Here is a 55,565-nt window from a genome sequence, read left to right as displayed (position 1 = left end):
GCCCTGAAGCGCGGGCTTCAGCAGGTTCGAGGCATCCATTGCCCCGCCTGAGGTCGCACCGGCACCGATCACGGTGTGAATTTCGTCAATGAACAGGACCGCGTCTGGGTGATCCTCCAACTCTGTTACGACCGCCTTCAGACGCTCTTCGAAATCACCGCGATAGCGGGTTCCGGCCAGCAGCGCGCCCATGTCCAGTGAATAGATCGTGGTGTTGGCCAGCACATCGGGGGCCTCTCCGCCGATGATCTTATGCGCCAGGCCTTCGGCGATGGCGGTTTTACCAACGCCGGGATCCCCCACCAGCAGTGGGTTATTCTTGCGGCGGCGGCACAGCACCTGAATGCAGCGCTCCACCTCATCCGAGCGGCCAATCAGCGGGTCGACATCGCCAGCGCGGGATTTCGCGTTCAGATCGACGCAGTATTTCCCAAGCGCGCTTTCTTTCTGTTCGGTCTCGCCAGACGTGGTCTGGGCGTCTTCTTCTACGTGATCCGCGCCGGATACCGAGCGGCTTTCGCCATAAGCGGGGTCTTTGGCCACGCCATGCGCGATGAAATTGACCGCGTCGTAACGGGTCATATCCTGTTCCTGCAGGAAGTAGGCGGCATTGCTTTCGCGTTCAGCGAAAATGGCGACCAGTACATTGGCGCCGGTCACTTCGGTCCGGCCCGAGCTTTGTACGTGGATCGCGGCACGCTGAATGACGCGCTGGAACGCGGCCGTTGGAACGGCTTCGGATCCGTCGATATCCGTGACCAGATTCGAAAGATCTTCGTCGATGAATTCGACCAGAGTGTTGCGAAGTTCGTCCAGATCGACGCTGCAGGCTTTCATGACCCGGATCGCGTCAGGCTCTTCCAGAAGCGCCAGTAGCAGATGCTCCAGCGTTGCAAATTCATGTCGCCGTTCATTGGCAGCCGCAAGGGCCGCGTGGATGGCTTGTTCCAATGTGCTCGAGAATGAAGGCACGCGGGTGCTCCTCTGTATTGGGTCAGAAGGGGGCGAGCTTTCGGCCGGAACCCCATCCCAACCATGTCCTCATACTATTAGAGTTTGGTTGATCGTGCCCCGGCTTCAAGGGTTTTCTTGCTCTTGACAGTCACATTTGTTGTGACCGTGGCCGTGAAGAGGGGCAAATAGGCATCAAAACCGGTCTTTTCTACCCCGAATCTCTGCAAAAACGACCTCGGGGTCGGCTCCAACCATACCAAGATGCGCCTGAATCGCCGGATCAGCAGCCCTCAGAAACGGGTTTGTGGCCTTTTCAAGGGCCAGAGTCGAAGGAACGGTTGCCTTACCAGCGGCGCGTGCACGGTCGATATCAGCCACACGATCTTTCAGGGCCTGGTTGTCAGGATCGACTGTAATCGCAAATTTGGCGTTGGATTGTGTGTATTCATGGCCCGAACAGACCAGTGTGTTGTCCGGCAGAGCGGCAAGTTTGTTCAAAGACACCCACATTTGCGCCGGTGTGCCCTCAAACAGGCGCCCACAGCCAAGCGCCATCAGGCTGTCAGCTGTAAACACGGCCGCGCTTTGCGGCATATAGAAGGCGATATGGCCGTCCGTGTGCCCGGAAACGTCCAGCACCTGAACTGGTTCGCCGCCGATGTCGAAACTTTCGCCTTCGGTAACCTGCTGGTCCAGCGGTGGCAGGCGATGCGCGTCAGCGGCGGCACCGATGACCTTTGCCGGGTGTTCGGCCAGGATTTTCGCCAATCCGTCTACGTGATCCCAATGATGATGGGTCAACAGCACGTGTGACAGCGTCCATCCCCGATCATCAAGCACATTTAGAACCGGTGTGGCTTCGGGCGCATCGATCAGGGCGGTCTGGCCATTGACGGCATCATGAGCCAGAAAGGCGTAATTGTCGCTGAGGCATGGGATTGTAACGATTTCAAGAGGCATGGCCTTTTGCCCTTTCATTGCTAGACTGCGCCCAGCTAAGCCGATTGACCGGATGTCCGCAATGCATCTTGATGTGCAGGATCTGAGGAATTTCTACTACCGCAGCACCCTGGGGCGTGCGGCGCAGGCGGCTATTCGTGGTCGCCTGACCGAGCTTTGGCCCGAAGCCAAAGGTCAGACAGTCGCCGGGTTCGGTTTTGCCGTGCCATTGCTGCGCCCCTATCTGGCCGATGCACGCAGGGTGCTCGGGCTGATGCCCGGCCCGCAGGGCGTGATGCCATGGCCCGCTGGTATGCCCAATGTCTCGGTCCTGACCGAAGAGACGCTCTGGCCGATTGAGACCGGCCATGTGGACAAGCTGGTGGTGATGCACGGGCTGGAAACGTCTGAGCGGCCAAACCAGTTGCTGGATGAATGCTGGCGTGTTCTTGGACCCGGCGGCAGGGCCGTTTTCATAGTTCCCAACCGCGCGGGCCTTTGGTCGCGTTCGGATAAAACTCCGTTTGGATTTGGGCGCCCTTATTCCGCCACTCAGCTGGAAAACCAGCTCAAGGCGCATCACTTCCTGCCCGAGGCACATTGCTCGGCTTTGTACATGCCGCCGTCTTTTCGCCGGTTTTGGCTGAAATCCGGCAGCCTGATTGAAAAGACCGGCCAGCGAATGCCGACCGTGATGGCAGGCGGTGTGCTGATGGTCGAAGTCAGCAAACGTATCCGTCCGCCCAGCGGCAACATCACCAAGGATGCTGTCAAAAAACCGATCAAGGCGCTGGATGGTTTGTTGAAGCCCGCATGACAATCACGGGCATTACCATGCGATAAAATCGCGGGAAAAAAGTCACAGGAATCGCAAAAACCTGCATATTCGTAACATTTTTCAACTGGGTCGATGTGTTCAAACCGTCGCACTTGGTGTAAGTAGTTGAAAAGTAATGATTTGTGGATAAATCTGTTACCGCTATAGCGTATTGCTTGGTTGGTTCACCTCTGTTACATCCCCGGTGATTTTGATCCCCGCCCTTTATGGACGGGGTTTCTTCACGCCCCCGGGGTAGCTGCCGCACGCGAATTCGGGGCCCAAAGTATCGGAAGGGTGGACGTGTCCGAACCAGCTTCGATTTCCACAGGCATTGCCGAGCGCTATGCCACAGCGATTTTTGAGATCGCAAAAGAGAATAATGACCTTGCAGGTCTGGAATCCGGCATCAATGATTTGACAGCAGCACTGGGCGACAGCATCGAGTTGCGCGACCTGATCGCCTCGCCGTTGGTTTCCCGCGTTGAACAGGAAGGCGCGATCACTGCAATTGCTGACAAGATGGGCCTGCATGCCATCCTGCGCAACACGTTGGCTTTGATGGCACAGAAACGCCGCCTGTTCGTTGTGCCGCAGCTGGTGCAAGTTCTGCGCGACATGCTGGCGGATCAGCGCGGCGAAGTGACAGCGGATGTCGCATCGGCCAAGGCGCTGACAAAAACTCAGATGGATAAACTGTCCAAGACGCTGTCCGAGCGTGTGGGCAAAACCGTGACAATCAATGCGACCGTGGATGAAAGCCTCATCGGCGGTCTTGTCGTTAAAGTGGGCTCGAAGATGATCGACAGCTCGATCCGTTCGAAGCTCAACTCCCTACAGAATGCAATGAAAGAGGTCGGATAAATGGGAATCCAAGCTGCAGAGATTTCTGCAATCCTGAAGGACCAGATCAAGAATTTTGGTCAGGAAGCCGAAGTGGCCGAGATCGGCCGCGTGCTGAGCGTCGGTGACGGGATTGCCCGTGTATACGGCCTGGACAACGTGCAAGCGGGTGAAATGGTCGAATTCCCCGGCGGCATCATGGGCATGGCGCTGAACCTGGAAAGCGACAACGTTGGTGTCGTTATCTTCGGGTCCGACCGTGACATCAAAGAAGGTGACACCGTCAAGCGCACGAACTCAATCGTGGACGTTCCGATTGGTAACGGTCTGCTGGGTCGTGTTGTTGACGGTCTGGGCAACCCGCTGGACGGCAAAGGTCCCATCGAATCGACCGAGCGCGGCGTTGCAGACGTTAAGGCGCCGGGCATCATCCCGCGTAAATCGGTGCACGAGCCGATGGCAACCGGCCTGAAATCGGTTGACGCGATGATCCCGATTGGCCGTGGCCAGCGGGAACTGATCATTGGTGACCGTCAGACCGGTAAAACTGCTGTTGCTCTGGACGCGATCCTGAACCAGAAAACCTACAACGAAGCAGCAGGCGACGACGAGTCGAAGAAGCTGTACTGCGTTTACGTCGCGATCGGTCAGAAGCGTTCGACCGTTGCCCAGTTGGTGAAGAAACTGGAAGAATCCGGCGCGATTGACTATTCGATCGTTGTGGCTGCAACCGCGTCCGACCCGGCACCGATGCAGTTTCTGGCACCCTATGCCGCAACCGCGATGGCCGAATTCTTCCGTGACAACGGCCGCCACGCGCTGATCATCTATGATGACCTGTCGAAACAGGCTGTGTCTTATCGTCAGATGTCGCTGTTGCTGCGTCGTCCGCCCGGCCGTGAAGCCTATCCTGGTGACGTTTTCTACCTCCACTCCCGCCTGCTGGAGCGTTCGGCGAAGCTGAACGAAGATTTCGGCGCCGGTTCGCTGACCGCTCTGCCGGTGATCGAAACTCAGGGTGGTGACGTTTCCGCGTTTATTCCGACCAACGTGATCTCGATCACCGACGGTCAGATCTTTCTGGAAACCGAGCTGTTCTATCAGGGTATCCGTCCTGCCGTGAACACCGGTCTGTCGGTTTCGCGTGTGGGCTCGTCTGCTCAGACCAACTCGATGAAGTCGGTTGCCGGTCCGGTTAAACTGGAACTGGCGCAGTATCGCGAGATGGCTGCGTTTGCGCAGTTTGGTTCCGATCTTGACGCCGCGACCCAGCAGCTGCTGAACCGTGGTGCCCGTCTGACCGAACTGATGAAGCAGCCGCAGTATTCGCCGCTGACCAACGCTGAAATCGTCTGCGTCATCTTCGCCGGTACCAACGGTTACCTCGACAAGATCAACGTATCCGATGTTGGCCGCTACGAGGCTGGCCTGCTGGCGCATCTGCGCGGCAAGCACGCCGACCTGCTTCAGTGGATCACCGACGAAGATCCCAAGATCAAGGGCGACGCTTCCGACAAGATCAAGGCTGCGATTGACGAATACGCCGCAACCTTCGCTTAAGGGAGAGGCGGGCATATGCCAAATCTTAAGGATCTTAAAAACAGGATCGAGTCGGTCAAATCGACCCGCAAGATCACCAAGGCCATGCAGATGGTCGCGGCTGCAAAACTGCGCCGCGCCCAGGAATCAGCCGAAGCCTCGCGACCCTATGCCGAGCGGTTCAATGCCGTGATGGCGGGGCTGTCGGCATCGGTCGGGGGCAGCGACAGCGCCCCCAAGCTGCTCCGGGGTACGGGCAGCGATGATGTCCATCTGCTGGTTGTCATGACAGCTGAACGCGGCCTGTGTGGCGGCTTCAACTCGAATATTGCCAAGCTGGCCCGTGTCAAAGCGGAAGAGCTGCGCCTCAAAGGCAAGACGGTCAAAGTTCTGACCGTCGGCAAGAAAGGCCGCGACGCGCTCAAGCGTGATCTCGGCGATCTGTTCGTGGGCCATGTCGATCTGAGCGAGGTCAAGCGTCTGGGGTACACCAACGCGCAAGACATCGCCAAGGACGTCCTTTCCCGTTTCGACGGGGGTGAGTTCGACGTTGCCACGATCTTCTATTCGAAGTTCGTCAACGTTGTGACCCAGATCCCAACGGCACAGCAGATCATCCCCGCCTCGTTCGAGGACGAAGCGAAGGGTGACGACAGCGGTGCCATCTTCGATTACGAGCCCAGCGAAGAGGCCATTCTGGCCGACCTGCTCCCCAAGGGGGTTGCGACCGCGATCTTCTCGGCTCTGCTCGAAAACGGGGCCTCGGAACAGGGTGCACGGATGTCCGCAATGGACAACGCGACACGCAACGCGGGCGAGATGATCGACAAGCTGACGATCCAGTTCAACCGCTCGCGTCAGGCCGTGATCACCAACGAGCTGATTGAAATTATTTCCGGCGCCGAAGCGCTGTAGAGACTAACCGGAGACGAAACATGGCGAATGCAAAAGGCAAAGTCACACAGATCATCGGGGCCGTCGTCGACGTGCACTTCGAAGATCAGCTGCCTGAAATTCTGAACGCGCTGGAAACCGAAAACAACGGCAAGCGTCTGGTGCTCGAAGTGTCGCAGCACCTTGGTGAAAACACTGTGCGCTGTATTGCGATGGACGCGACCGAAGGTCTGGTCCGCGGTGCTGCAGTGACCGACATGGGCGCGCCGATCTCGGTGCCCGTTGGTAACGCCACGCTGGGTCGCATCCTGAACGTTGTTGGCGACCCCATCGACGAAAAGGGTCCGGTTGAAGCCACCGAAACCCGCGCCATCCACCAGCCCGCGCCGAGCTTTGCGGAACAGTCGACCGAGTCGGAAGTTCTGGTGACCGGCATCAAGGTTGTTGACCTGCTGGCCCCCTACGCCAAAGGCGGTAAGATCGGCCTGTTCGGCGGCGCCGGCGTTGGTAAAACCGTTCTGATCATGGAACTGATCAACAACATCGCCAAAGTGCACTCGGGCTTCTCAGTGTTCGCCGGTGTTGGTGAACGGACCCGTGAAGGCAACGACCTGTACCACGAGATGATTGAATCGAACGTGATCAAGCCGGACAATCTGTCGGAATCGCAAGTTGCCCTGGTTTACGGTCAGATGAACGAACCTCCGGGTGCGCGTGCGCGTGTTGCTCTGACCGGTCTGACCTTGGCCGAGCAGTTCCGCGACCAGTCCGGTACCGACGTTCTGTTCTTCGTCGACAACATCTTCCGCTTCACGCAGGCGGGCTCCGAGGTTTCGGCTCTGCTGGGACGTATTCCTTCGGCTGTGGGTTACCAGCCGACGCTGGCCACCGACATGGGCGCCCTGCAGGAACGCATCACCTCGACCAAGTCGGGCTCGATCACATCCGTGCAGGCGATCTACGTGCCTGCGGATGACCTTACCGACCCTGCGCCTGCAACTTCGTTTGCGCACCTGGATGCGACCACCGTTCTGAACCGTGCGATCTCGGAAAAGGGTATTTACCCTGCGGTTGACCCGCTCGACTCGACCTCGCGTCTGCTCGACCCGGCCATCGTTGGCGAAGAGCACTACAAGGTTGCGACCGACGTTCAGCAGATCCTTCAGCGCTACAAGTCGCTGCAGGACATCATCGCCATCCTCGGCATGGACGAACTGTCGGAAGAGGACAAACTGACCGTGGCCCGAGCCCGTAAGATCGAACGCTTCATGTCGCAGCCGTTCGACGTGGCGCAGGTCTTCACCGGCAGCCCCGGTGTTCAGGTTCCTCTGGATGTCACCATCGCGTCGTTCAAGGCCGTTGTGGCCGGCGAATACGATCACCTGCCCGAAGCGGCCTTCCTGATGGTTGGCGGCATCGACGACGTGATCGCCAAAGCGGAGAAGATGGCCGCAGAAGCCGCCTAAGGAGCACACCTGATGGCAAACACGATGCAATTCGACCTCGTCAGCCCCGAGCGGAGCCTAGCTTCGCTCAGCGCGACCGCGGTCCAGATTCCCGGCGCGGACGGGGACATGACGGCGATGCCCGATCATGCCCCCACCATCACTACGCTGCGCCCCGGTCTGCTGAAGGTTGAGGCACCCGAAGGGTCCAGCGAATACCTGGTCACCGGCGGTTTTGCCCAAATCAACGGCGACAGCTTGTCGGTTCTGGCCGAAAAGGCCATTCCGGTAGCGGAAGTGACCCGCGCACAGCTGGACGAGCTGATCGAAGACGCCCGCGCCTCGCACGAGGCCGCCAAGGGTGGCGATGATCAGACCATTGTCGACGATGCTGCCAAGCTGCTGGCCGACATGGAAGCGCTTGGGACGCATATGAGCCTGTAATCAGGCTTTTCAGTGAAAGACTTGAGCGGCCTCGCATTTGCGGGGCCGTTTTTTTGTCGTGCTTTTGCCAAAAAGCCGGGATAAGTTGCGGGAATTCAAGAATAATGATGACAAAATGAAAAAATTCCTAACCCATCCCATTGGAGTTGATCAGGGCGAAGAAGTGCTGTTTTCGGAATTTGCCGAAGGCGGTGAGATGTGGACCGGGCAGGGCCCTCGCGAACGTCGCACATCCATTCAATTCAAAGAACCATTTCGCACCCCGCCTGCCGTTCAGATCGGAATATCGCTTTGGGATGTCGACACGTCCTCGGCGCTGCGGGCCGAAGTGCAGGCCGAGAACATCACCACCGAAGGCTTTGATGCGGTGTTTCGGACATGGTCCGACACTCGGATCGCCCGCATCCGGGCAAGCTGGACCGCATTAGGAGAGGTGGCCCACCCGGACGACTGGAATATTTCCTGACCCGGGTCTGCCGTTTTTCAAGCGTTTGAACTGTTGCGCTTAACTCAGTCGTCCTGCGCTTCGATCATGTCCACACGTGTGGCGTGGCGGCCGCCTTCGAATTCGGCATCCAGAAACGCATCCACGATATCCAATGCCTGACCTTCACCGACAACACGGGCGCCAATCGACAGCATGTTGGCGTCGTTGTGCTGGCGGATCATGCGGGCCGAGAACGCGTCTGAACACACACCGCAGCGAATGCCCGGCACTTTATTGGCGGCCATCATGATGCCCTGACCGGTACCGCACAGGATGATGCCCAAACCGCAATCACCTGACGCGACAGCCTGCGCTGCGGCCTTGCCATGTTTGGGGTAATGGGTGCTCTCGGGTGTCGTCGGACCGATATCGACCACGTCCCAGCCTTGCTGGGAAATGTGATTGGCCACGGCCTGGCGCAGCTCGATCGCTGCGTGGTCGCTGGAAAGGACAATGCGCTTGCTTGCGGTCATGGAGATCATTCCACTTGTTTTGCCGATCGGCTCGCAGCCATCGCTTTAAACCTGCAAAGGGGTGCCGATCAGTATTTCAATAAAGCAAAAGGGCGGCACTTGTGCCCGCCCTTCCAAGTTCAATCCATCTGGTACATGGATTCGTAGATCGGCGTCAGCGTTTTGTCTTCGAACAGCGAAGACACGCTGGTGCCGTTCCAGATGTTCAGGATCGCCTGGGTAAAGATCGGCGCGGTAGGCACGATGCGAATGTTCTTGGCCTTGGCAATCTCTTTGGTCGGCTGGATCGTATCGGTCAGAACCAGCGATTTCATCACCGAGTTCGTCACACGCTCGACCGCGGGGCCGCTCATGACGCCATGCGTGATGTAGGAATGGACCTCTTTCGCGCCGTTATCCAGCAGCACCTGTGCGGCCTTGCAAAGCGTCCCGGCGGTGTCACACATATCATCGACGATCAGGCAGATCTTGTCCTTAACGTCGCCGATCACAGTCATCTCAGCCACTTCGCCGGCTTTCTCGCGGCGTTTGTCCACGATCGACAGTGGCGCGTTGATCCGCTTGGCCAGCTCGCGCGCACGTGCAACGCCGCCAACGTCGGGTGAAACCACCATGATCTCATCCAGGCTGTCCTTGAACTGGTTCTTTACGTCCAAAGCAAAGATCGGCGAGGCGTAGAGGTTGTCGACCGGCATATCGAAAAAGCCCTGAATCTGCGCTGCGTGCAGGTCCATTGTCAGAATCCGTTCGATCCCTGCGCCGGTCAGCATGTTGGCCACCAGCTTCGCACTGATTGGCGTCCGGGCCTTGGTGCGGCGGTCCTGACGAGCGTAGCCGAAATAGGGGATCACGGCCGTAATCCGCTGGGCAGAAGAGCGACGCAGCGCATCGGCGATGATCAGCAGCTCCATCAGGTTGTCATTGGCCGGGTTCGACGTCGGCTGGATAATGAACATATCCTCGCCGCGTACGTTCTCGAACACCTCGACGAAGATCTCTCCGTCATTGAATCGTTCGACGCGCGCATCGACCAAACCCTGGTCCACACCTCGATAAAGGCTCATACGGCGTGCGATGGTTTTGGCAAGAGGAAGGTTGGCGTTCCCAGCGATAAGCTTGGGTTCGTGAAGTGTCGGCATCGGCTGAGGTCCCCGGGCAGCAATGGCAATGTGACAGATTCGTGATGTTGACACCGCTTAGCATGGCCTTACCGTCCCGCAAAGGTAACGCAGCGGAGAAAGTGAACATGACCCAGATTGACTACTATTTTGCGACAATTTCGCCCTACAGCTATCTGGCCGGGAACCGGTTGGAAGAGATCGCGGCGAAGCAAGGCGCGACGATCAACTACAAGCCGCTGGACATCATGGCCCTGTTCGCGCGCACCGGTGGGACGCCGCCAAAAGACCGCCATATCTCTCGCATCGAACACCGTGCTCAGGAATTGCTGCGTCAGTCGAAAAATCTGGGGATGGAGTTCAATCTGCAGCCCGCCCACTGGCCGACCAACATGGCGCCGTCCTCTTATGCGGTTATCGCTGCGATCAAGGATGGGTCGGGTGACGTGGGCAAGCTGTGCCAGTCGATCCTGCGTTCCTGCTGGGCCGAGGAAAAGGACGTCGCACAAGATGATGTGATCCGGGACTGCCTGGCAAATGCCGGGTTTGATCCTGAACTGGCCAACAGTGGACTGCTGGTCGGGGCCGAAACTTATGCCGCCAATTTGGAAGAAGCCGTGGATCGCGGCGTGTTCGGCGCGCCGTTCTACATCACGCCGGACGATCAACGCTTCTGGGGGCAGGATCGCCTGGACGATCTGGATCGGCATCTGTCGGAGATGCAAGGGTGACAGCCCCGACGGAGATGCAATCCGTCTTCGTCAGACGATTGGGCGACGGAGGGCGCAACTTGCTTGCCCTTCATTGCACCATTGCGCATTCCGGCGCGTGGTCTGACCTGTCCAAGGCATTGGATGGCAGCGCGTCCCTTGTTGCACCGGATATGCTGTCTCATGGGCGCAGTCCGGATTGGGACGGTCAGAGCGACTTCTTTGATGCGGTGACAGGGCTGGCAGCGGTCGAGTTGACCAAGCCCATGGATATAGTTGGTCATTCCTTTGGGGCGATCGTAGCGCTCAGACTGGCCATGGAGCATCCGGACCTTGTTCGAAGCTTGACCCTGATCGAGCCTGTGTTCTTTGCCGTGGCAAAACAAGACGCGCCCGATTTGTACGATCAGCACCTGCGAGAGTCACAACCGATTGAAGCAGCGTTCCAAGCAGGCGACGAAGCGCTGGCCGCGCGGTTGTTCAACCGGATGTGGAGCACCGGTATCGGCCCAAAATGGCCTGACCTGCCAGAGCGGACGCGCGCGGGCATGGTGCGCGGGATTCATGTTGTTCCTGCGTCTTATCCCGTTCTGTACGATGACCAGGTCGGGTTGCTTGACCCCGAAAAATGCAAGCGTGTATCGATGCCAACCCTGTTGCTGAGCGGATCAAAGACCCACCCGACGATCCCCGCAATCTGTGATGGATTGCAGCGCCGTCTGCCGAACGCACGCCATGAGGTCATTCAAAGTGCGGGGCACATGCTGCCCATTTCGCACCCCCATGAAACCAGCACGCTGCTTCAGGGGCTTTGGAAAGCTGGCCACGGGACGGGTGTTACAACAGGCTGAGAAACTGATCGATCTCGGCTGTCCCGATCGACCAGTCGCAGACCAGTCTGCATGCAAGGCTTTGGCCGTCATCGCCACCTTCCAGCTCGTCCCCCCAGAGGTGATAGATTGCCCCGGCCTCATGCAGCTGTTTGTGCTTCGCGCGTGAAAAAGCGGCAAAGATCATATTGGCCTGCGGTTCGTGCAAGAACTCGGCCCCATTTGCACGCAGGCCGTCGGCCAGCCGGGCACAATTTGCATTCGCCTGACGCGCCGATTGCAGCCACAGATCATTCTCAAGATAAGCCGCCATCTGAGCGGACAGGTAGCGATGTTTGGAAAACAGATGCGCCCCGCGTTTGCGCCGCAGCTCAAACTCCCAGGCTTTGCTTTCGTCAAAGAACACCACCGCCTCGACGCCCATCAATCCGTTCTTGGTGCCCCCAAAGCTGATCGCATCAACGCCCGCTTTCCAGGTCATGTCAGCCGGGGAACAATTCAGGGCGACAAGCGCATTGGTGAATCGCGCACCATCCAGATGGACGGGCAGGCCATAGTCCTTGGCAACGCCGCACAGTGCCTGCAATTCCTCCAGCGAATAGACCGATCCACGCTCGGTCACTTGTGTGATCGATACTGGCCCGCGCTGTGGCCCGTGCACCCCGCGCGTTTCTTCGCCAAAGATCGACCCGCGCAGCGCCTCTGGCGTCATCTTGTCGCCGCCGGGGACAAGGGTCAGCTTGGCGCCAGTGTAAAACTCAGGCGCGTTGCACTCGTCTTCATGGATATGAGCGACCGGAGAGCAGAAGATCGTTTCCCAGGGGTTGGACAGGGTCGCCAGAGCCAGCGAATTTGCCGCCGTCCCTGTCGCCACCAGATAAACGGCAGCGCCGGGGGCCTCAAAAATGCTGCGGATGCAGTCGCGCACCTCATTCATCATCGTGTCGGCGCCATAGGCCATCTGATAGCCTCGATTGGCCTCGGCCAGTTTGGCCATGACCTGTGGGTGAACCGGTCCGGAATTGTCAGACGCGAAATACATCAGCTTGGCTCCTCGATGATATAGTCTTCCCACTCTTCCATGGGGGTTTCGAACTCGGACACCGTGCGCCCCTGAACCGATACACCTGCCGCGTGCACGCTGTCCGGTGTACCTGAAATCAAAGGGTGCCAGTCATAAAGCGGCTTGCCTTCCCAAAGCAGCCGATACGCGCAGGTTTGTGGCAACCAATAGGCGTGCTCATCGATATTGTCGGGTGTCATGACGATGCATTCAGGCACGAATTGGTGCCGGATGTCGTATTGTGTGCAGCGGCAGCTTTCATCGTCCAGCAGACGGCAAGCAACGCAGGTCAGGGCGACTTCGCCCGTGTCTTCATCTTCCAGCTTGTTCAGGCAGCATTTACCGCATCCGTCGCACAAAGCCTCCCACTCGCGCTGGTTCATCTTGCGCAGCGGTTTGCGTTCCCAAAACCGGGCAGGCAGGCCTGCGCGTTCAATCGGATCAGCGCTCATAGGGCGGCCAGAATGCCTTGAGCTTTTTTGCAATCGGCATTCATCTGCGCGATCAGACCATCCAGCCCGTCAAAGGTCATTTCAGGGCGCAGAAAATCGATCAGGCCCACCGACAGCGTTGCTCCGTACAGATCGCCCGAAAAGTTGAAAAGGAAGGTTTCGATATTGGGCACTTCGCCGTGAAACATCGGGCGCACCCCGACCGAGGCCGCGCCGTGATAGCTGCCCTGATGCGGGCCATCCAGCACATCGACCAATACGGCGTAGACTCCGAATTTGGGCGGGTGCAGCCCTTCGATGGACATGTTTGCGGTCGGAAAGCCCAGTTCCCGCCCGCGCTGCTCACCACCGATCACTTCGCCCTCGATCCTGTGCCAATGGCCCAGCATCGCGGCTGCGTCTCTTGGGCGGCCCTCGCTCAGCGCGGTACGGATGGCGGTTGACGACACCACGTTCTCAGACCGTTCCATCAAAGGGGCTATCGTCACGCCAAATCCCATCTCTTGTCCGAACCTTACCAGATCGTCGGCGGTACCGCTGCGGCCCTTACCAAAGCAGAAATCGGCCCCCACAACCACATGAGACAGGCCCAGCCCGTCACAGATGACAATACGCGCGAACTCCTCTGGCGACAGACCCGCCAGCGCCGCGTTGAACGGCAGCTCATACAGCTTCTTTACACCCAGCTTCTCAAGCCGGTGCGCCCGCGCATTGCCCCGCATCAGACGAAACGGAGGAGAGTCAGGTGCAAAATACTCACGCGGATGGGGTTCAAAGGTCATGACACCCAGCGGCGCTTCGGGGGCGGCGTTTAGCGCCAGTTCAATCACCGACTGGTGACCCACATGGACGCCGTCAAAATTCCCGATCGCCACGCTGGCGCCGCGATCTTCTGGCTCGACAAACTGGAAATCCCGGATGATGTGCATAGGCGATTGCGTAGCGTTGCGTTGCGATTTGTTCAAGCAGCAGTTTGAATTCAATGACCGCACCCTGACGAAACAGCCCAAAACCAATCATCAAACCTAAAAACACACGCGACCATCCCCTGATTGTCGCGCGGCATTCGGCCAACTGCTTGATTCAAAAAAAAACCTGAGTGTAGACTGAACATCCGGTCCCCGGAACATGCCGCGAACCGGATTATGGCCCGGCCAGGTTCACATGAACCCAGCACAGGAGGCAGACCCATGTATCGATTGCGACTGTTCGCGATTCGCCATGCCCGCACATTCGAGTGGATCTACAAATACGTCGAACGCGGCATGGTCGCGATGGACCCGCTCTTTGCCAAAATCGGATACAACCGCGTCGAACGCCCCATCGCGCTGGTCGAAAAGGGCGTAAAAACCCTGTTGTTTGACTGCAAGATGTGCGGGCAATGCGTGTTGTCATCAACCGGCATGTCCTGCCCGATGAACTGCCCAAAGCAATTGCGCAACGGCCCATGCGGCGGCGTACGCCCCGGTGAGTTCTGCGAGGTGAAGCCCGATATGAAATGTGTCTGGGCTCTGGCCTGGGACGGAGCCAGCCGTATGCGGCACGGGGGCGACAAAATAAAAGAAGTTCTTCCGCCGGTGGAACACACGTTGAAGGGATCGTCATCATGGTTGCGGGTCAGCCGCGAGATTGCAGCGCAGGAACGCGACGCCATGGACGCAGCACGCGAAACTCTGGCGCAGGCCTTCCCGGAGGCGCGCGAGAATGAACCCTCGGCGGCCCCGCTGGCCGCTGAACCGCCCAACGCGGTGAATCAGGAGCTGAAGAAATGAGTGACGCCCATCGCAGCGAAGTAGAGCCGATAGGCTATGTTCCAGTTCCTGAAGGATATGTGTCGCACAGTCGATTAGAGAGGGTGTTGCGCTCGGGTCGTTTCGCTGTGACCGCCGAACTGAACCCACCCGACAGCGCTGATCCCGAGGATGTTTTCCAAGCTGCGCAGCCGCTGGGCGAAGTGGCGGATGCGATCAATGCAACCGATGCTTCGGGCGCCAATTGCCATATGTCCTCTATCGGAATCTGTGCCTTGTTGACGCGCGCTGGGTATTCCCCGGTCTACCAGATTTCTTGCCGAGACCGGAACCGGATCGCAATTCAGGGCGATGTTCTGGGGGCTGCGGCGCTGGGCGTGAGCAACGTGCTCTGCTTGACCGGCGATGGTGTGGGCGTCGGGGATCAGCCGGGCGCGAAACCGGTGTTTGACTTCGATTCCCTGACCTTGCTGCGTACGATCCGAACGATGCGCGATCAGGGAAAGTTCCTCTCGGGTCGTAAGATCACGCGCCCACCGCAACTGTTCTTGGGGGCGGCGGAAAACCCCTGCATACCACCTTACGACTGGCGTCCGGATCGGCTGGCAAAAAAGGTCGAGGCCGGGGCCGAATATATTCAGACCAATTACATCTACGATATCCCGCTCTTTGAGAAATTCATGGCGCGAGTGCGGGATGCCGGTCTGGACAAGAAAGTGTTCATCATCGCGGGTGTGGGTCCGATCGCTTCGGCGCGCGCGGCGCGTTGGATGCGCTCCAATGTGCCCGGCATTCATATCCCGGATCCGGTTATCGAGCGGATGGAGAAGGTCGAAAAGCCTGCTGAAGAGGGCAAGAAGATCTGTATCGAACTGATCCAGCAGATCCGGGACATCGCCGGAGTTTCCGGGGTCCATGTGATGGCTTACAGGCGCGAACATGTGGTTTCAGATATCATTCTGGAATCCGGCGCGTTGAAAGGACGTAAACGCGCCCGCCCTTCCTGACGGCTTCACGCAAAAACCAGTGTCTAAAAGAAGAAAGGCGCCGGTTGGGCGCCTTTTACATGGGTTGGTTTGCCAATCAGTCGAACTTGCGCGACGGGGCTAGCACCATAGCTTCACCAATCAGAACCTTCTTGCCTTCGACCGAGCAGTGGCAGTCCAGCTTAACGCGGCGCCTGGAAAAGTCGATGTCGACCACTTTCACCTCGGCATAAACCATGTCTCCCGGGCGCACGGGGGCCAGGAATTTCAGGGACTGGCCCATGTAAACCGTGCCATGGCCGGGCAGTTGTTCACCGATCACAGCCGAAATCAGACCGGCTGTCAGCATCCCGTGGGCAATACGGCCTTCGAAGATCGTATCGCGGGCATAGTCGTCATCCAGATGCACCGGATTCCGGTCGGTCGAGATCTGCGCGAACATCTCGATGTCCTCATCCGTAACCACTTTGCGCAGGTGGCGGGACATGCCCATTTCGATGTCTTCGATACAGATCGTTCCGCGTGGAAGATTGTCCAACATGTTGCCCTCACTCGAAATCGGCCGTGAAAGAAAAAACCATCATTTGGCCAAGGTTGGCAACTTTATTACTTCGCAGATGCAGAAAATCAAGTCTTTTCTGACTATCGCAAGCGACCAATTGTATAGGTCGGATTAATCTTTTCCCTTTCGATATAGGCGGTTAGGGATTCATGGTGCGGATGATGCGACGTTTTTGTCTCGGCCGCGGCCAGTCCGCCTGAGATGAACAGAGAATCAATACCCTCTCCCATGCCGCCCAGAATGTCCGTATGAGGACCGTCACCGATCACCAGAATGTCGCCATCGGGAATATCATTACCCAATTCCTGCAACCTCAGGCGGGCCAAATCATAGATCGGCGGATGTGGTTTACCGAAATACAGGCTCTCTCCGCCCATTTCGGTATAAAGCCTGGCCAAGGCGCCAGCGCACCATTCCCGCACTTCGCCCCGGTCGACCACGATATCAGGATTGGCACAGAGCAGTTTCATGCCCATCTGCTTGGCATACAGGAAATCGGGCCGGTTCACATCCGGGTCGGCCATCGTGTCGAACGGACCACAGCAGACAATGCCTTCGGCCTTCTTCAAAGGCACACGCTCGATGTGGATCGGGTGATGCAGCAGTTTCAACGGCTCGAAAAAGCCCGCGTCGCGCTGCCATTCTCCCATGAAGTAAACCTTGTGCCCGACGGCGCCCCGGAACATCGCCGACCGCGCGGAATCCCCGCTTGTGGCGATGGTGTCATATGCATCGGCGGGGACGTTGAACTGCCCCAACTGCTCTGCCACACCTGCGCGGGGTTTCGGAGAGTTCGTGACCAGCACGACCAGTCCACCGTTCGCGCGATAGGACTGCAAGGCAGCGACGGCTTCGGGGTAGGCCGTAATGCCGTTGTGAACACAGCCCCAAAGGTCGACAAACAACGCCTTGTAGCGGTCGGAAATCTCGGCAAGCGAGGAAACGATCTGGGTCATGGGGGCCTCTGGGTCTGATATCGCGCTTGCGACAGCTATGGCAAAGCTTGGGCGCGAACACCATCCCGCATTCCCGTTTGCGCTAAGGATTTGGTGAATCCGTTACTCGTCTTCGGTAATATCCGAAACATCCGGGGCCTGCTGAACGTTTTCTGTTCCTAGAATGATCTGCGCCCCAATTCGGGTCTGATACCGGATGATCGCCATATAACCGGGTCCGAGTTCCCCCTGTAACACCTCGACCAGAGGCGCTTCACGCAACTTCTCTGGCAACAGACCTGCCACAGACGAGACTTTGAACTGTGCTTCCGCTGGCAGGTCTACGATTAGCCAGACCTCGGCCCGCTTGCGTTGGGCGTTGACGTCGATGCGGATGATTTCCACGGAAACCGGATCGGCCCATTCCCGAATGGCATCCGCCAACTGGGCTTCGGTCCGCGTCTCCAAATACCGGTTATAGGTGGAGTTCCCGAGTTGCAGAACGACGATGACCAAAAATGCGATTGCAACAAACACGCTTGCCGTAAAGTTCAGCTTGCGCTTGCCTTTGCTGAAGATCACTGACCGTGCAGCATAAACCAGATAGACCGCGCAGGCTGACAGAATGATCGCACCCAGGTTGGTTGCGAAAAGCAGCCCTGCCTCATAGGCCTCGGCAGGTTCATCAAAATACAGCAGAATGCCCGAAGCCGAGAGAGGCGGAACCAGCGACACGCCAATTGCCGCGCCGGGCAGAAGGCTCAGCTCGGACTTGTTGATCTGAACATAGGCCCCGGCAACCCCGGCGGCGAGCGCGACGATCAGGTCTTCTGTGCCGGGATCGGTGCGCGCAAGGACCTGATCCGGGATCAGTATGCCACGCGGGACGTCAGCGACATAGACCAGAAGCCAGGCCATCAGAACGCAGGCAATAGCTGCCAGGCAAACCGTGAGCGCCAGAGTCACTGCGCGTTTCAGCCATCCCATAACCATCGCGGCAGCGACCCCAAGAATCGGGGTCATAAGCGGTGCCACAAGCATGGCCGCGATGACAACTGCGCCGGAATTGCGCAGCAATCCCATGGTGGCAATCACGACCGACAGCGTCAGCAACATTGCAAAGCGTCGCCAATACGCAGCCTTGTCGGTGCCTTCAAAAAGAAGGATGCCCCGGGTAGTGCTAAGTTTTCGAACGACCATTGTCTGTGCCTGATCTGGAATAGGCTTCGCACCTAAAGCCAGATTAGCAACCGATGCCGTTTCCGCAAATGGCCGGTAGAAAAGAAAAAAGGCGCCCGAAACGGACGCCCTTTGCATAAGTGGTTAAGCGATCAAACCTTCAGGTTCGGAATGATCTGCTTTTTCCGGCTCATGATGCCCGGCAGAACAACGGTGTCACCGTCGACGGCCGCGCCAAAGCTCTTTTCTGCAACACCTTTGACCAGATCGTTGGGCACCAGCAGCGTGGCCTCCTCGTTCAGGATGTCGACCACGAACAGCAGAACCTGATCAACGCCGTCTTCCTTGGCGACATCCCCCATCGACTCCGCCAGGCTGGCCTTGCGGTCCAGCACAACGTCGGGGGCCGTGGTCTCCAGAACCGAGACACGGAACTTGGTGCCGTCAACCTCGTATTCCTTGCTGTCCATGCGGATCAGCTCGGCGTCCGAGAAGGACGAGACATCCGATTTCGCCGCAAACATGTCTGCGGCATAGGCCGAGATATCCAGCTCCAGCTCAGCCGCCAGCCGTTCTGCCACTGCACGGTCATGAGCGGTTGTTGTGGGCGAGCGGAATTCCAGAGTGTCCGACAGGATGCAGGTCAGGGCAGCGCCCTTGATCGCATCGGGCATTTTGGCGGAATCTTCACCCATCAGGTCGACCATGATGGTTGCGGTGCAGGCCAGCGGCCGCACGGTGATGTCGATCGGACCTTTGGTTTCCAGACCACCGACCAGCTTATGGTGGTCGATGATCGCAAGAATATTCGCATCGTTGATATTGGCGGGCAATTCAGCCGGGTTGTTGGTGTCGACGATAACCACCGGAGTGTCTGCGGCCAGATCGTCGATGATACGCGGCTTGGGAAGATCCCAGTTTTCCAGCATGAACGTCGCTTCGGTGTTGGGCTCTCCCAGCAAAACGGGCTCGGTCTGCTCACCTTTGACTTCGTTCAGGTACCAGGACCACAGGATCGGCGAACCTGTAGAGTCGGTGTCGGGGGATTTGTGGCCAAATACGAGCGTAGTCATGTCAGAGTCCTGCGGATTGGAATTTTGCGCGCGTTATAGGGCGGGTAAACGCTGTTGTCACGCTGCAGCAGCCGGTCTGCGACGCTTGGTCTGAAAACCGCCGAACCGGATCAGAACGCAGCGCGTGTCAGAGTGTATCCGGCCTGCTCCAGCTGGTTCAGCAGGCCGTGGTCATCACTCAGATGTCCCGCGCCGACTGCTATGACAACCGTCTGGTCCCTGATGTCCAGAATCTGTTCCATCCAACTGGCGTTTCGCTGCACCAGCAATTGCTGTTCGAACCCTTGCCATTCCTCATCAAAAACCTTGGGGCTCAGTCCTGACTGCTCCAGCCCCTGAAGGCGGGCAAACTGCATGATCTCGGCGTGTTTTTCTTCCATATAGGCGTTGGTCATGGTGGCCAGCTGGTCAGCATTGCCCTGCATGGCCCCGGACAGACGCACCAGCGATTCGACCTGTTCCTCCAGCGGATGGCTGTCAAACATGGCAATCAGGTCTTCGATGCGTTCCAGTGAGTATTGAGGGATAGCTTTGTCCACGGCCAGATCGGTCAGGCGGGCGTCCATTCCATAGGTAGCGTTGGGATCTTCAATCATGCAGGGCGGGATGCTTAGCATCATGGTCAGGAACCACGGGCGCATTTTGGCCGCCATCCAGCCGGGGATGCCGCGTTGCGCCAGTGCCGTAGATAGCGCTGCCCAATCCTCCTCCGTCATCAGGTCGATCAATGTGGGCCCCGAGGTCATCATCACAGCGCTCAGGTCGTTGGCCATATTCTTTTCGAAGGCGTCCATTTCCGCTTGGGTGACTTCGAAATAGAACGCGTCGACCTTGCTCAGTTCGGGTGACAGGCGATCAACGACATCCTCCATGCGCGGGTCGAACGTATGTAACGTGCCTATGATATGCAGAACGGTGTCGCCTTTGCGTGCAATCCAGTGATTGCCCTCGGGATAGGCGATGTCGGCCACGGCGTTTTGCAACTCAGCCCGGGTTTCAGCAGACAGTTGCGGCCGCAGATCCGCCCCTTCACACACGGCCTGGGCCGAGATCGGAAACAGAAGGAAAGCAAGAGTTGTCAGCAAACGCATGGAACCCGCCTGAGTAAGGTCGAACAGTTGAAACCAGACATAGCCATGCCTCCAGCCGATGTTCAAGCAGTCCGTCTGGTATTCCCCAACAATCTGCGTAGCATAGGCGCATGAACCGCGAGCAGGATCTCTATCCCCCGATCAAAACGCTGCTGGAACGTCAGGGGTACACCGTCAAGGGCGAGGTCGGCGCGGCCGACATCGTTGCAATGCGCGATGGGGATGAGCCTGTGATTGTCGAACTCAAGCTCAGGTTCACTCTGGCGCTGTTCCATCAGGCGATCACGCGGCTGAAAATCACGGATCAGGTTTACATTGCGGTCAGCAAACCCACGGGGCGAGCCGCCCGGCGCGCGTTGAAGGATAACCTTGCACTGTGCAGAAGGCTTGGGCTGGGGCTGATCACTGTACGGACTGATGGCACGGTTGAGGTGCAATGCGACCCCGGCCCTTATGCACCCCGCAAGAACAAGGCCAGGGCCGCGCGTTTGCTGCGCGAGTTCGACCGGCTGGATGGAGACCCGAACGCCGGGGGTGCAACACGCCATGGCATCGTGACGGCCTATCGGCAGGATGCGCTGAAATGCGCAGCCTTTTTGGCTGAGAATGGCCCGGCCAAAGGGGCCGAGGTTGCCAAGTCGGTTGGTGTTCCGATTGCCACCCGGCTTATGCGGGAAAATCACTATGGTTGGTTTGAGAAGGTTGAAAAGGGCATCTACGGGCTTACGTCTCAAGGGGCGGACGGATTGAAACACTGGGCCTACAGTTGGGAACAGGCTGACTGACCCAAGCCGCGAAAAAAAATCCCCTACAACTTGTTGACTCGGTGTTTGAGACTCCCTAGCTATGCGTCGTTATCACTCACATAATCTGAGTGCTAACGCCTCGTCGGAAGGCGAGGGGAGGATAAACAAACTTTGAGCCCAAGGAGCTACAAAGATGGCATTGAAACCGCTTCATGACCGTGTGCTGGTTCGCCGTACCGAAAGCGAAGAGAAAACCGCAGGCGGCCTGATCATTCCTGACAGCGCAAAAGAAAAGCCCAGCGAAGGCGAAGTCGTCTCAACCGGCGAAGGCGCGCGCAAGGACAGCGGCGAGCTGATCGCGATGGCTGTAAAAGCTGGTGACAAGATCCTGTTCGGCAAATGGTCGGGCACCGAGGTTCAGGTCGACGGCGAAGAGCTGCTGATGATGAAAGAAAGCGACATCATGGGGATCATCGAGTAAGCCCACGCGCTTTCTCTGATCTTCATCACAATACATTTTCTCAAGGAGAAACGACATGGCTGCAAAGGACGTCAAGTTCGACACCGATGCCCGTAACCGCATGCTGGCAGGTGTGAACATCCTGGCCGATGCTGTTAAAGTGACCCTGGGCCCCAAAGGCCGCAACGTGGTTCTGGACAAATCCTTCGGCGCGCCGCGCATCACCAAAGACGGTGTATCGGTTGCCAAGGAAATCGAACTGGAAGACAAGTTCGAAAACATGGGCGCGCAGATGGTGAAAGAAGTCGCCAGCCGCACCAATGACGAAGCCGGCGACGGCACCACCACTGCAACCGTTCTGGCTCAGTCCATCGTCAAAGAAGGTCTGAAGCAGGTCGCAGCAGGCCTGAACCCGATGGATCTGAAGCGCGGCATCGATCTGGCGACCGCCAAAGTTGTTGAAGGCATCAAAGCCGCTTCGCGCGAAGTTAAAGACTCGGCAGAAGTTGCTCAGGTCGGCACTATCTCGGCCAACGGCGAAGCCGAAATCGGCCAGCAGATCGCAGACGCGATGCAGAAGGTTGGCAACGAAGGCGTTATCACCGTCGAAGAAAACAAAGGTCTGGAAACCGAGACCGATGTTGTCGAAGGTATGCAGTTCGATCGTGGCTACCTGTCGCCTTACTTCGTCACCAATGCCGACAAGATGATTGCAGATCTGGACGACTGCATGATCCTACTGCACGAAAAGAAACTGTCCTCGCTGCAGCCGATGGTTCCGCTGCTCGAGCAGGTGATCCAGTCGCAAAAGCCGCTGCTGATCATCGCGGAAGACGTTGAAGGCGAAGCGCTGGCGACTCTGGTTGTCAACAAACTGCGCGGCGGCCTGAAAATTGCTGCTGTCAAAGCACCGGGCTTCGGCGATCGCCGCAAGGCCATGCTGCAGGACATCGCAATCCTGACCGGCGGTCAGGTCATCAGCGAAGATCTGGGCATGAAGCTCGAGTCCGTCACCATGGACATGCTGGGCACCGCCAAGAAAATCGAAATCACCAAGGACGAAACCACCATCGTCGACGGTGCTGGCGAGAAGGCCGAGATCGAAGCACGTGTTGCCCAGATCCGCACACAGGTCGAAGAAACTTCGTCGGATTACGACCGTGAGAAGCTGCAAGAGCGCGTTGCCAAACTGGCAGGCGGTGTTGCTGTGATCCGCGTCGGTGGCATGACCGAAGTGGAAGTGAAAGAGCGTAAGGACCGTGTAGACGATGCTCTGAACGCAACACGCGCTGCTGTTCAGGAAGGCGTTGTTGTGGGTGGTGGTGTTTCGCTGGTTCAGGCTGGCAAAGCACTGGACACTCTGAAAGGCGCAAACGCTGATCAAGACGCAGGCATCAACATCGTTCGCAAGGCCATCGAAGCGCCACTGCGTCAGATCGCCGAGAACGCAGGTGTCGATGGTGCGGTTGTTGCGGGTAAAGTTCGCGAATCTTCGGAAGCGGCCTTTGGCTTCAACGCACAGACCGAAGAATATGGCGACATGTTCTCGTTCGGCGTCATCGATCCGGCCAAAGTTGTCCGTACAGCTCTGGAAGACGCGGCATCGGTTGCTGGCTTGCTGGTCACCACCGAAGCAATGGTTGCCGACAAGCCCGCCAAAGAGGGCGCGGCACCTGGCGGTGGCATGCCCGACATGGGCGGCATGGGCGGCATGATGTAAGCTGCTTAGGCCATAGTGCTAACGAACGGGGTCGCCATTGGGCGGCCCCGATTCGTTTGTATGCCAGTGCCCGACCACGCGTTCGACTGGAGTATTCTGAAAAATGTGAAGGGTAGGCGGCGCTTACGTGCAATATGAGTGTCCATATTGCCCACAACCGGATATGCGGTTTTTATGCGACTGTTCTTTCTAACCGCCCTGACCATGTGCGCCTTTGCGGCGAATTCCATCCTGAACCGCCTGGCAATTGACAGCGGGGCCAGTGATCCTGCTGGGTTTGCGATCGTGCGGGTGCTGACCGGTGCGGTGGTATTGGCCGCTCTTGTGCTGGCGCGTGGGGGGCATCTTCCGCTGCGCAATCGAAGGCGGGCCTTTGGTGCTGGGTCACTGACGCTCTACATGATCGGGTTTTCGCTTGCTTACCTGACACTGGATGCAGGGCTGGGCGCTTTGATCCTGTTTGGCGTCGTGCAAATCACCATGTTTTCGATCGGCGCCCTGACCGGCGCAAATCCGACCGCGCGGCAAGCGGCGGGGGCCGGGGTTGCGCTTGCAGGTCTGGCCTTTGTACTCTGGCCCTCCGGTACCTTTCAGGTTGACCTGTTCGGCGCGACCCTGATGGTCGCTGCTGGTATCGGTTGGGCCCTCTATTCGATAGCCGGGCGATCAGAAACGAACCCTCTGGAGGGAACAGCCGCCAACTTTATCGTCGCGTTGCCGTTGACTGCTTTGGCGTTGCTGGCCAGCGGCGGCGTCTGGCAGATGAACGGAACAGGGTATCTGTTGGCCGCGCTGTCCGGCGGGGTAACCTCTGGTCTAGGCTATGCATTGTGGTATCGCGTGTTGCCTCAATTGGCACCGTCAGCGGCGGCTGTCGTTCAGCTCAGCGTGCCGGTCATCGCTATTTTTGGCGGTATTGTGCTGCTGGGCGAAACCGCGAACGCGCGGCTTTGGGTTGGCGCAGGGCTGGTTTTGGGTGGAATTGCGCTGGCCATGCTGCGACGTCAACGGGGCTAGGGCTTTTATCAGGGGCTCATAGGCTTTATCTGGCGGTTATGAGATTTCTGATCGCCTTACTCTTTTGCCTTGTTCCCGCCGCAGCCAGCGCGAAATGCGTTGTTCTGCTGCATGGTCTTGCGCGAACCGAGGCCTCGTTCACCGTGATGGAGCAGCTGTTCAAGGCGCATGACTACACTGTTGTACGCCACGGTTACCCATCGACCGAAATCGGCATCCCCGAACTGGCGGAACAAACCATCCCGGACGCGCTCGCGGCTTGCGGTGAAGACAAGGCCAATGTTGTTGCGCATTCCATGGGTGGCATCCTGTTGCGCTATTGGCTGCAGGACCATCGCCCCGAAAACCTGGGCCGTGTCGTCATGCTCGGCCCGCCCAATCAGGGCAGCCAACTGGTCGATGAGCTTAGCGCGTGGGAGGTGTTTGGATATCTGAATGGCCCCGCAGGCCTGCAATTGGGTACAGGCCCCGAAGGCATCCCGCGCCGCCTGCCGCCGGTGGATTTTGAGCTTGGCGTGATCGCGGGCAAAAACTCTCTCAACCCGCTGTTTTCCTCGCTGATTGATGGGCAGGATGACGGCAAGGTCTCGGTTGAAACGACGAAGGTCGAAGGGATGGCCGATCATCTTGTTCTGCCTGTGACCCATACCTTCATGATGAACAACCCGCGCGTTATGGCTCAGGCGCTGCATTTCATCGAATTTGGCCGCTTCGATCCGCAGATCACGTGGCTGGACGGTGTGACAGAAATAATAGACGAGATCTGTATCGGGCAAGACTGCTCGGAACCGGATTCGGAGCCCACACAATGACTGCACTGGACCTGACTTTGACTGGCGCAGAGGTTCTGGTGCCGGGTGATGGCCTGTCACGCGTCGATCTGACCATCGCAGAGGGCGTGGTGCAAGAAGACCTAACCAGGCGCAGGATTGATCTGACGGGCTATTTGGTTCTGCCTGGTATCATCGACCTGCATGGTGACGGGTTTGAACGCCATATCGCCCCGCGCCGGGGAGCGATGAAGCAGATGAATGAAGGTATCTTGTCGGTCGAGGCCGAACTGGCCGCCAATGGCATCACTACCGCCGTGCTGGCTCAGTTCTACAGTTGGGAAGGTGGCGTGCGTGGCCCGGAGTTTGCCGCGCAGGTGTTCAATGCAATCGCGGCTGTCAAACACAGCGCCGTCACGGATCTGATCCCGCAATTGCGGTTCGAGACCAACATGCTCGAGGACTACGATGGTCTGGCCCGTCGCATAGCGGATTGGAAGGTGCCTTATGTGGTGTTCAATGATCACCTGCCGCATGATCGTTTGGCACAGCGCAAGAAACCACCGCGCCTGACTGGGCAGGCGCTGAAAGCCGGACGCAATCCGGATGCGCATTTTGAGATGCTGCTCAATATGCATGCCCGCAGATACGAGGTGCCCGCTGCAATCGAAGCACTCAGCGCTGAACTCATCGAAATGGACGTGCGTCTGGGCAGCCACGATGACGCAACCGCCGAGACACGGGCATGGTGGCGTGATCGAGGCGTGCGCATCGCCGAATTCCCCGAAACGCTTGAGGCCGCCGAGGCCGCACGTTCTGCCGGGGACCACATAATCCTCGGCTCGCCCAATGTGGTGCGGGGTGGGTCGCACAAAGGAAACGCCAGCGCGGTCGAACTGATCGCCATGGGTCTCTGTGATGCGTTGGCTTCGGATTACCACTATCCCAGCCCGCGCCGCGCAGCGCTGATGTTGGCCAAAACCGGCCTGCTGGATATGGCTGGGGCCTGGACGCTGATCTCATCCGGGCCCGCACAGGTGCTGGACTTGCAGGACCGGGGCACGCTCGCCCCTGGCAAACGCGCAGATTTGGTCATACTGGATTCGGAAACCCAACGCGTCGCGGCCACCTTGGCCGGTGGGCGCGTCAGCTATATGTCAGGTGACATCGCAGCACGGTTCGTCGGTTAGGCGCGAACAGGCCTCACCTTTTCTCATTCGTTTTGCCGAAGACGCCGTGCGCGCGACAACGTTAACGTTTGATGCGGTTGAAATGCCCCATCTTGCGCCCGGCTTTAACCTCGGCCTTGCCGTATAGATGCAATGCCACGTCCCGTTCGCGTGCAAGTTCGGGCACCCGGTCCATGTCGTCGCCGATCAGGTTTTCCATCACCACGTCCGAATGACGCTGCCCATCACCCAAAGGCCATCCCGCCACGGCTCGGATATGCTGTTCGAACTGATCCACGGCGCAGCCGTTCTGCGTCCAGTGGCCCGAGTTATGGACCCGTGGCGCAATCTCGTTCACGATCAATCCGCTGGGCGTTACAAAAAGCTCAACCCCCATGACGCCCACATATTCCAGCGCATTCAGGATATTGGCCGCCAGCAGGATCGCGTCAGTGCGCTGACCAGGGGACAAGCGGGCGGGGATGGTGGTCGTGTGCAGAATACCGTCACGGTGCACATTCTCACCGGGGTCGAAACAGGCGACCTGACCGTCCAGCCCGCGTGCCGCGATGATCGAGACCTCATGCGAAAAATCCACGAAGCCTTCCAGAACGGCAGGCGCACCAGCCATATCGGCCAAAGCGGCCGTTGCATCCTCAGGGCTACGCAGCCGGGCTTGTCCCTTGCCGTCATAGCCAAAGCGGCGGGTCTTGAGGATAGCAGGGGTGCCGATTTGGTCGATCGCTTCCTTCATGCTGCCCAGATCAGTTACATCCGCATACGGGGCCGTCTTCAGGGCCAGCTCTTGCAGAAAGGTCTTTTCGGTCAGGCGATCCTGACTGACGCGCAGCGCCTCGCGTCCGGGGCGGATCGGACAATGGGCTTCCAGAATGTCCAGCGCTTCAGTCGGGATGTTCTCGAACTCATAGGTGATGACGTCGACGGCATCAGCAAAAACTCTCAGCGCCTCAACATCGTCATAAGCTGCTGTTGTGACCCGGTCCGCAACCTGCTCGGCAGGCGGGTTTGCGCCCGGCTCGTAGATATGGCTGACAAAGCCCAATCTGGAGGCCGCCACAGACAGCATCCGTCCCAGTTGACCGCCCCCCAGAATTCCGATCACCGCGCCTTGGGCAAGCATTTCCGCCATCTTCAACTCTCCAAACGTTTGCCAATTGCGCCAAGCGCTGAACGCAGCGCCTTATGTGCGTCCTGATTCTTCAGGGTATCTGTCATCTGCAGGCTCAACGTGCCGTCGGTCGCCAGCGCGTCACGCTCCTGCGCCAATCGTCCGGCAGTGCCTTTGTCCATCGAAGCCAGAAAACCCGCCATCAATTGCGTGGTATAGAACTCAGCCCCGTCCGTATCGCCGGTCACGTCACCCAGCCATTTGGCCCCGGTTGCCATCAAATCCAGAATGCCCGGAACCATGGCGCAAATGGCGAAATGCGCGTTCAGCGCGGCTTCATTCGTAACTTTGACCACAGGATTTTCTGGCTCAAACAGCTCGGCCAGCAGGCGATCATTGCCAAAAGCCGCCATTGGACAACCACCGGTTTCCAGAAAACCAAGCGGGATGGTCTGCACGAAATCCGACGCCGGTACGCAAAGCGCGGCAAGTTGCTCGGCTGACACGGCCGCCATCACTGAAACGATCTGTTGATCTGCACGGAACGTCAGGGGGGCCAGTACCTCGGCCGCGATATGAGGGCGCAGGCACAGAAACACGATGTCCGAGGCGTCAATCACGGCCTGAGGTGCAGCAACGGTCGCGCCCAGTTCCGCCTTCAAGTTGGCGGAGACTTCGGCATTGCGCTCGGTCACGCTGATCTCGTGCCCTTTGGCCGCCATCAGTCGTGCAATTGGCGCGGCGATATGGCCGGTGCCGATAAAGCCGATCCGGCTCATTCCTGCGGTTCCTCGGGGATTGAAGCCGACAAAGCCTCGCGCCAGTTATCCAACCGTGCGGCCAATGCGTCATCCTGCAGCGCCAGAATACCTGCGGCCATCAGCCCCGCATTGGCCCCGCCAGCGGACCCAATCGCCATGGTCGCCACCGGAAAACCCTTGGGCATTTGTACGATGGAGTAAAGCGAATCTACACCCGACAAGGCGCGGGTCTGCACTGGAACACCAATCACCGGCACTCGTGTTTTCGACGCCATCATGCCCGGCAAATGCGCAGCGCCTCCAGCACCCGCGATAATCACCTGAAGCCCGCGCGAAACAGCGGTCTTGCCATAATCCCACAGCCGGTCCGGCGTGCGGTGGGCCGACACGATGCGCGCCTCGTAGGCGACACCCAGTTCATCCAGAATATCCGCGGCTTCTTTCATCGTGGGCCAGTCCGACTGGCTGCCCATGATGATCCCCACTTTCACATCGCTCATCCGCTTCTGTCCCTGCGCTCAGAAAGAGCGCGCACTATAGCCAAATCCGGTTGCCTGGCAATGCGGTACAAGGCGTTCAGGCGATGATATCGGGGGTCAGGCGGTCTTCGATAAGCCGGATGAAGTCTTTCAGGCGCAGTTTCTCTTTTTTCAGGCGCCGCAGGGTCAGCTGATCGGCTGTTCCCTTCTCGTGCAGCGCTTCGATCGCCTCGTCCAGATCGCGGTGTTGACGGCGGAAAACCTCCAATTCAACCCGCAGAACTTCATCTGTTTTCATCGAAAGATCGGTGGGCGCGTTCATTGGCGACTCGGGCTGGTTGTGGTGCGTCTCCAACAAGATAGTGTGTAAGACGTTATCGCGCCAGACCTTGTGGACATCCTGGTTTCTTCCCATATTCTACTATACGCGGTTGCCGCAACGGGGCCGCACACCACGTCGCTTTGACAAAAAAGGACGAGAATACGTGTCGAAACTTACTCTTGGCTCATACCCGCATCTATTGGGGTTCGAGCAGTTGGAACGCCTTCTGGAGCGGTCTGCAAAGGCCGGGAATGAAGGGTACCCGCCCTATAATATCGAACAGACCTCGGACTTTTCCTACCGCATCACTCTGGCGGTGGCCGGGTTCGCCGAAGAGGATCTGTCGATCACTATCGAGGACCGCCAACTGGTGATCCGGGGCCGTCAGCGCGACGACAGCGAGGGGCGCATATTCCTGCACCGTGGCATCGCGGCGCGTCAATTCCAGCGTATGTATGTGCTGGCCGACGGGGTCGAGGTGGGCGAAGCGATCATGGAAAACGGTCTGCTGCATGTGGATCTGACCCGCGCCGTGCCGGAAACTGTGGTTCAGACAATCAACATACGGAAGGGGTAAGAGCAATGAATACACCGATTGAAATCAACGCTGAAGGCGACCGTATTGTTTATGTCAAAACGGTCGACGTATCTGAACTACCTCGGGAAGTCCGAGAACAGGCGGGCGATCTGGATCAGCTTTATGCCGTCCACGATTCCGACGGACAGCAACTGGCGCTGGTCGCTGACCGCAAGCTGGCCTTTGTGCTGGCACGCGAACATGACCTGTCCCCGGTGGCCGTTCACTAGGCCACCCAAAACTCTGCCGAAATGACGTGACATTTGCTGTCTCTGCGGTGATCGTGCCGCAGAGGGTCAAGCAGGAGTGCGCATCATGAGTTGGTTCGAATTCGATTGGGTGGACGCGTTCAGCGATCGTGCATTTGGTGGCAACGGCTGTGCCGTGGTTCATGGCGGCGGACACCTTTCGTCAGAGGTCTGTATGGCTTATGTGCGCGAAACCTCTTTGGTTGAATGCACCTTTACCGGCCCGTCCGACGTGGCCGACATCCGTGTCCGTTATTTTCTGGCTAGCCGCGAAATCCCGTTCGCCGGGCACCCGACCATTGCCACCGTCGCGGCGATGCGGTCCCGCGGTATGATCCCGGGCGATAGTCTGACGTTGGAAACCGGCGCGGGCCTTGTGTCGATCCGGTTGCAGGGCGAGCAGATCGAAATGACCCAGGTCGCACCACAATTCGGCGCGCAAGTGCCCGCTGAGCTGGTGGCAGGAGCCATAGGCTTGCCACAAGAAGCCATCATTTCCCCGCCTCAGATGGTCTCGACCGGCTTACCTTTCTGCATCACCGTTTTGCGCGATCATGAGACTTTGCGTGCGGCGCAATTGGTTGAAGGTCCCTTGCGCAAAGTGGCCGAGACCGCGGGGTACTCCGGGTCGGATATGGCCGAGCCGTTTCTGGTCACGCTAAAAGGGGCCACCAAAGCGGGCGATACCTTCTCGCGCCTGCTGCTGGCTCCGCCCAGCCCGCCCGAAGATCCGTTTACCGGGTCTGCCACCGGCGCAATGGCGGCCTATTTGTGGAAATATGAGTTGATGACCAAAGATAGTTTCATTGCTGAGCAGGGCCACGATATGGGCCGTCCCGGACAGGCAGCTGTCACACGTGTTGGTCCGCCTGACGCAATGACAGGGATAAAGGTCGCCGGTCAGGGGCATATCCTGATGCGGGGTCAAGTTGATCTGCCGGAGTTCGCTCAATAGATGAACAGGCCGTTGACCGAGGGCTGCCTGCAATACCCTGTCGGACGCGACAGGCTACATCCAGCCTAGCGGAACGATCGGAGCTACCTTTGGATCAATCCCGTGTCGATTGCATAGCCTGTGCAGATATGACCCGGAAACCGGCAGCCCGGCCGTCTTGTTGACCATCAGTTTCTTTTGGTGGCCGTAGATGTGAACCGAATGCACCGCTTCGGTTTGGATCTCTTCTGTCGCAATGCGCGGATCGTGCAGTTTCCACAGCTCCTCCGGGGTCAGCGGATAAAAGGTTTCGGCAGTCATCGCGTGGCTGTCCTCTCCGGTCTGGCGCAGAAAATGTGCAAAAGCCTTGGGGCCCGAACACCCCCAGGGCAGGGTTTCGATGCCCCAGCTTTCGCCAAGCGCAACACGGTCCTGATTGTGCCGGTGCACCTTGCGCCCGCGCCAGGGCTGGGTCGGGTTTGCTGACATAACAAAACCCAGCATCGCTTCTAAAACCGCCGATTTCTCCGGCAGGCGCAACACGCCAGTCAGGAAATCGCCCCGCTTGCAGCGGCCAAACACGAATTCCGTCGAAAAGCTGAATTCTTGAACGCAATAGGCGTCCAGATCGACCCAGATGGCATCGCTCTGCCGCATCAGATGCAGCCGGAAGATGTCCGAGAAGACGGCGACGCCCTGCCGGTCTTCACCTTTCATCGCATAAGGCGGCGGCCAGAAAATATCGCTGGCAGGACATATCTCCACACCGGCGGGGATGCCGTCGACCTCATGCGTAAGATACAGGACAAATCGGTGTCCTTGATCCAGAAAGGACTGGATACACAGTTGCTCCAACCAGCTCAGATCGGACCCAAACCAGAAACTGGCAATGGTTGGCAATTTGCTCGTCATATCGGCTGTGAACCCGCTTTGGACCTGGCGATAAGCATCAAGACCAGCGGCAATTGTCAATCCAGAGTAAAAAACGGCCCCCGGTAAATCCGGAGGCCCTCCAATAAGGTCAGTGTAGACCGTGATCAGGTCGCGGCGATCAGGCCCATGCTTTCCAGTTTCAGCAGAACCTGATGGGCGCAGTTGTCGACCTCGACATTCTCCGTCTCAACGCTCAGTTCCGGGCTCTGAGGCACGTCGTAAGGGTCCGAGATACCGGTGAATTCCTTGATCTTGCCTTCGCGCGCCAGCTTGTACAGGCCCTTGCGGTCGCGGCGTTCACATTCCTCGATGGTGGTTGCGACATGCACCTCGCAGAAGGCACCGAACTGCTCAACATCTTCACGAACCGCACGGCGTGTGGTGGCATAAGGCGCGATTGGGGCACAGATGGCGATGCCGCCATTCTTGGTGATCTCAGAGGCGACATAGCCGATGCGGCGGATGTTCAGGTCGCGGTGTTCTTTCGAAAAACCCAGCTCGGAAGACAGGTTCTTACGAACGATATCCCCATCCAGCAGCGTCACAGGACGGCCACCCATCTCCATCAATTTGACCATAAGCGCATTGGCGATCGTGGATTTTCCCGAGCCCGAGAAGCCAGTGAAGAAAACGGTAAAGCCTTGCTGGCTGCGTGGCGGCTTGGTCTTGCGCAGTTCGGTCACAACTTCGGGGAAGCTGAACCATTCCGGAATTTCCAGACCTTCGGACAGACGGCGGCGCAGCTCTGTGCCCGAGATGTTCAGAATCGTGACGTCATCTTTGTCGAGAATTTCGTCATTTGGCTCGTACTGGGCGCGTTCCTGCACGTAGACCATGTGCTTGAAGTCGACCATTTCCACGCCGATCTCGTCCTGGAACTGGCGGAACAGGTCTTGCGCATCATAGGGGCCGTAAAAATCCTCACCAGCCGAGTTCTTGCCGGGGCCGGCATGGTCGCGGCCAACGATAAAATGCGTGCAACCGTGGTTGGCACGGATCAGGCCGTGCCAGACCGCCTCACGCGGGCCAGCCATGCGCATGGCCAGGTTCAGCAGGCTCATCGAGGTGGTCGAGGCCGGGTACTTGTCCAGCACCGCCTCATAACAACGGACACGGGTGAAATGATCCACGTCGCCCGGCTTGGTCATGCCGACAACCGGGTGGATCAACAGGTTGGCCTGCGCTTCCTTCGCGGCGCGGAAGGTCAGTTCCTGATGCGCGCGATGCAGCGGGTTGCGGGTCTGGAAAGCGACAATGCGGCGCCAGCCCAGTTTGCGGAAATACGCGCGCATCTCGTTCGGGGTGTCGCGGCGCCCACGGAAGTCATAGTGCACAGGCTGTTGGATACCGACCACGGGCCCGCCCAGATAAACCTTGCCTGCCACGTTGTGCAGGTAGTTGACTGCCGGGTGGGCGTCGTCATTGGCGCCAAAAACCTTTTCTGCCTCGCGCGCTTTGTCCGGGGTCCAGCGGTCCGTGACGGTCATGGTGCCCAGGATCACGCCTTCCTGATCGCGCAGGGCGATGTCCTGACCCAGCTCGATGGTCTCGGCGAAGTCTTTGCTCACATCCAAAGTGATGGGCATTGGCCACAATGTGCCATCAGCCAGACGCATGTTCTCGACCACGTTGTCGTAATCGGCTTCGCTCAGGAACCCCTTGAGCGGGTTAAAACCGCCGTTCATCAGCAGTTCCAGATCGCAGATCTGACGCGGGCTCAGATCCCAGCTGGTCAGGTCGGCAGCTTCGACTTTCAGCTTTTGAGCCGAGTCATAAGACACAAACAGTTCGGAAATCGGGGCCAGATTGCTTAACATCGTCATCGGAATACTCTTGTCGCAGTGTTGATTTGCCAGTGGATATCGGGCGGTCTCAAGGCATTTGCACCGACTGATGGGCGAAGTCCACCGGCGTCGTTGAAACAAAGGAGGATATGCGCTGAAATTCTTTGAATTGGAAGGAATTTCTAATTCAGAAATCAATTCGATGATCTGTTCCCTACAAGCTGCGGTTATTCGCCTAGGCGGAGTATGTCTGTTCCTGTTCCGAGGTGCTCCGCCCAAGCTCTGCAGCTCGGGTGGCAGGCAGGGCGGGAATCGGCTCGGACACACCGCGCAGCTGGAACAGCCTGATATCGTCTTTGGGCATGGTGACACCAGCAGCCTTCAACAACTTCTCGGAAACCAACAGCTCGACCCCCAGTGCCTTGGTTTCGCTTTCCAGACGGCTGGCAACATTGACGGCATCGCCGATGATCGTCTTCGAGGCGTGTCCCTGCGCTCCGATCTCGCCCAGGACCAGATCACCAAGATGTAGCCCAATCCCGATGCGAATAACGGGGCTGCCTTCGGCATCAAGCTGTTGGTTGAACATGTCGAGGGCGTGGCTGATTTCCACGGCAGCGCTCAACCCGGCGCGGGCGGACTCCGCGGCGTCGGGTTTTTCGAAAACCGCCAGCAGCCCATCCCCCATGTATTTGTCGACAACGCCGCCCTCATTGGTGATCGCAGGCACAACCGCGTCAAAGAACCGGTTCAGCAGGAACACGATGTCATAGGGCAGTTGACCGGTCGTGCGCGCGGTAAAGCTGCGCATGTCCAGAAACAGAACGGCCAACTGACGTTCCTGACCCTGGCTGGCATGTCCACGAAAACGCCCGCCATCAGGTCGAAAGACACGAAAAACGGTGGTGGGTTCGGTTGGGCGTATCTGGCAGGCAAGCCGTGTTTGCGGCGAAGCGCCCACAGCGGCTAGGCTTCGGGCTTCGACATCGCCGGGCGGGGGCAGGGCTTCGCCTCCATCTTCCACGATCACCCGGCATGTGGTGCAGCGCCCTTTGCCGCCACACAACGCCGCATGCGGCACGCCGTTAGCCTGCGAAATCTCAAGCAGGGTCATGCCTTTTTCTGCGACCACTTCCGGCCCCTTGGCGTAACTTACGCGTACAGAATGCCTGCGCCGCCACAGTTTGCGCCCGACGTAAACAAGACCCGTTGCCGCCAAAGCCAGCCAGAAGGTCATGAGGGAATAGTCTTTTACGCTGAACAGGGTCTGAAAGGTCTCGGGCGACGGCCAGTTGTAATGCTCGATATATTGCTCGCGCAGGAATTCATCCGCAAAGTCGGCCCATATGCGGCGGCCTTCAGTCAGCAGACCGGCCAGCGCGAACAGGGGGATGAAAACAGCGACACCGATCAGATAAGGCACGGCTTTCGACCACCACCGGGTCAGCCGCAGCCACATATGCAAGCCGATGCATCCATGCACCCAAACGATCAGCAGCAGGGCGCTTTGCATCCATACTGCGATACTGGGCCACATCAGAATGATGATATATCCCATCTCGTCATTTACGTCATAGACCTCGTGCGCGACCCGCGTCTGCACGATGTGCGAGATCAGTTGCAGCGGAATCAGCAAGCCCAGACCGACTTGCAAGGCCGTGCTGAAGGGCATCCGCAGGGTTCTGCGTTGCGCGATCGACGTCAGGGCCAGACCAGCATGCGTGAACAGGGCAGCATAGAAAAGCACGCTGATGGCATTGTGGCGGGTGATGGCCTTCCGGCCGTCCTGCATCCCGTGCAGATAATCGGTATGAAACAGGCCTAAGCCAATGTTTATGAAATGGAAGAACGCGAAGACAAACAACACAAGACCACTGCCGATCCTGAGTCGGGTTGACCACCCGCCGCGCCAAAGAGCGTTGTTCAAATGCTCACCTGTTCTTCGCTTTTCCCAGAATAATCCTGATACGCCGCCGCCTGAGGGTCAAGGGATTGGCAATCGCTGCTATTGCCGCCAACGGCCACATTGCAGCTTTGGTCGTACAGTGCCCCTCGAAACCTTGGGGCACTTTCATTGAAATTCCGATTGCCAATGGATCTGGGTTTTCCCGATCACGCCGGAAAAATCAGAGCTCGCGCTATTCGTTTTCCGCCAGAAACCGTTCGGCATCCAGCGCGGCCATGCAGCCCATACCGGCGCTGGTAACAGCCTGACGATAGATATGGTCTGTCAGATCACCTGCTGCAAACACGCCCGGAACCGAGGTTAAGGTGCTGCCTGGCTTGGTGACCACATAGCCGCCCATATGGGTTTCAAGCGTATCCTTGACCAACTCGTTCGCAGGGGCATGGCCAATGGCGACAAAGACGCCCTTGCATGGGATTTCAGAGATCTCGCCGGTTTCGACATGTTTGACCCGAACGCCTTCGACGCCCAAAGGCGCGTCGGTGCCGACCACTTCTTCCAATTGGTGGAACCACAGCGGTTCGATCTTTTCATTCTTCATCAGCCGGTCCTGCAGGATCTTTTCCGCCCGCAGCTCATCGCGGCGGTGGATCAGCGTCACCTTGCTGGCGAAATTGGTCAGGAACAGGGCTTCTTCCACAGCCGTGTTGCCGCCGCCGATCACCACGATTTCCTGTCCGCGATAGAAGAACCCGTCACAGGTGGCGCAGGCCGAGACGCCAAAGCCTTTGAATTTCTCTTCCGACGGCAGGCCCAACCATTTCGCGCGCGCGCCGGTGGCCAGAATGACTGCGTCAGCGGTGTAGGTGGTGCCGCTGTCGCCTTTGGCCGTAAAAGGCCGCTGACTGAGGTCCAGATCGCTGATGATGTCGCCAATCACTTCACAGCCCATGGCCTTGGCATGATCCTGCATCCGCACCATCAGATCCGGGCCCTGTACCTCGGTGTCGCCGGGCCAGTTCTCGACCTCGGTCGTTGTTGTCAGCTGGCCACCGGGCTCAATCCCCTGCACCAGAATAGGCTCCAGCATGGCGCGGCTTGCGTAAACGCCCGCAGTGTATCCCGCGGGCCCTGACCCGATGATCAGAACCTTGGTGTGTCGTGTGTCGGCCATGGTAACTCCGCTCGAATTGCCTGAATTGGGCCTTTGGCCCGTCGCCCCGATATAGCGACCGACCGACCCGGCTTAAAGCCCTTTACTGATTATGGCCGCTCAACCGACCCTGTGCACTGTGCAGATAATATGAGAGAATTGAAAACAAAGAAAATTGCGCAAGTGCGAAACATTATTGCGCGCCTGCGGGGTACTGATATAAGAACCGCAAAAATCAGGAGCATTTTATGGTCACGACTCGGCTGGATGATATTGATCGCAAGATTCTGGCGGAACTGCAGGCAGACGGTCGCATGACCAATGTCGAGCTGGCCAAACGGGTCGGAATCTCGGCACCGCCCTGTCTGCGCCGGGTACGCACGCTTGAGGAATCCGGTTTTATCACCGGCTACCACGCCGAGGTCAACGCGCGTGAATTGGGCTTCGAGGTACAGGTGTTCGCCATGGTCGGGCTAGACAGCCAGGCCGAAACCGAACTGCGTGCGTTCGAAGAACGCTGCCGCGAATGGCCGCTGGTCCGCGAATGCCACATGCTGAACGGCGAGGTGGACTTCATCCTGAAATGCGTCGCACCCGACCTGAGCAGTTTTCAGCAGTTCCTGACGGGCGAGTTGCTGACCACGCCAAACGTGGCCAGCGTCAAGACGTCGCTTGTTATCCGCGGCGCAAAAGACGAGCCAGGCGTGCCGTTCGACGTTCTGGAAGAACGAATGAACCGGACGGCGTGACACCTACGCGTTTTGGCTGTGCGGTGTTTGGTGGCAGCATCGCAGCCACCGCCAAGGATAGAATCCAACTTAGTAACAGCTGCATGATGCCCCCCATAATGCAGTAATCGCTATCGTACTCAGGCAGTCATCGCGTCGATCTCTCCATCTCCGGCGCGCGGCATCAGCAGCGGGCCAAAATCGTTAAGCGACTCGATATGCGCAAACAGGTTCAGATAAATCGACCGTAGCGAGTGGCTGATCATCCGGACCGCGTTCACACCTGGGTGATATGTTTCGAACTGTAAACCATCTACACGAATAACGGAATGCCGTTTTAGGCAAATATGAAACAGTTCAACTGGCGTCGGAGGCATTGTTTCAATCACGCCCATCCCATCCTGGAATGCGGACACCGGTGTCAGAATCGGTTGCCCGCGATGCAGGTGCCGCAAATGCGCTGGCGTTCCTACGATCCGCGCCGCGGGTCCAGCAATCACGCCCGACATCGGCTTTTGCATCCCGAACGTATCCGCCATGACGCGCGTCAAAGGCCGTGTACGACCACGTGAATCCTCGCGCCCCGGGATCAGAGTGACAGATCCCTTCCACAGCACCGTTTCCGATGCGCCATCCTGGGTCAGAACCGTATCTCCGGGCATCAGATCTTCGATCGCCATCGGCCCGTGCTCGGTTTCGACCAGCGATCCGCGCGTAAAGGCGCAGAAGGCGTCTTCGAACATCGGCAGAGCGGGCGCGATGTGTCGGGTTTGGGTGACAGTACCGTTTTTCAGCAGGCTGCTGACTTCATAGCGGCGCAGCTGGGCTTTTGGTTTTGCGACTGGCCGCGGTGCTTCCCGCAGCATGGCCGTCGTTTCGATGGCATTTCTGGCCGCACGGGCCAGTGAACTTGGAATAGTCATAAATATTCCGTCCCCTCAAAATGTTCGATCAGACGCGGCGTACCCCCGTACAGACCAATCTGACGAACTGGTTCTTTGTCTTGAAATAAATGGGTGACCCTCGGGCGGCGGCCGAAAAGACCCCGCATGGCGACAAAATCTCGCTTTCCAATGGTCAACACATTGACCCCCCAGACAAACTCGTACTTCGCGGGCGAAAATTGCCCGCACACACACAACTCCTGAACAAATCACGAACCCCTCGCTCGTGACCCTATACACACCAGGCAGGAGCAATCCTGATGCGATTTCACCCAGTTAAGACCGGCAGCTTGGTCTTGGGCGCTTCTGTCTCAGCGTCGTGCCGCGATACGGCTGGCGACCCTGACAGAATGGCTTGATACCTGCTTCCACGGCATTTCCAGCTTCTGGTCCCGCGTGGCGGCAACCATGGCTTTCAGAAAGCGAGATTTGGTTTTCATTTTTCTGGTCCTGCTCTGAACGGAGACCTGACCCCCGCATCCTCTGTGAACCTTTTGTGACGCGTGTTTGCGGCAGGGATAAGGCTTATCCGGGATGTTTTGCAGACAAGAAATTTAGGCGGTCCATCCTTCCACTCAACACGCCAGCGTCCGAAACAAGGACGTCAGATGACCATCTGACTGCTGGCAAAAACTCGTTACGATTCTGAGTCCGATAAACACAACAAATGTGGCGGAAAAGTGGCGGAGCGCCTAAATCTGGGCCTCAATCACAATCTTATGACCGAAATCAGCCGCCCGTAATCGACCTCTTTCGCGTGTGTCGTACGGCGGTAGGAATAGAACCGATCCGGATCAGAATACGTGCAATGCCGGGTCCAGTCTGCATGACCGATTCCGGCCTGCCGCAAACGGTGAAGACCAAAGCCAGGCAGGTCGAATTGCAACCGGTCGTCCTGACCATTGGCAAAGAAACGTGTGTTGTCCGGGGACTCTGCCATGAAGGCATCCAGAAATTCGGGCCCTACCTCATAGGCGCGTTGCGAAATGCTGGGCCCGATGACGGCGCTGATGTTTCCACGCTTTGCACCAATTGCTTCCATGGCATCCAGCGTGGCCTCCAGCACACCCTCCAGCGCCCCGCGCCAGCCTGCATGGGCGGCGCCGATCACTTGGGCTTTGGGGTCGGCAAACAGGACCGGCTGGCAATCGGCTGTCAGAATCGTCAGGGCAAGACCGGGGGTCGCCGTTACGATGGCGTCGGCCCTGGGTTTGTCGCCCTGAACCGGGCCTTCAACTGTCAGAACCGCGGGAGAATGGACCTGATGCACTCCGATCATTGCCTCGGGCGCAACTTCCATCGCATCAGCAACGCGTCTGCGGTTCAGCGCGACAACCTCGGTCTGATCCGATGAGCCATGGCCGCAATTCAACCCAGAAAAGATGCCGGACGAGGCACCGCCGCGGCGGGTAAAGAACCCATGACGAAACGGGGAAAGCAGGTCTGAAGTCAGAATTTCCAGTGTCATGGCTCTAATCCTGGCGGTGGGGTGGCATAGGCGGGGAAAAGGCCCATCACTTTGAACAGATTTCCCATTTCATCCGGGTGCGTCAACCGGCGATGCGCGGTAACCAATGCATCAAGCTCAGAACCGCTCAGCGCTTTGGACAAAGCCTGCGCGCGGGCGGTTATGCCCAGCCGTTCCAGAAACACGCCCTGCGGGGTCAGTCGCGTATGGCGGCAACCACAGGCCCGGGTTGCAACGGCCAGAGGTTCAAAATCTACATGCGCAGTCAGATCGGCCTGACCGGGTGTGGCCAGTGGGTCGACGCTTTCGTGGTTTTGCAGAGCCTGCAGCGTATCGCCCAGCGAGCGCCAGTCGCCATAATCCACGATCAGGGCCGCCCCTCCATGGCTGGCAATCCGCCCCGCGATCACAGTCAATATCGGGATCGCAGCCGCGCATAGCTCTACCAGATCGTCGTCGCTGGCATCCGACAACCTGTCAGTCAGTGCCACTTGCGGCTCGGTCGGGCCCCTTCCGAACAAAAAAGAGCCGTCGCGTTCGCCCACCAGACGTTCACACCAGCCGTCGCCTTCGCGCAGGAACTGCCGGATGGGCAGGGCGTCAAAGAACTCATTGGCGACCAGCAACAACGGCTGATCCGGCAGATCCGCAACGCCGTCGATCCAGTCAGGTTGGTACTCCTTCAGAGTATCTGCCTGCGCCAGCTGCAATACCGGCGATGCTTCGACCAGAACAATCTGCGCCGCATCGTGAAATCCGGCCACGCCCCGCGTCGCACGCAGGATATCCGCCATCAACGTGCCGCGACCCGGTCCCAGCTCGCACAGGGTGAACCGCACGGGCTTTCCCTGATCCATCCAGCTTTGCGCCAAGCACAGCCCGATTAGTTCCCCGAACATCTGGCTGATTTCCGGCGCTGTGATGAAGTCCCCCGCTGCGCCCAGCGGATCGCGCGTGGTGTAATAGCCCAGCGTGGGGTGCAACAGACACTCGGTCATGTAGTCGGACACGCTCATCGGCCCATCCTGTTGGATGCGGGCGATCAACTGATCCTTCAGGCTCATGCCGCCCGCCGCGCGCGTAGGGCAAACCACAGGCCGATCGCGATCATCGGCAGTGACAGAAACTGCCCCATGGTCAGACCATAGCCGCCCACATGCCAGGCCAGCCCCAGCGGGTTGCCGGGAGACACGAACTGCGCATCCGGCTGACGGAAGAACTCGACAATAAAGCGCGACGCGCCATATCCGGCCAGAAACATGCCCATGATAAAGCCCGGTTTCTGAAACGCCCCCCGGCGAAAGACCAGCCACAGAAGCCAGGTGCCCAGCAACACGCCTTCTAGCGCGGCTTCGTACAATTGCGACGGGTGGCGCGCGCACATACCTGCGATTACGCCAGGGCAGTCCTGTGCGGCAAAGCCGGGAAAGATGACGGCCCATGGCAGCTCGCTCGGGCGGCCCCAAAGCTCGGCATTGATGAAATTGGCCAACCGTCCAAGCAGCAGTCCGGGTGGAACGGTATAGGCGACCAGATCACCCAGCGACAGGGCAGGAATCTGATGCCGACGGGCAAACAGGTAAGATGCAAGAATCACGCCAAGCAGACCGCCATGAAACGCCATGCCGCCTTGCCAGACCTTCAGAATCTCAAGCGGATGCGACAGGTAATACCCGGGTTGATAAAACAGCACGAAGCCCAGACGCCCGCCCAGAATCACGCCCAGAATGATCCATGTAACCAGATCCTCCAGTTGATCGGGCTTAATCGGCGGACTATCCGTAGGCCACAGCGCCGGGCGGCGCAAAGCCACAACCGCCAGTCGCCACGCGATCAGGATGCCCACGATATAGGCCAGCGCATACCACCTTAAGGCGAACTCCATTCCGAACAACGAGATCGAGAACAGTTCGGGCGCCAGATCGGGGAAATTCAGAACAGCTTGCATGTGCGTCTCATTGCCCGGGGTTTGCAGGACAAGTCAACCTTGAGCCCGCGCCATTCTTTGCCCATATACAGATAAACCGTGAAACCGGAGAAAAGATATGCAAACCCGCAACAAGATCCTTGACGATGTTTCCCAACTGATGACCAACGCCATGGGCGTGGCGCAGGGCGCGCGGGAAGAGGCTGAAAACGCGATGAAGTCGATGCTGGACCGTTGGCTGGCCGACCGCGATTTCGTTACGCGCGAAGAATTCGACGCCGCACGCGCCATGGCCCAGAAAGCGCGCGAAGAAAACGCAGCACTCGAAGCCCGCATCGCCGCGCTTGAGGCAAAACTGGACAAATAACGCCCCGGGCGTTTTCTGTTTTTCAGGATTTAGGACAAAATAGACCGCCGCGCAATCCAACCCGGATTGTGCGGTGACGTGTATTCTGACGTGTTGCGGAGTTTTATCAAGACAAAGCTGGCCCAAGCTCCAATATTTTGATCATCGTTGCAGTCTGTCCACAACTTATTGCTGTTATCCCCAACAAATAGGGTTGCCAGAACCTACGCCACATCGCACCATATTTAGTACAGGCCTATGGGGGAAGCCCGGTTTGTAGAGCAGGCAACTAGCGCTGGGGCGTTGCCAGCCCCGAAATGCTAGAGATTAGTGAGGTGGCATTATGGCCCTTTCCGAGCAGTATCTCGAAGAAGACCTTCATCCGATCGACATAGTTGAACATCTGGCCGAACATCACGACTGGGATTTCGATCGTATTGGCGACGATCAGATTGCGATGGCGGTTGAAGGCCAATGGCGTACCTATTCGATCACGCTGGCCTGGTCCAACTATGACGAAACGCTGCGTATGGTGTGTTCGTTCGAAATGGAGCCGCCGGCTGATCGCGAAATGCAGCTTTATGAGTTGCTCAACAAGATGAATGATCAGTGCTGGGCAGGTGCCTTTACCTATTGGGCGAAACAGAAGCTGATGGTCTATCGCTATGGGCTGGTCCTTGCAGGAGGGCAGACAGCCAGTGCCGAACAGATCGACACGATGATCACCGCTGCTGTCATGAGCGCTGAACGGTATTATCCGGCGATCCAACTGGTCACCTGGGGCAACCGGGAGGCAGAAGACGCGATGCAAGTGGCCATTGCAGAGGCCTACGGCCGGGCGTAAAGCTTTGCCCCGAACCGATTTGTAACGCGGGAGGGGCAAATGGACATGACGCGTGTAGCCGAACAGGGGCTTGTGCTTCTGGGGTGCGGAAAGATGGGGTCCGCAATGCTGGCGGGGTGGCTGGAACACGGCCTCCCGCCAGCGTCCGTTTGGGTGATCGACCCGTATCCGTCCGACTGGCTGAAGGCGCAAGGCGTCAACATCAACACTCCCTTGCCCGAATCCCCCGCCGTGGTGCTGGTTGCAGTCAAGCCGCAGATGATGGGTGACGCTTTGCCCGCGATACAGGCGCTGGGCGGTGGTAGCAGCCTGTTTGTTTCAGTCGCTGCGGGCACTTCGATTGCCACGTTCGAATCCGTATTGGGCAGTGATACCCCGATTGTTCGCGCCATGCCCAACACCCCCGCTGCCATCCGTCAGGGCATAACGGCTCTGATCGGAAACAGCCACGCCTCTGACGATGATTTGTCCTTGGCGGAAAGCCTGTTGTCTGCTGTGGGCGAGACCGTGCGACTGGACGTTGAGTCCCAGATGGATGCCGTGACCGGCCTCAGCGGGTCGGGTCCGGCCTATGTTTTCCACCTGATCGAAACCCTTGCCGCTGCAGGTGAGGCACATGGCCTGCCTGCGGAGATGGCGATGAAGCTGGCCAAATCCACCGTGGCCGGTGCCGGAGCGTTGGCCATGGCCGCCGAAGAAGACCCGACGCAACTGCGCGTCAACGTAACCTCGCCAAACGGCACCACTCAGGCTGCGCTTGAGGTGCTGATGCATGATGAACAGGGGTTCCCCGATCTGCTGCACCGCGCCGTCAAGGCTGCAACCGACCGATCCAAGGAGCTGTCACGTGAGTGAGATTTCTTTTGTCGACTTTCTCAAGGTCGACATCCGTGTGGGTGAGGTCATCCGCGCCGAGCCCTATCCCGAGGCCCGCAAACCCGCGATCAAGATGTGGATCGATTTCGGCGATGAGATTGGCGAGCGCAAGACCTCGGCTCAGATTACCGCGCATTACGATCCGTCGACATTGGTGGGCAAGCAGGTCATGGCCGTGGTCAATTTCCCTCCGCGCCAGATCGGCAGGTTCATGTCCGAGGTTCTGGTGTTGGGTCTGCCCGATGAAAGTGGCGAGATCGTTTTGATTGGACCTGACGGCAAAGTTCCAACTGGCGGGCGGATGCACTGATGAAACTGTTGATTGCACGACCGATGACCCCGGTGGTCGAGGCCCGCGCCCGCGCCGAGTTCGACGTGGAGATACGCGAGAACACCCTGCCCATGTCACAGCAGGAAATGCTGTCCGCGCTGGCGGAATTCGACGTGGTCGTGCCGACATTGGGCGATCAGTTCTCGGCTCAGATCTTTGCGGACGCTGGCTCGCCGCAGTGCAAGCTGCTGGCCAATTTCGGCGTCGGCTATAACCATATTGACGTTCAGTCCGCACGCGCGGCGGGCGTCGAGGTGACCAACACACCCGGCGCAGTGACCGATGCAACGGCTGACATCGCGATGACCCTGCTGCTGACCACAGCGCGCCGCGCAGGCGAAGGCGAACGACTGGTCCGTGCGGGTCAATGGCAGGGCTGGCACCCGACGCAGATGCTTGGCCATCATGTAACGGGCAAGCGCGTCGGTATCGTGGGGATGGGCCGCATCGGACAAGCCATCGCCCGCCGGTGCCATTTCGGCTTTGGAATGCAGGTGGCCTACCAGTCCCGCAGTGCAAAAGATCTGGACTTCGCGGCAGAGTTCACGCCTGACCTGCACAAACTGGCGGCTTCGGTCGATTTCCTTGTGCTCGCGGTCCCTGGGGGCGCTGAAACACGCCACCTGATCAATGCGCAGACCCTTGAGGCGATGAACCTGTCGGCCATTCTGATCAATATCGCACGCGGCGAGGTCGTGGACGAAGCCGCGCTGATCTCGGCGCTGGAAAACCGACAGATCGCGGGGGCGGGGCTGGACGTTTACGAGTTCGAGCCCAAAATGCCGCAGGCCCTCTGTGAGATGGAGAACGTCACTCTGTTGCCCCATCTGGGCACAGCCACCGAAGAGGTGCGCAGCAACATGGGCCATATGGCGCTGGACAACGTGGCCGCCTTTGTGGCGGGCAGGGCGCTGCCCAACCCCGTCTAGTCGCCCACCGCCTCGCGCCAATGTTTGCGGCAGAGCGAGACATAGGTCTCGTTCCCGCCAATTTGAACCTGAGCGCCCTCGGTGATGGCCCGGCCATTCTCGTCCTGACGAATCACCATCGTGGCCTTGCGTCCGCATTTGCAGATGGTGCGCACCTCGCGCATCTCGTCAGCAAGGGCCAGCAGAGCGGCTGATCCCGGGAACAGCTTGCCCTGAAAATCCACCCGCAGCCCATAGGCCAGCACCGGCACGTCCAGATCATCCACCGCACGGGCCAGTTGCCAGACCTGAGCTTCGGTCAGAAACTGCGCCTCGTCGATGAACACGCAGGTTACTGGGCCGTCGTTCAGGCGTTTCCGGATCATGGCGAAAACATCGTCTGCGGGCGTGAACGTATCAGCCTGCTCAGAGATGCCGATGCGCGATGCGATCCGCCCGACACCTGCCCGCCCGTCAAGGGCGGCAGTCATCAGGTACGTCTGCATACCGCGCTCGCGATAGTTGTGCGACGCCTGCAGCAACACGGTCGATTTTCCCGCGTTCATGGTCGAATAATTGAAATACAGCTTTGCCATGAGGCGGGTCTAAAACGCTTGGGGAAAAGGAACAAGATATCAATCGTTTTACCAGAGCGACGTCGCCGTTACGTTTGCAGAGGCCGAGCTAGGCTCTTTGGGGATGGAACCCCCACATCTGCAACAGCGACGCCGTCGGCCAACATGTGGCCAAAACGGAGCAAGGCTCAACAATACTGCCCTGCAATTACTCGTTACCGGCTTGAACTGCCGCCACTCACTCACAAAATCCCCCGCATATCTGAGGGATAGCCAATTTATGACATTTCAATTATGACTGGGTTATGGGAAATTTCCCCACGCTTTCCCCCGTCTGGACATCGGGCAGGCGTTTGCAGGTAACAAAGGTAAAACAATGGCAGATATCGGGGCCTACCTGAAGAAACACACAGAAGCGTTGGTCAAAGATGTTGGAATCGAAGCCGCATGTGAAATTACAGGGAAATCCAAGGCCACATTAGGCCGGTACTATTCAGACAATGCCGAACATGCAGACAGGTTCATGCCTGTGGACGCAGTTGCACGCCTTGAAAACGCGGCAAGTTACCCACATGTGACGTCCGCTTTGGCGGATTTGAAGAACATCACATTGTCCTATAGTGACCGTAACACAACCACGCCGCGCACCGGTGGCGTAAATTCGGATGTCATCGCACTCAGCCAAAGGTTCGCGATGTTGATGACCGAATATCAGGCCGCAATCGAAGACGGAATCATTACCGTCAACGAAGCCAAACGGCTGTTGAAAGAAACCAGTTTGCTGCAGCAGGTTTTGATCGAGATGAAGCTTCATCTGGAAGAAGAAAGCGTCAGCTAGGCGTCATCCTGACCTTTAATACCCAGGACCGGCTGAATTCCGCCTGTCCCGATTGGCCAGATTTTTCATGCTGAAAGGCAGGAATTCTGACTGTGTTGCTTGCCTCAATTCAGTCACGTCTGTCCTTTAGGGTCTGTTGCGGGCAAGACCGTCAAAGGCAAAGCATCATGCAGAAACAGCAGGGATCATACAGTATTCTCGCAGACCGGTTGGTTTTGAGGATTTTTGTATGCGCCTGTGCGGCTCTTCTGGCTCTGATGGCACTCACAGCCCATCAGGAAGGCTCGGACGATGTAATGCGCTGGGTGGTCGTGCAGGATCTTCTGGTAGGACAGGGTTGGTTCGACAGCTATCAGTATCGGCTGGGACCCGAAGGCGGCACACTGATGCACTGGTCCCGGTTGATCGACGCACCAATTGCGGTACTTTATGGGTCGTTCGGGGTGTTTCTGGCGCCTGATATCGCCTTGCAGGCAACAGCTTTGGTCTGGCCAGCCCTGTTGGCGGGGCTGACCTTGTGGGCCTTTGCAGTGACCGGAGGTGTTCTGGGCGCGCGTGCAGGGTCGATTTCGGCACTGGTTGTCGGCGTGCTGGCGCTCGAACATTCCCGGAAGTTCGACTATTTCTCTTTTGATCATCACAATGTTCAGATTCTGCTATTCGCAGCGGCGCTGGCGTTCTTTGTTCTGCGCAAGGAAAAGCCATATGCGGGGTGGTGGCTGGGCGCCTGTCTTGCCTTGTCGGTATCAATAGGCGCCGAATCGATATTGCAGATCGCGCTTATCGCGATGTTTTTTGCAATTGATTGGATCGTGAACGGTGAACCGACCCGCCGCCCGACCATCACATTTGGTGCGGGGCTGACCGTGACGCTTGTGCTGGCCAGTCTTGCGACAACAGGGCAAGAGGCTTTCGTGTTCCCAAGCTGCGACGCTCTGACGATCAGTGTGGCTTTACCGGCGACTGTGGCTGCGCTGGGTCTTTGCGCGGTGGCATGGATCGGATCCGGCTGGTCGTTTTGGGGCCGCCTTGGCGCGTGCCTCGCTGTCGGCGCGGTGACATTGGCCTGCGCTTACGCTTTTGCCCCACACTGTCTCAGCAACCCGATCGAGGCCCTGCCTCAGGATATGCGGGATTACTGGCTGAGCCAGGTCGCTGAAGCACAGAAGATCTCCGTCACATTGGAACGGCACAAGGGCGAAGCTCTGGCCTTGATCGCGATGTCGATCCTTACGATGGCAGCCGCCCTGATCTTTTTATTCAGATCGCCTTTCAGACTGGACTATGCGCTGTTTCTGGCGCTGATCGCGGCCGGTCTGATCGTGTTCCTCTATCAGTCCCGGATGATGACATTCCTGAACGTTTCGCTGGTCGCCGTGCAGGCCCAGATCTTGTGCGCCCTGTACAACAGTTATGAAACCAGTGGCCGAAAACTATCGGGGTTGGCGATGGTCGCTTTCGTCCTTTGCGTCTCACCGAAAATCGGCATCAGCGTTGAGGAACAGCTGGACCGTTTTGCGGGCCCGTCCCTTGCGGCTCCTGCAGCATCAGCCAAACAGGTCGCAAAAAATCCCGGTGCATCCTGCAAAACGCCGCAGGCCTACGCGACCCTGCGAGATCTTCCTCCCGGAAGAGTTTTGGTTGATTTCGACTTTGCCGCAAACGTGCTGCGCTATTCCGACCATTCTGTTCTGGCGGGGAATTACCACCGGAATCAGGCCGGTATTCTGGCGCAGATCGACCTGTACCGTTCAGAAGCTTCTCAGGTCGGGCCACGTCTGGCCGCGCTGGACGTGGATTACGTCCTGCTCTGCACATCCGCACCACGCGCCGAGTTCTGGTCCTGGGCGTCACAGGGTCGCGGTTTGCAAACGCGTTTGGTTGAGGGTGAAACGCCCGCCTATCTGGCTCGGGTACAGGGTGCAGAGGATGCGGCTTTTCAGGTCTTCAAAGTGACTGTGGCAAACTAAGCCCGGTGAGCCCAGCCGTCAGGCGTGGCGTTTCACGATCACCGACCCAACCGAATATCCGGCTCCGAAGGAACAGATCAGGCCCAGATCGCCTTCCTGCATGTCTTCGGAGTACTTAGAAAACGCGATGATCGACCCGGCGGATGACGTGTTTGCATAATCCTGAAGGATGTTTGGTTGCTCGCCTGCTTCGGGCTCACGGCCCAGAACTTTTTTGCCAATGAAATCGTTCATGGTTTTGTTGGCCTGATGCAGCCACAGGCGTTTGAGGTCGGTATTGCTGACCCCTTCGGCCTCCATGTGGTCGCTGATATGCTTGCTGACCATCGGCAGCACTTCCTTGAACACTTTCCGGCCGTTTTGCATGAACTGCATATCGCGTCGCTCGACCAGACCGTCGGGGCGCGAACGACGCAGGAACCCGTTATTGTTTCGGATATTGTTGGAAAACGTGGTGGCGCAGCGGGTCGAAAGGATTTCGAAATGCGGGCCATGCGCCTCTTCGATCCGTTCGATCAGCGTTGCCGTTGCCACATCGCCAAAGATGAAGTGACAATCGCGGTCGCACCATTCCAGATGGCCCGAGCATATTTCCGGGTTCACCACCAACGCCGCACGCACCGATCCCGATCTTACCATGTCCGCAGCGGCCTGAATGCCAAACGTGGCCGAAGAGCACGCGACGTTCATGTCAAAGCCGAACCCGTCGATGCCCAGTTCCTGCTGTATCTCAATCGCAACCGCCGGATAGGCGCGTTCGTGGTTCGAGGCGGCGCAGATTACCAGATCGACATCTGCTGCGTTGCGCCCCGCCTGCGCCAACGCCTTTTTGCAGGCATCGACCGCCATTTCGGTCATGATCCCGGGTTCGTCATCGCTGCGCTGACGCAGCGACGGGTGCATCACGTCCGGGTCCAGCACACCAGCCTTGTCCATCACGTACCGGTTTTCGATCCCCGACGCCTTGACGATGAACTCTTCGGATGAGTGTTGCATCGGCTCCATCTGACCAGCGGCGATTGCTTCGGCATTCTTCGCATTCTGTTTGTCGGCATACGCGTTGAACGCCACAACAAGTTCTGCATTGGTGATGACGTTCTGAGGCGTGAAGACACCGGAACCGGTGATGGCGGGGGTATACATGGCGGGCCCTGAATGTTTCGGATTTGCTCAAAATGCATTCATGGTGGGACTTGATCAAGGTATGTTGACCTAACGGAATGCTAACGGAGGTGCAGTTTCATATCTTGAATAGTTCATAAAGTGAAGTATATCGCCCCTTGACGCGCGCGGAGATTCCCAATGCCAGACGATATCAGTGCCAGACACGGCCGCCTCAGCCCCGAGATTCAGGCGATCATGGGGGTGTATGCCCTGTACTGGAAACTGGAAGAGACATTTGATTGCATCGAAACTGAACTGAGCCACCCCGAATGCCACATGCTGATCAAGCTGGATCAGCCAAAGCGCATGGGAGTGCTGGCTGCCGATATGCTAAGTGTACCGTCAACGATCACCGCCACCGCAGATGCTCTTGAAAAAACGGGCTACCTGACGCGCGAGCGTGACCCCGAAGACCGCCGTGCCTGGTTGCTGGTGCTGACCAGGCAAGGCGAAGAAACCCGCAACATGCTGGTGGCCGAGGCCGGAGACCTGTTTCACAGGGCCTCGGGCCTGAACCTAGAAGAAACCGCCGAATTCGCGCGACTTGCGTGCAAAATCCGTGACAACGTTCTGAAAACGGGAATTCCCGAGGGATTGAAGAAATGAAACTCCTGACCTCTATCGGCCTTTCGCTGGCCGTTCTGGCAACCCCCATTGCCGCTCAAGGCACCCCCAAACCGGTAAAACTCTTGCAGGTGCAAGAAACCGCGCCCGGATTCACCCGTCAGTTTTTCGGCCGTGTCGCCGCACGTCAGACCGTTGATCTTGCCTTTCAGGTGGCGGGTCAGATCGTTGAAATGCCCATCAACGAAGGCTTCGTGATCCCAAAAGATGGATTGATTGCACGTCTGGATCAAGAGCCGTTCGAGCTGCGTCTGGACCGGGCGCAGCTGCAAAAGGAACAGGCGGATCGGACCGTCGCGCGCTTGTCGCGCCTGCGTGGTACAACCGCCAGCCAGGTGGCGGTCGATGACGCCGAGACCGAGGCGCAGCTGGCTGCGATCGCGTTGCGCGACGCGGAATACGAACGCGAACACGCGACGCTGACCGCGCCATTTGACGCCCTGGTCTCCAGCCGCGCGGTCGAGGCCTTCACCACCGTTTCGGCCGGCGCGCCCATTGTCCGCATCCACGACATGTCCGAACTGCGCATCGAGGTGGACGTGCCCGAGATTCTGTTTCAACGCTCGGGTCAAAACGATGAAAGAACGATCACCGCCAAATTCCCCGTCAGCGACGAGGTCTTCCCATTGGAAATCCGGGAATTCGACGCTGAAACTTCCAGCGTGGGTCAGACCTTCCGTATCCAGTTTGGCCTGACTCCGCCCGAGGGGTTGCAAATCCTTCCGGGATCTTCAGTCACCGTGAACGTTCAGGTCCGCGATGGGCGCACAGGTATCGTCGTACCAGCGACTGCCATTGTCGCAGACGCTACCGGCGAACTCAGCGTCATGGTGTTCTCTCCGGTCGGAGCGGATGAAGGCACTGTCCGCCGTGTTCCGGTGACCATTGAACCCACGCAGACCGGCGATGTGCGGGTGCTGACGGGCTTGTCCGACGGTGACGAAGTTGTTGTTGCCGGGGGCGCTGTGCTGACAGACGGTCAGCCCGTGCGTCGGTTCACCGGCTTCGCGAACTGAGGGGCTGACAGATGAACATCGCTCGTGCCTCGATTGATCGGCCGCTTTACACATGGCTGATCATCCTCATTGCCCTGTTTGGGGGCATCTGGGGGTTCATGTCGCTTGGTCGTCTGGAAGACCCGGCTTTCACCATCAAGAATGCCGTCATCGCCACGCAATACCCTGGCGCCACTGCGGAACAGGTGGCGCTGGAGGTGTCCGAACCACTTGAATCCGCCATTCAGCAGATGGGCGAAGTCGACGTTATCACCTCGGTCAACCAACCCGGGCAATCGCTGATCGAGGTCGAGATCAAGTCGACATATGATGGCACCGAACTGCCCGCCATCTGGACCCGCCTGCGGGCCAAAGTGCGCGATGCAGCACGCGGCCTGCCGTCGGGTGTCAGCCAGCCATATGTGAATGACGGCTTTGGCGATGTGTTTGGTCTGTTCTATGCCGTGACCGCCGAAGGGTTCTCGGACGCCGAAAAGCACGAATTGGCCACCTTCCTGCGGCGCGAATTGCTGACCGTTGATGGTGTGGCGGATGTCGAGGTTCAGGGCCTGCCGAATGAGGCAATCTTTGTGGAGCCTGATCTGGCGATTTCGGTGAACCAGAATGTACCGCTGCAGGCGATTAACGAGGCCATTGCCAACGCGGATTCAGTGAATTCATCGGGCTCACTGCGCTCTGAAAACGGTCGGACCACAGTTCTGACTGCGGAAGGGTCGGACAGTGTGTCGGCCATTGCGGGTCTGTCCGTTGGCTCGCAAGGGCAAGTGATCAACCTGTTCGACATGTCCGATGTCTATCGCGCTCGTCAGAACGATCCGGATATCATGATCCGTTACAACGGGACCGAGGCGTTCACCCTTGGCATCGCGGGCCTGGCCACGGAAAACATCGTCGAAGTCGGCAAACGGGCCGACGCCAAATTCGCGGAACTTGACGCGAATATCCCCTTTGGCGTGGAAATCCTGCCGATCTACCAGCAGCATGTGGTGGTCGAGCAGGCCTCGAACGATTTCCTTGTGAACCTCGCCATGTCAGTGGCCATCGTGGTCGCCGTGTTGGGTATCTTCATGGGCTGGCGCGCGGCTATTGTTGTGGGTTCGACCTTGCTGTTGACCGTGGTGGGCACGCTTTTGTTCATGTCGCTGTTCTCGATCGAGATGGAGCGGATTTCGCTGGGCGCCCTGATTATTGCCATGGGGATGCTTGTGGACAATGCCATCGTGGTGGCCGAAGGGATGCAGATTTCCATGTTGCGCGGCAAGTCCTCGCGCGATGCAGCTGAAGATGTGGCGTCTAAGACGCAGATCCCGCTGCTGGGCGCAACGGTAATCGGAATCATGGCCTTTGCAGGGATCGGCCTCAGCCCCGATGCGACGGGTGAGTTTCTGTTCTCACTGTTTGCAGTGATCGGAATCTCGCTGTTGCTAAGTTGGATACTGGCCATAACTGCTACGCCGCTTTTGGGGCACTACTTCTTCAAGCAGGGCAAAGAAGGTGAGATCGACGCTTACGGAGGCATCCTGTTCAGGATCTATGGTGCAATTCTGCATTTTGCGCTCCGCTTCCGTTGGTTGGTTGTTGTCGGCCTCGTTGGTGTAACAGTGGTGTGTTACGCTGGGTTCGGGCTGATGAAACAGCAGTTCTTCCCAAACTCGAACACGCCGCTGTTCTTCGTGCATTATAAACTGCCTCAGGGCACACCGATTGCGCGTACGGCGCAGGATATGGCGGTGTTCGAAGACTGGCTGGCCAAACGCGAAGACGTGGTTTCGGTCACAACATTCGTCGGTCAGGGGGCAACCCGGTTCATGCTGACCTATTCGGCGGAAAAACCGAACCCGAGCTACGGTCACATGATCATCCGCACGGAAAGCCTGGATGACATCCCGGCATTGCAGGCGGATCTGGAAGCGTTTGGATCTGTCCAATTTCCAGAAGGTGAGTTTGGCACCAAGCGTCTGGTATTCGGACCCGGTGGCGGTGACCCGATCCAGGCCCGATTCTCAGGCAGTGATCCGGTCGTGCTGCGCCAACTTGCTGACGAGGCCGTTCAGCGCATGGCGGCGGCATCGCCCAACGCGCTGCTCGTCCATCACGACTGGCGCGAACAAGAACTGGCGGTACAGCCGATCTATGCAACCGAGCGGGCACAGACGGCGGGTGTAACGCGTGAGGACATTGCCGCAACATTGCAATTCTCGACCGATGGCATCACAGGCGGCGTGTTCCGGGAACGCGATCGCCTTATTCCGATCATCCTGCGCCGACCAGCGGAAGGGGATTATTCGATTGTTGATCAGGTGGTGTATTCGGACCAGTCAGAGAAATTTGTACCAATCGAACAGATGGTCGATGGCTTCGCGTACGAATCCCTCAATTCGCTGGTTCACCGCCGCGACCGCGTTCTGACCATCACCGTTGGCGCAGACATCCCACCCGAGCTGACAGCGGCACAGGTTCACGCCGAAGTTCGTGACGCTATCGAGGCCATCGAGTTGCCCCCGGGCTATAGGATGGAGTGGGGCGGTGAGTTTGAAAACTCGCGCGACGCACAGGAAAGCCTGGGCAAGCAATTGCCGTTGAGCCTGCTGATCATGGTGCTGATCTCGGTCCTGTTGTTCAACGCGATCCGTCAGCCGATCATCATCTGGCTGTTGGTGCCGATGTCGGTCAACGGCGTGGTCATTGGCCTGCTGGGAACAGGGCTGCCCTTCACCTTCACCGCGCTTCTTGGCCTGCTCAGCTTGTCAGGCATGTTGATCAAGAACGGTATTGTTCTGGTGGAAGAGATCGACCTTGTTCGTGCCACAGGTAAACCCCTGCGCGAGTCCATCGTCGAAGCCTCAGTTTCCCGTTTGCGCCCTGTGATGCTGGCTGCGATCACGACCGTTCTGGGCATGGCACCGTTGCTGACAGATGCGTTCTTCGTCTCGATGGCGGTGACGATCATGGGGGGGCTGGCCTTTGCGACCGTCCTGACAATGGTTGCCGCGCCGGTATTCTACCTGCTCTTCTTTGCGCGGGACGAGAAACGCGAATCACTGGCCGCGTGATAACAGGCTTTGACCGGGTCCGGAGGAAAGATCGGACCCGGTTAGATCAGATCAATGGGACAAACGGCACATCGCATGCAGCCAGAACGGTGAATACCGTGAGAACCAGAAAAGTGCGCATTGTTTCATTCTCCTTGTGCCCGGAAAAAATGCGCGCCCGTTGATGGTAGGTCAACGGGCGCGCATCTGTTCGTTCATGAGTGAGCCAATTGTGGCTCAGGCTGAGCGGATTACCCCTGCAGCGACTTCACCTCGACATCCCCTTCGGCCTGCGCCTTGATGGCCAGAGCGGCAGCATTGCTCGCGGCGGCGGTGGTGTAATAAGGGATCTTGTCGTAGAGCGCGATGGACCGGATGGCCTTGCTGTCCTCAACCGCCTGCGCGCCCTCGGTGGTGTTCATCAGCAGTTGAACCTGACCGTCTTTCAGCATGTCGACAACGTCCGGGCGGCCCTCATACACCTTGTTGACGACGTCGCAGGGCACGCCTTGATCAGCCAGCCAGCTTTGCGTGCCGCGGGTGGCGACCAGAGTGAAGCCCTGCTCAACCAGCACCTGCGCGGCCTCCAACATTGCGGCAGTCTTGTCTGCATCCTTGATCGAGATGAAGGCTCGCCCCGAGGAGGGCAGCACCATCCCCGCCCCCATCTGCGCCTTGAGGAAAGCGCGGGGGAAGTCGCGGTCCCACCCCATGACTTCGCCGGTCGAGCGCATTTCCGGGCCCAGAATGGTGTCGACGCCGGGGAATCGGGCAAAGGGCAACACGGCCTCTTTCACCGAGAACCACGGCATGTCCGGATCAGCCAGCGTCATCTGGTCAGCAATCTTGGTGTCGTCCACTGTTTTGTAAGGTGGGCGTTTCGGGAAATCTGCCAGCTTTTCGCCTGCCATGACGCGCGCGGCGATAGACGCAATCGCACTGTCGGTCGCCTTGGCCACAAATGGCACGGTGCGCGAGGCGCGCGGGTTCACTTCGATCAGATAAATCTCATCATCCTTGATCGCGAACTGCACGTTCATCAAACCGACAACGTTCAATGCCTTTGCCAGTTTGAACGTCTGATCCTTGATCTGCGCGAGGATCTCTTTCGACAAGGAATAAGGTGGCAGCGAACAGGCCGAGTCGCCCGAGTGCACGCCGGCCTCTTCGATATGTTGCATGATGCCTGCGACATGAACATCGGTGCCATCGCACAGCGCATCAACGTCCAGCTCAACCGCGCCAGCCAGATAGCTGTCCAGCAGAACGGGGCTGTCGCCC

59 protein-coding genes (2 of these 59 running past the window's edge) are annotated in these 55,565 nt (G+C 58.3%); 31 read left to right on the top strand and 28 right to left on the bottom strand.

The window, feature by feature from the left end; translation table 11 throughout:
* Window positions 1–972, bottom strand: partial view of an ATP-dependent Clp protease ATP-binding subunit ClpA gene (clpA, locus tag Q0816_RS16545; protein ID WP_298852563.1) — the start only. Its footprint begins 1,353 nt before the window's first position; only the first 972 of its 2,325 coding nucleotides appear in the window; its start codon is at window positions 970–972; its stop codon lies beyond the left edge, outside the window.
* 174 nt (window positions 973–1,146) lie between these two features.
* Complete coding sequence (gene gloB / locus Q0816_RS16540) at window positions 1,147–1,914, bottom strand: hydroxyacylglutathione hydrolase (RefSeq protein WP_298852561.1); 768 nt, start codon at window positions 1,912–1,914, stop codon at window positions 1,147–1,149.
* A 61-nt stretch (window positions 1,915–1,975) separates the two neighbouring features.
* Here gloB and Q0816_RS16535 point away from each other — a divergent pair, with 61 nt between their 5' ends.
* The 7 genes from Q0816_RS16535 (at window position 1,976) to Q0816_RS16505 (ending at window position 8,341) form a co-directional block, all read left to right on the top strand.
* Entirely contained in the window at window positions 1,976–2,710 is a 735-nt protein-coding gene (locus Q0816_RS16535; protein WP_298852559.1) for a class I SAM-dependent methyltransferase, read from the top strand.
* 303 nt (window positions 2,711–3,013) lie between these two features.
* Window positions 3,014–3,574: a F0F1 ATP synthase subunit delta gene (locus tag Q0816_RS16530; RefSeq protein ID WP_298852557.1), complete on the top strand. Its 561-nt coding sequence runs from the start codon at window positions 3,014–3,016 to the stop codon at window positions 3,572–3,574.
* Entirely contained in the window at window positions 3,575–5,113 is a 1,539-nt protein-coding gene (gene atpA / locus Q0816_RS16525) for a F0F1 ATP synthase subunit alpha (RefSeq protein ID WP_298852555.1), read from the top strand.
* A 15-nt stretch (window positions 5,114–5,128) separates the two neighbouring features.
* Window positions 5,129–6,007 (top strand): F0F1 ATP synthase subunit gamma, encoded by an 879-nt coding sequence (locus tag Q0816_RS16520; protein WP_298852553.1) that lies wholly within the window; start codon window positions 5,129–5,131, stop codon window positions 6,005–6,007.
* A gap of 20 nt (window positions 6,008–6,027) precedes the next feature.
* On the top strand, window positions 6,028–7,452 hold the full coding sequence (gene atpD, locus Q0816_RS16515) for a F0F1 ATP synthase subunit beta (RefSeq protein ID WP_298852551.1): 1,425 nt from the start codon (window positions 6,028–6,030) through the stop codon (window positions 7,450–7,452).
* A gap of 12 nt (window positions 7,453–7,464) precedes the next feature.
* Window positions 7,465–7,875, top strand: coding sequence for a F0F1 ATP synthase subunit epsilon (locus Q0816_RS16510; RefSeq protein ID WP_298852549.1), 411 nt, complete (start codon window positions 7,465–7,467; stop codon window positions 7,873–7,875).
* A 115-nt stretch (window positions 7,876–7,990) separates the two neighbouring features.
* A complete protein-coding gene (locus tag Q0816_RS16505; RefSeq protein WP_298852547.1) occupies window positions 7,991–8,341 on the top strand; it encodes an H-type lectin domain-containing protein in 351 nt (116 codons plus the stop codon).
* Window positions 8,342–8,385: 44 nt separating this feature from the next.
* Here Q0816_RS16505 and rpiB read toward each other — a convergent pair whose 3' ends face one another.
* The gene (gene rpiB, locus Q0816_RS16500; protein WP_298852544.1) at window positions 8,386–8,835 is read right to left on the bottom strand and encodes a ribose 5-phosphate isomerase B; all 450 of its coding nucleotides are present in this window, start codon (window positions 8,833–8,835) and stop codon (window positions 8,386–8,388) included.
* A gap of 119 nt (window positions 8,836–8,954) precedes the next feature.
* The gene (locus Q0816_RS16495) at window positions 8,955–9,974 is read right to left on the bottom strand and encodes a ribose-phosphate pyrophosphokinase (protein ID WP_298852541.1); all 1,020 of its coding nucleotides are present in this window, start codon (window positions 9,972–9,974) and stop codon (window positions 8,955–8,957) included.
* A gap of 107 nt (window positions 9,975–10,081) precedes the next feature.
* On the opposite strand from Q0816_RS16495, the gene Q0816_RS16490 reads away from it, so the two are divergent.
* Complete coding sequence (locus tag Q0816_RS16490; RefSeq protein WP_298852539.1) at window positions 10,082–10,684, top strand: 2-hydroxychromene-2-carboxylate isomerase; 603 nt, start codon at window positions 10,082–10,084, stop codon at window positions 10,682–10,684.
* Complete coding sequence (locus Q0816_RS16485; RefSeq protein ID WP_298852537.1) at window positions 10,681–11,514, top strand: alpha/beta hydrolase; 834 nt, start codon at window positions 10,681–10,683, stop codon at window positions 11,512–11,514. Before Q0816_RS16490 ends, Q0816_RS16485 begins: the two co-directional genes overlap by 4 nt.
* Here Q0816_RS16485 and Q0816_RS16480 read toward each other — a convergent pair.
* Genes Q0816_RS16480 through Q0816_RS16470 form a run of 3 tightly spaced genes read right to left on the bottom strand, consistent with a single transcriptional unit; the run spans window position 11,501 to window position 13,937 of the window.
* Window positions 11,501–12,535 (bottom strand): low specificity L-threonine aldolase, encoded by a 1,035-nt coding sequence (locus Q0816_RS16480; RefSeq protein WP_298852534.1) that lies wholly within the window; start codon window positions 12,533–12,535, stop codon window positions 11,501–11,503. The two genes, Q0816_RS16485 and Q0816_RS16480, sit on opposite strands and share 14 nt — an antisense overlap.
* Window positions 12,535–13,008, bottom strand: coding sequence for a YcgN family cysteine cluster protein (locus Q0816_RS16475; protein WP_298852532.1), 474 nt, complete (start codon window positions 13,006–13,008; stop codon window positions 12,535–12,537). The genes Q0816_RS16480 and Q0816_RS16475 overlap by 1 nt, the downstream gene beginning before the upstream one ends.
* The gene (locus Q0816_RS16470) at window positions 13,005–13,937 is read right to left on the bottom strand and encodes a bifunctional riboflavin kinase/FAD synthetase (RefSeq protein WP_298852530.1); all 933 of its coding nucleotides are present in this window, start codon (window positions 13,935–13,937) and stop codon (window positions 13,005–13,007) included. Before Q0816_RS16470 ends, Q0816_RS16475 begins: the two co-directional genes overlap by 4 nt.
* Before the next feature lie 261 nt (window positions 13,938–14,198).
* Here Q0816_RS16470 and Q0816_RS16465 point away from each other — a divergent pair, with 261 nt between their 5' ends.
* Entirely contained in the window at window positions 14,199–14,780 is a 582-nt protein-coding gene (locus tag Q0816_RS16465; RefSeq protein WP_298852528.1) for a methylenetetrahydrofolate reductase C-terminal domain-containing protein, read from the top strand.
* Window positions 14,777–15,766, top strand: a complete 990-nt coding sequence (locus Q0816_RS16460; protein ID WP_298852526.1) for a methylenetetrahydrofolate reductase — start codon at window positions 14,777–14,779, stop codon at window positions 15,764–15,766. The genes Q0816_RS16465 and Q0816_RS16460 overlap by 4 nt, the downstream gene beginning before the upstream one ends.
* Before the next feature lie 76 nt (window positions 15,767–15,842).
* Here the strand turns inward: Q0816_RS16460 and Q0816_RS16455 are convergent, their stop codons facing one another.
* From Q0816_RS16455 to Q0816_RS16435, 5 genes are all read right to left on the bottom strand, one after another.
* A complete protein-coding gene (locus Q0816_RS16455) occupies window positions 15,843–16,286 on the bottom strand; it encodes a MaoC family dehydratase (protein WP_298852524.1) in 444 nt (147 codons plus the stop codon).
* 101 nt (window positions 16,287–16,387) lie between these two features.
* A complete protein-coding gene (locus Q0816_RS16450) occupies window positions 16,388–17,263 on the bottom strand; it encodes a TIGR01459 family HAD-type hydrolase (protein ID WP_298852522.1) in 876 nt (291 codons plus the stop codon).
* Window positions 17,264–17,365: 102 nt separating this feature from the next.
* A complete protein-coding gene (locus Q0816_RS16445) occupies window positions 17,366–18,442 on the bottom strand; it encodes a DUF389 domain-containing protein (RefSeq protein ID WP_298852521.1) in 1,077 nt (358 codons plus the stop codon).
* A gap of 131 nt (window positions 18,443–18,573) precedes the next feature.
* Window positions 18,574–19,494: a manganese-dependent inorganic pyrophosphatase gene (locus tag Q0816_RS16440; RefSeq protein WP_298852519.1), complete on the bottom strand. Its 921-nt coding sequence runs from the start codon at window positions 19,492–19,494 to the stop codon at window positions 18,574–18,576.
* Between the two features lie 110 nt (window positions 19,495–19,604).
* Window positions 19,605–20,585 carry a TraB/GumN family protein gene (locus tag Q0816_RS16435; protein ID WP_298852518.1) on the bottom strand — a complete coding sequence of 327 codons (981 nt, stop codon included), beginning with the start codon at window positions 20,583–20,585 and terminating at the stop codon, window positions 19,605–19,607.
* 110 nt (window positions 20,586–20,695) lie between these two features.
* Here Q0816_RS16435 and Q0816_RS16430 point away from each other — a divergent pair, with 110 nt between their 5' ends.
* From Q0816_RS16430 to Q0816_RS16405, 6 genes are all read left to right on the top strand, one after another.
* On the top strand, window positions 20,696–21,370 hold the full coding sequence (locus tag Q0816_RS16430; RefSeq protein ID WP_298852516.1) for a DUF2161 domain-containing phosphodiesterase: 675 nt from the start codon (window positions 20,696–20,698) through the stop codon (window positions 21,368–21,370).
* Between the two features lie 154 nt (window positions 21,371–21,524).
* Window positions 21,525–21,812, top strand: coding sequence for a co-chaperone GroES (locus tag Q0816_RS16425; protein ID WP_117872530.1), 288 nt, complete (start codon window positions 21,525–21,527; stop codon window positions 21,810–21,812).
* Window positions 21,813–21,867: 55 nt separating this feature from the next.
* On the top strand, window positions 21,868–23,511 hold the full coding sequence (groL, locus tag Q0816_RS16420) for a chaperonin GroEL (RefSeq protein WP_298852508.1): 1,644 nt from the start codon (window positions 21,868–21,870) through the stop codon (window positions 23,509–23,511).
* 174 nt (window positions 23,512–23,685) lie between these two features.
* Window positions 23,686–24,528, top strand: coding sequence for a DMT family transporter (locus Q0816_RS16415; RefSeq protein ID WP_298852506.1), 843 nt, complete (start codon window positions 23,686–23,688; stop codon window positions 24,526–24,528).
* A 38-nt stretch (window positions 24,529–24,566) separates the two neighbouring features.
* Window positions 24,567–25,340 carry an alpha/beta fold hydrolase gene (locus Q0816_RS16410; RefSeq protein WP_298852504.1) on the top strand — a complete coding sequence of 258 codons (774 nt, stop codon included), beginning with the start codon at window positions 24,567–24,569 and terminating at the stop codon, window positions 25,338–25,340.
* Window positions 25,337–26,488, top strand: coding sequence for an alpha-D-ribose 1-methylphosphonate 5-triphosphate diphosphatase (locus Q0816_RS16405; RefSeq protein WP_298852502.1), 1,152 nt, complete (start codon window positions 25,337–25,339; stop codon window positions 26,486–26,488). The genes Q0816_RS16410 and Q0816_RS16405 overlap by 4 nt, the downstream gene beginning before the upstream one ends.
* A 61-nt stretch (window positions 26,489–26,549) precedes the next feature.
* Here Q0816_RS16405 and Q0816_RS16400 read toward each other — a convergent pair whose 3' ends face one another.
* From Q0816_RS16400 to Q0816_RS16385, 4 genes are all read right to left on the bottom strand, one after another.
* Entirely contained in the window at window positions 26,550–27,617 is a 1,068-nt protein-coding gene (locus Q0816_RS16400) for a 5-(carboxyamino)imidazole ribonucleotide synthase (RefSeq protein WP_298852501.1), read from the bottom strand.
* Window positions 27,618–27,619: 2 nt separating this feature from the next.
* Complete coding sequence (locus tag Q0816_RS16395; protein WP_298852499.1) at window positions 27,620–28,375, bottom strand: NAD(P)-binding domain-containing protein; 756 nt, start codon at window positions 28,373–28,375, stop codon at window positions 27,620–27,622.
* Window positions 28,372–28,857: a 5-(carboxyamino)imidazole ribonucleotide mutase gene (gene purE / locus Q0816_RS16390; RefSeq protein WP_298852497.1), complete on the bottom strand. Its 486-nt coding sequence runs from the start codon at window positions 28,855–28,857 to the stop codon at window positions 28,372–28,374. Before purE ends, Q0816_RS16395 begins: the two co-directional genes overlap by 4 nt.
* A gap of 76 nt (window positions 28,858–28,933) precedes the next feature.
* A complete protein-coding gene (locus Q0816_RS16385; protein WP_209504778.1) occupies window positions 28,934–29,158 on the bottom strand; it encodes a DUF465 domain-containing protein in 225 nt (74 codons plus the stop codon).
* A 163-nt stretch (window positions 29,159–29,321) separates the two neighbouring features.
* On the opposite strand from Q0816_RS16385, the gene Q0816_RS16380 reads away from it, so the two are divergent.
* From Q0816_RS16380 to Q0816_RS16370, 3 genes are all read left to right on the top strand, one after another.
* The gene (locus Q0816_RS16380; RefSeq protein WP_298852486.1) at window positions 29,322–29,735 is read left to right on the top strand and encodes an Hsp20 family protein; all 414 of its coding nucleotides are present in this window, start codon (window positions 29,322–29,324) and stop codon (window positions 29,733–29,735) included.
* A gap of 5 nt (window positions 29,736–29,740) precedes the next feature.
* The gene (locus tag Q0816_RS16375; RefSeq protein WP_298852484.1) at window positions 29,741–29,965 is read left to right on the top strand and encodes a DUF1150 family protein; all 225 of its coding nucleotides are present in this window, start codon (window positions 29,741–29,743) and stop codon (window positions 29,963–29,965) included.
* Between the two features lie 85 nt (window positions 29,966–30,050).
* Entirely contained in the window at window positions 30,051–30,938 is an 888-nt protein-coding gene (locus Q0816_RS16370) for a PhzF family phenazine biosynthesis protein (protein WP_298852481.1), read from the top strand.
* Between the two features lie 54 nt (window positions 30,939–30,992).
* On the opposite strand, the gene Q0816_RS16365 is transcribed toward Q0816_RS16370, so the two are convergent.
* From Q0816_RS16365 to trxB, 4 genes are all read right to left on the bottom strand, one after another.
* Window positions 30,993–31,829 (bottom strand): hypothetical protein, encoded by an 837-nt coding sequence (locus Q0816_RS16365; RefSeq protein ID WP_298852478.1) that lies wholly within the window; start codon window positions 31,827–31,829, stop codon window positions 30,993–30,995.
* A gap of 125 nt (window positions 31,830–31,954) precedes the next feature.
* Window positions 31,955–33,673: a bifunctional sulfate adenylyltransferase/adenylylsulfate kinase gene (locus tag Q0816_RS16360; RefSeq protein ID WP_298852476.1), complete on the bottom strand. Its 1,719-nt coding sequence runs from the start codon at window positions 33,671–33,673 to the stop codon at window positions 31,955–31,957.
* Window positions 33,674–33,869: 196 nt separating this feature from the next.
* Complete coding sequence (locus tag Q0816_RS16355; RefSeq protein ID WP_298852474.1) at window positions 33,870–35,561, bottom strand: adenylate/guanylate cyclase domain-containing protein; 1,692 nt, start codon at window positions 35,559–35,561, stop codon at window positions 33,870–33,872.
* Between the two features lie 211 nt (window positions 35,562–35,772).
* Window positions 35,773–36,714 carry a thioredoxin-disulfide reductase gene (gene trxB, locus Q0816_RS16350; protein WP_298852472.1) on the bottom strand — a complete coding sequence of 314 codons (942 nt, stop codon included), beginning with the start codon at window positions 36,712–36,714 and terminating at the stop codon, window positions 35,773–35,775.
* Window positions 36,715–36,941: 227 nt separating this feature from the next.
* Here trxB and Q0816_RS16345 point away from each other — a divergent pair, with 227 nt between their 5' ends.
* On the top strand, window positions 36,942–37,442 hold the full coding sequence (locus Q0816_RS16345; RefSeq protein ID WP_298852470.1) for an Lrp/AsnC family transcriptional regulator: 501 nt from the start codon (window positions 36,942–36,944) through the stop codon (window positions 37,440–37,442).
* Window positions 37,443–37,561: 119 nt separating this feature from the next.
* Here the strand turns inward: Q0816_RS16345 and Q0816_RS16340 are convergent, their stop codons facing one another.
* From Q0816_RS16340 to lgt, 5 genes are all read right to left on the bottom strand, one after another.
* Window positions 37,562–38,344, bottom strand: coding sequence for a Hint domain-containing protein (locus Q0816_RS16340; protein ID WP_298852468.1), 783 nt, complete (start codon window positions 38,342–38,344; stop codon window positions 37,562–37,564).
* Window positions 38,345–38,676: 332 nt separating this feature from the next.
* The gene (locus Q0816_RS16335) at window positions 38,677–38,805 is read right to left on the bottom strand and encodes a hypothetical protein (protein WP_298852466.1); all 129 of its coding nucleotides are present in this window, start codon (window positions 38,803–38,805) and stop codon (window positions 38,677–38,679) included.
* Window positions 38,806–39,074: 269 nt separating this feature from the next.
* Window positions 39,075–39,833, bottom strand: coding sequence for a peptidoglycan editing factor PgeF (gene pgeF / locus Q0816_RS16330; RefSeq protein WP_298852465.1), 759 nt, complete (start codon window positions 39,831–39,833; stop codon window positions 39,075–39,077).
* Complete coding sequence (locus tag Q0816_RS16325; RefSeq protein WP_298852461.1) at window positions 39,830–40,897, bottom strand: SAM-dependent methyltransferase; 1,068 nt, start codon at window positions 40,895–40,897, stop codon at window positions 39,830–39,832. The genes pgeF and Q0816_RS16325 overlap by 4 nt, the downstream gene beginning before the upstream one ends.
* Window positions 40,894–41,781: a prolipoprotein diacylglyceryl transferase gene (lgt, locus tag Q0816_RS16320; protein ID WP_298852459.1), complete on the bottom strand. Its 888-nt coding sequence runs from the start codon at window positions 41,779–41,781 to the stop codon at window positions 40,894–40,896. The genes Q0816_RS16325 and lgt overlap by 4 nt, the downstream gene beginning before the upstream one ends.
* A gap of 97 nt (window positions 41,782–41,878) precedes the next feature.
* Here lgt and Q0816_RS16315 point away from each other — a divergent pair, with 97 nt between their 5' ends.
* The 5 genes from Q0816_RS16315 (at window position 41,879) to Q0816_RS16295 (ending at window position 45,086) form a co-directional block, all read left to right on the top strand.
* Complete coding sequence (locus tag Q0816_RS16315; RefSeq protein WP_298852457.1) at window positions 41,879–42,127, top strand: accessory factor UbiK family protein; 249 nt, start codon at window positions 41,879–41,881, stop codon at window positions 42,125–42,127.
* A 322-nt stretch (window positions 42,128–42,449) separates the two neighbouring features.
* On the top strand, window positions 42,450–42,950 hold the full coding sequence (locus Q0816_RS16310; RefSeq protein WP_298852455.1) for a YbjN domain-containing protein: 501 nt from the start codon (window positions 42,450–42,452) through the stop codon (window positions 42,948–42,950).
* A gap of 39 nt (window positions 42,951–42,989) precedes the next feature.
* Entirely contained in the window at window positions 42,990–43,805 is an 816-nt protein-coding gene (gene proC / locus Q0816_RS16305) for a pyrroline-5-carboxylate reductase (RefSeq protein WP_298852452.1), read from the top strand.
* Window positions 43,798–44,136 (top strand): tRNA-binding protein, encoded by a 339-nt coding sequence (locus tag Q0816_RS16300; RefSeq protein WP_298852449.1) that lies wholly within the window; start codon window positions 43,798–43,800, stop codon window positions 44,134–44,136. The genes proC and Q0816_RS16300 overlap by 8 nt, the downstream gene beginning before the upstream one ends.
* Window positions 44,136–45,086, top strand: coding sequence for a D-glycerate dehydrogenase (locus Q0816_RS16295; protein WP_298852447.1), 951 nt, complete (start codon window positions 44,136–44,138; stop codon window positions 45,084–45,086). Before Q0816_RS16300 ends, Q0816_RS16295 begins: the two co-directional genes overlap by 1 nt.
* Here the strand turns inward: Q0816_RS16295 and Q0816_RS16290 are convergent.
* Entirely contained in the window at window positions 45,083–45,661 is a 579-nt protein-coding gene (locus Q0816_RS16290; protein ID WP_298852444.1) for a thymidine kinase, read from the bottom strand. The genes Q0816_RS16295 and Q0816_RS16290 overlap by 4 nt on opposite strands.
* A 355-nt stretch (window positions 45,662–46,016) precedes the next feature.
* On the opposite strand from Q0816_RS16290, the gene Q0816_RS16285 reads away from it, so the two are divergent.
* Both Q0816_RS16285 and Q0816_RS16280 read left to right on the top strand, forming a co-directional pair.
* Complete coding sequence (locus Q0816_RS16285) at window positions 46,017–46,478, top strand: hypothetical protein (protein WP_298852442.1); 462 nt, start codon at window positions 46,017–46,019, stop codon at window positions 46,476–46,478.
* Window positions 46,479–46,645: 167 nt separating this feature from the next.
* On the top strand, window positions 46,646–48,448 hold the full coding sequence (locus Q0816_RS16280; RefSeq protein WP_298852440.1) for a hypothetical protein: 1,803 nt from the start codon (window positions 46,646–46,648) through the stop codon (window positions 48,446–48,448).
* Between the two features lie 18 nt (window positions 48,449–48,466).
* Here the strand turns inward: Q0816_RS16280 and Q0816_RS16275 are convergent, their stop codons facing one another.
* Window positions 48,467–49,591 carry a beta-ketoacyl-ACP synthase III gene (locus Q0816_RS16275; protein WP_298852438.1) on the bottom strand — a complete coding sequence of 375 codons (1,125 nt, stop codon included), beginning with the start codon at window positions 49,589–49,591 and terminating at the stop codon, window positions 48,467–48,469.
* Between the two features lie 159 nt (window positions 49,592–49,750).
* Between Q0816_RS16275 and Q0816_RS16270 the strand changes: the two genes are divergently transcribed.
* The 3 genes from Q0816_RS16270 to Q0816_RS16260 are packed head-to-tail and all read left to right on the top strand — an operon-like array spanning window position 49,751 to window position 54,305.
* Entirely contained in the window at window positions 49,751–50,218 is a 468-nt protein-coding gene (locus Q0816_RS16270) for a MarR family transcriptional regulator (RefSeq protein WP_298852436.1), read from the top strand.
* A complete protein-coding gene (locus Q0816_RS16265) occupies window positions 50,215–51,252 on the top strand; it encodes an efflux RND transporter periplasmic adaptor subunit (protein WP_298852434.1) in 1,038 nt (345 codons plus the stop codon). Before Q0816_RS16270 ends, Q0816_RS16265 begins: the two co-directional genes overlap by 4 nt.
* A gap of 11 nt (window positions 51,253–51,263) precedes the next feature.
* Window positions 51,264–54,305: an efflux RND transporter permease subunit gene (locus Q0816_RS16260; protein ID WP_298852432.1), complete on the top strand. Its 3,042-nt coding sequence runs from the start codon at window positions 51,264–51,266 to the stop codon at window positions 54,303–54,305.
* A gap of 230 nt (window positions 54,306–54,535) precedes the next feature.
* On the opposite strand, the gene carB is transcribed toward Q0816_RS16260, so the two are convergent.
* Window positions 54,536–55,565, bottom strand: the end of a protein-coding gene (gene carB, locus Q0816_RS16255) for a carbamoyl-phosphate synthase large subunit (protein WP_298852430.1). Its footprint extends 2,315 nt past the window's final position; only the last 1,030 of its 3,345 coding nucleotides appear in the window; its start codon lies off the right edge, out of view; its stop codon occupies window positions 54,536–54,538.

Source organism: uncultured Ruegeria sp., assembly GCF_947497005.1.
Classification (GTDB): domain Bacteria; phylum Pseudomonadota; class Alphaproteobacteria; order Rhodobacterales; family Rhodobacteraceae; genus Ruegeria.
This window is presented reverse-complemented; position numbering and strand designations above follow the sequence as displayed.

Coding starts and splice junctions, on each gene's coding strand:
- Q0816_RS16365 (WP_298852478.1), bottom strand. CDS start 31,829: ATGACGAGCAAATTGCCAACCATTGCCAGTTTCTGGTTTGGGTCCGAT.
- pgeF (WP_298852465.1), bottom strand. CDS start 39,833: ATGACACTGGAAATTCTGACTTCAGACCTGCTTTCCCCGTTTCGTCAT.
- Q0816_RS16290 (WP_298852444.1), bottom strand. CDS start 45,661: ATGGCAAAGCTGTATTTCAATTATTCGACCATGAACGCGGGAAAATCG.
- purE (WP_298852497.1), bottom strand. CDS start 28,857: ATGAGCGATGTGAAAGTGGGGATCATCATGGGCAGCCAGTCGGACTGG.
- Q0816_RS16425 (WP_117872530.1), top strand. CDS start 21,525: ATGGCATTGAAACCGCTTCATGACCGTGTGCTGGTTCGCCGTACCGAA.
- Q0816_RS16265 (WP_298852434.1), top strand. CDS start 50,215: ATGAAACTCCTGACCTCTATCGGCCTTTCGCTGGCCGTTCTGGCAACC.
- Q0816_RS16465 (WP_298852528.1), top strand. CDS start 14,199: ATGTATCGATTGCGACTGTTCGCGATTCGCCATGCCCGCACATTCGAG.
- Q0816_RS16260 (WP_298852432.1), top strand. CDS start 51,264: ATGAACATCGCTCGTGCCTCGATTGATCGGCCGCTTTACACATGGCTG.
- gloB (WP_298852561.1), bottom strand. CDS start 1,914: ATGCCTCTTGAAATCGTTACAATCCCATGCCTCAGCGACAATTACGCC.
- Q0816_RS16400 (WP_298852501.1), bottom strand. CDS start 27,617: ATGGCGGAAATGCTTGCCCAAGGCGCGGTGATCGGAATTCTGGGGGGC.
- Q0816_RS16470 (WP_298852530.1), bottom strand. CDS start 13,937: ATGCACATCATCCGGGATTTCCAGTTTGTCGAGCCAGAAGATCGCGGC.
- proC (WP_298852452.1), top strand. CDS start 42,990: ATGGACATGACGCGTGTAGCCGAACAGGGGCTTGTGCTTCTGGGGTGC.
- Q0816_RS16395 (WP_298852499.1), bottom strand. CDS start 28,375: ATGAGCCGGATCGGCTTTATCGGCACCGGCCATATCGCCGCGCCAATT.
- Q0816_RS16520 (WP_298852553.1), top strand. CDS start 5,129: ATGCCAAATCTTAAGGATCTTAAAAACAGGATCGAGTCGGTCAAATCG.
- Q0816_RS16475 (WP_298852532.1), bottom strand. CDS start 13,008: ATGAGCGCTGATCCGATTGAACGCGCAGGCCTGCCTGCCCGGTTTTGG.
- Q0816_RS16440 (WP_298852519.1), bottom strand. CDS start 19,494: ATGACTACGCTCGTATTTGGCCACAAATCCCCCGACACCGACTCTACA.
- Q0816_RS16480 (WP_298852534.1), bottom strand. CDS start 12,535: ATGTATTTCGCGTCTGACAATTCCGGACCGGTTCACCCACAGGTCATG.
- Q0816_RS16410 (WP_298852504.1), top strand. CDS start 24,567: ATGAGATTTCTGATCGCCTTACTCTTTTGCCTTGTTCCCGCCGCAGCC.
- trxB (WP_298852472.1), bottom strand. CDS start 36,714: ATGGCCGACACACGACACACCAAGGTTCTGATCATCGGGTCAGGGCCC.
- rpiB (WP_298852544.1), bottom strand. CDS start 8,835: ATGACCGCAAGCAAGCGCATTGTCCTTTCCAGCGACCACGCAGCGATC.
- Q0816_RS16285 (WP_298852442.1), top strand. CDS start 46,017: ATGGCAGATATCGGGGCCTACCTGAAGAAACACACAGAAGCGTTGGTC.
- Q0816_RS16360 (WP_298852476.1), bottom strand. CDS start 33,673: ATGACGATGTTAAGCAATCTGGCCCCGATTTCCGAACTGTTTGTGTCT.
- Q0816_RS16270 (WP_298852436.1), top strand. CDS start 49,751: ATGCCAGACGATATCAGTGCCAGACACGGCCGCCTCAGCCCCGAGATT.
- Q0816_RS16315 (WP_298852457.1), top strand. CDS start 41,879: ATGCAAACCCGCAACAAGATCCTTGACGATGTTTCCCAACTGATGACC.
- Q0816_RS16280 (WP_298852440.1), top strand. CDS start 46,646: ATGCAGAAACAGCAGGGATCATACAGTATTCTCGCAGACCGGTTGGTT.
- Q0816_RS16510 (WP_298852549.1), top strand. CDS start 7,465: ATGGCAAACACGATGCAATTCGACCTCGTCAGCCCCGAGCGGAGCCTA.
- Q0816_RS16535 (WP_298852559.1), top strand. CDS start 1,976: ATGCATCTTGATGTGCAGGATCTGAGGAATTTCTACTACCGCAGCACC.
- Q0816_RS16385 (WP_209504778.1), bottom strand. CDS start 29,158: ATGAACGCGCCCACCGATCTTTCGATGAAAACAGATGAAGTTCTGCGG.
- Q0816_RS16455 (WP_298852524.1), bottom strand. CDS start 16,286: ATGTTGGACAATCTTCCACGCGGAACGATCTGTATCGAAGACATCGAA.
- Q0816_RS16495 (WP_298852541.1), bottom strand. CDS start 9,974: ATGCCGACACTTCACGAACCCAAGCTTATCGCTGGGAACGCCAACCTT.
- Q0816_RS16340 (WP_298852468.1), bottom strand. CDS start 38,344: ATGACTATTCCAAGTTCACTGGCCCGTGCGGCCAGAAATGCCATCGAA.
- Q0816_RS16430 (WP_298852516.1), top strand. CDS start 20,696: ATGAACCGCGAGCAGGATCTCTATCCCCCGATCAAAACGCTGCTGGAA.
- Q0816_RS16415 (WP_298852506.1), top strand. CDS start 23,686: ATGCGACTGTTCTTTCTAACCGCCCTGACCATGTGCGCCTTTGCGGCG.
- Q0816_RS16295 (WP_298852447.1), top strand. CDS start 44,136: ATGAAACTGTTGATTGCACGACCGATGACCCCGGTGGTCGAGGCCCGC.
- atpA (WP_298852555.1), top strand. CDS start 3,575: ATGGGAATCCAAGCTGCAGAGATTTCTGCAATCCTGAAGGACCAGATC.
- lgt (WP_298852459.1), bottom strand. CDS start 41,781: ATGCAAGCTGTTCTGAATTTCCCCGATCTGGCGCCCGAACTGTTCTCG.
- Q0816_RS16345 (WP_298852470.1), top strand. CDS start 36,942: ATGGTCACGACTCGGCTGGATGATATTGATCGCAAGATTCTGGCGGAA.
- Q0816_RS16370 (WP_298852481.1), top strand. CDS start 30,051: ATGAGTTGGTTCGAATTCGATTGGGTGGACGCGTTCAGCGATCGTGCA.
- Q0816_RS16505 (WP_298852547.1), top strand. CDS start 7,991: ATGAAAAAATTCCTAACCCATCCCATTGGAGTTGATCAGGGCGAAGAA.
- Q0816_RS16490 (WP_298852539.1), top strand. CDS start 10,082: ATGACCCAGATTGACTACTATTTTGCGACAATTTCGCCCTACAGCTAT.
- Q0816_RS16405 (WP_298852502.1), top strand. CDS start 25,337: ATGACTGCACTGGACCTGACTTTGACTGGCGCAGAGGTTCTGGTGCCG.
- Q0816_RS16275 (WP_298852438.1), bottom strand. CDS start 49,591: ATGTATACCCCCGCCATCACCGGTTCCGGTGTCTTCACGCCTCAGAAC.
- atpD (WP_298852551.1), top strand. CDS start 6,028: ATGGCGAATGCAAAAGGCAAAGTCACACAGATCATCGGGGCCGTCGTC.
- Q0816_RS16325 (WP_298852461.1), bottom strand. CDS start 40,897: ATGAGCCTGAAGGATCAGTTGATCGCCCGCATCCAACAGGATGGGCCG.
- Q0816_RS16450 (WP_298852522.1), bottom strand. CDS start 17,263: ATGACCCAGATCGTTTCCTCGCTTGCCGAGATTTCCGACCGCTACAAG.
- Q0816_RS16310 (WP_298852455.1), top strand. CDS start 42,450: ATGGCCCTTTCCGAGCAGTATCTCGAAGAAGACCTTCATCCGATCGAC.
- Q0816_RS16445 (WP_298852521.1), bottom strand. CDS start 18,442: ATGGTCGTTCGAAAACTTAGCACTACCCGGGGCATCCTTCTTTTTGAA.
- Q0816_RS16375 (WP_298852484.1), top strand. CDS start 29,741: ATGAATACACCGATTGAAATCAACGCTGAAGGCGACCGTATTGTTTAT.
- Q0816_RS16460 (WP_298852526.1), top strand. CDS start 14,777: ATGAGTGACGCCCATCGCAGCGAAGTAGAGCCGATAGGCTATGTTCCA.
- groL (WP_298852508.1), top strand. CDS start 21,868: ATGGCTGCAAAGGACGTCAAGTTCGACACCGATGCCCGTAACCGCATG.
- Q0816_RS16435 (WP_298852518.1), bottom strand. CDS start 20,585: ATGCGTTTGCTGACAACTCTTGCTTTCCTTCTGTTTCCGATCTCGGCC.
- Q0816_RS16335 (WP_298852466.1), bottom strand. CDS start 38,805: ATGAAAACCAAATCTCGCTTTCTGAAAGCCATGGTTGCCGCCACGCGG.